Origin of the sequence: Streptosporangium sp. NPDC023615, from assembly GCF_040640155.1 — a bacterium.
Taxonomy (GTDB): domain Bacteria; phylum Actinomycetota; class Actinomycetes; order Streptosporangiales; family Streptosporangiaceae; genus Streptosporangium.
In genome coordinates, this window is sequence record NZ_JBFABE010000002.1 from 231,213 (window position 1) to 286,651 (window position 55,439).

Annotated in this window: 54 protein-coding genes, 1 tRNA gene and 1 riboswitch (2 of these 56 cut by a window edge); of the genes, 32 read left to right on the forward strand and 23 right to left on the reverse strand. The window is 71.5% G+C overall.

What is annotated here, in order from left to right; genetic code table 11:
• From AB0G16_RS02505 to AB0G16_RS02520, 4 genes are all read left to right on the forward strand, one after another.
• Positions 1-434 carry the 3' portion of a glycosyltransferase family 2 protein gene (locus AB0G16_RS02505; protein ID WP_362797548.1) on the forward strand. 514 nt of this gene lie to the left of the window's left edge, so only the last 434 of its 948 coding nucleotides appear in the window; its start codon lies off the left edge, out of view; its stop codon occupies positions 432-434.
• Positions 431-1,234: a polysaccharide deacetylase family protein gene (locus AB0G16_RS02510; protein ID WP_362797550.1), complete on the forward strand. Its 804-nt coding sequence runs from the start codon at positions 431-433 to the stop codon at positions 1,232-1,234. The genes AB0G16_RS02505 and AB0G16_RS02510 overlap by 4 nt, the downstream gene beginning before the upstream one ends.
• A gap of 335 nt (positions 1,235-1,569) precedes the next feature.
• Entirely contained in the window at positions 1,570-4,812 is a 3,243-nt protein-coding gene (locus tag AB0G16_RS02515; protein ID WP_362797552.1) for a hypothetical protein, read from the forward strand.
• Positions 4,813-4,908: 96 nt separating this feature from the next.
• Positions 4,909-6,189, forward strand: coding sequence for a DUF418 domain-containing protein (locus tag AB0G16_RS02520; protein WP_362797554.1), 1,281 nt, complete (start codon positions 4,909-4,911; stop codon positions 6,187-6,189).
• 217 nt (positions 6,190-6,406) lie between these two features.
• On the opposite strand, the gene AB0G16_RS02525 is transcribed toward AB0G16_RS02520, so the two are convergent.
• Both AB0G16_RS02525 and AB0G16_RS02530 read right to left on the reverse strand, forming a co-directional pair.
• Positions 6,407-7,789 (reverse strand): xylan 1,4-beta-xylosidase, encoded by a 1,383-nt coding sequence (locus AB0G16_RS02525; protein WP_362797556.1) that lies wholly within the window; start codon positions 7,787-7,789, stop codon positions 6,407-6,409.
• A gap of 201 nt (positions 7,790-7,990) precedes the next feature.
• A complete protein-coding gene (locus AB0G16_RS02530; RefSeq protein WP_362797558.1) occupies positions 7,991-9,016 on the reverse strand; it encodes a phosphotransferase family protein in 1,026 nt (341 codons plus the stop codon).
• Between the two features lie 196 nt (positions 9,017-9,212).
• Here AB0G16_RS02530 and AB0G16_RS02535 point away from each other — a divergent pair, with 196 nt between their 5' ends.
• Positions 9,213-10,337 carry a GNAT family N-acetyltransferase gene (locus AB0G16_RS02535; protein WP_362797560.1) on the forward strand — a complete coding sequence of 375 codons (1,125 nt, stop codon included), beginning with the start codon at positions 9,213-9,215 and terminating at the stop codon, positions 10,335-10,337.
• Positions 10,338-10,430: 93 nt separating this feature from the next.
• On the opposite strand, the gene AB0G16_RS02540 is transcribed toward AB0G16_RS02535, so the two are convergent.
• Positions 10,431-12,110, reverse strand: coding sequence for a PLP-dependent aminotransferase family protein (locus tag AB0G16_RS02540; RefSeq protein WP_362797562.1), 1,680 nt, complete (start codon positions 12,108-12,110; stop codon positions 10,431-10,433).
• 67 nt (positions 12,111-12,177) lie between these two features.
• Here AB0G16_RS02540 and AB0G16_RS02545 point away from each other — a divergent pair, with 67 nt between their 5' ends.
• The 8 genes from AB0G16_RS02545 to AB0G16_RS02580 all read left to right on the forward strand — a co-directional run bounded on the left by AB0G16_RS02545 (position 12,178) and on the right by AB0G16_RS02580 (position 20,863).
• Positions 12,178-12,822 carry a pyridoxamine 5'-phosphate oxidase family protein gene (locus AB0G16_RS02545; RefSeq protein WP_362797564.1) on the forward strand — a complete coding sequence of 215 codons (645 nt, stop codon included), beginning with the start codon at positions 12,178-12,180 and terminating at the stop codon, positions 12,820-12,822.
• Positions 12,823-12,905: 83 nt separating this feature from the next.
• On the forward strand, positions 12,906-14,924 hold the full coding sequence (locus tag AB0G16_RS02550) for a serine/threonine-protein kinase (protein WP_362797566.1): 2,019 nt from the start codon (positions 12,906-12,908) through the stop codon (positions 14,922-14,924).
• Positions 14,925-15,040: 116 nt separating this feature from the next.
• Positions 15,041-16,798, forward strand: a complete 1,758-nt coding sequence (locus AB0G16_RS02555; RefSeq protein WP_362797568.1) for a serine/threonine-protein kinase — start codon at positions 15,041-15,043, stop codon at positions 16,796-16,798.
• Between the two features lie 20 nt (positions 16,799-16,818).
• Complete coding sequence (locus AB0G16_RS02560) at positions 16,819-18,360, forward strand: hypothetical protein (protein WP_362797570.1); 1,542 nt, start codon at positions 16,819-16,821, stop codon at positions 18,358-18,360.
• 54 nt (positions 18,361-18,414) lie between these two features.
• Positions 18,415-19,674: a DUF2510 domain-containing protein gene (locus AB0G16_RS02565; RefSeq protein ID WP_362797572.1), complete on the forward strand. Its 1,260-nt coding sequence runs from the start codon at positions 18,415-18,417 to the stop codon at positions 19,672-19,674.
• 23 nt (positions 19,675-19,697) lie between these two features.
• The gene (gene orn, locus AB0G16_RS02570) at positions 19,698-20,300 is read left to right on the forward strand and encodes an oligoribonuclease (RefSeq protein WP_362797574.1); all 603 of its coding nucleotides are present in this window, start codon (positions 19,698-19,700) and stop codon (positions 20,298-20,300) included.
• 76 nt (positions 20,301-20,376) lie between these two features.
• Positions 20,377-20,452 (forward strand) — tRNA-His (locus tag AB0G16_RS02575).
• Between the two features lie 156 nt (positions 20,453-20,608).
• A complete protein-coding gene (locus AB0G16_RS02580) occupies positions 20,609-20,863 on the forward strand; it encodes a helix-turn-helix transcriptional regulator (protein ID WP_362797576.1) in 255 nt (84 codons plus the stop codon).
• A 35-nt stretch (positions 20,864-20,898) separates the two neighbouring features.
• Here the strand turns inward: AB0G16_RS02580 and lat are convergent, their stop codons facing one another.
• Complete coding sequence (lat, locus tag AB0G16_RS02585; RefSeq protein ID WP_362797578.1) at positions 20,899-22,197, reverse strand: L-lysine 6-transaminase; 1,299 nt, start codon at positions 22,195-22,197, stop codon at positions 20,899-20,901.
• A 183-nt stretch (positions 22,198-22,380) separates the two neighbouring features.
• On the reverse strand, positions 22,381-23,052 hold the full coding sequence (locus AB0G16_RS02590; RefSeq protein ID WP_362797580.1) for a hemolysin III family protein: 672 nt from the start codon (positions 23,050-23,052) through the stop codon (positions 22,381-22,383).
• Positions 23,053-23,203: 151 nt separating this feature from the next.
• Here AB0G16_RS02590 and AB0G16_RS02595 point away from each other — a divergent pair, with 151 nt between their 5' ends.
• From AB0G16_RS02595 to AB0G16_RS02605, 3 genes are all read left to right on the forward strand, one after another.
• Positions 23,204-24,052: a fused MFS/spermidine synthase gene (locus AB0G16_RS02595; RefSeq protein WP_362797582.1), complete on the forward strand. Its 849-nt coding sequence runs from the start codon at positions 23,204-23,206 to the stop codon at positions 24,050-24,052.
• A 215-nt stretch (positions 24,053-24,267) separates the two neighbouring features.
• Positions 24,268-25,713 (forward strand): serine hydrolase, encoded by a 1,446-nt coding sequence (locus AB0G16_RS02600; protein WP_362797584.1) that lies wholly within the window; start codon positions 24,268-24,270, stop codon positions 25,711-25,713.
• A gap of 222 nt (positions 25,714-25,935) precedes the next feature.
• Complete coding sequence (locus AB0G16_RS02605; RefSeq protein ID WP_362797586.1) at positions 25,936-26,922, forward strand: pirin family protein; 987 nt, start codon at positions 25,936-25,938, stop codon at positions 26,920-26,922.
• Positions 26,923-27,103: 181 nt separating this feature from the next.
• Here AB0G16_RS02605 and AB0G16_RS02610 read toward each other — a convergent pair whose 3' ends face one another.
• From AB0G16_RS02610 to ngcE, 6 genes are all read right to left on the reverse strand, one after another.
• Positions 27,104-27,712 (reverse strand): superoxide dismutase family protein, encoded by a 609-nt coding sequence (locus AB0G16_RS02610; protein WP_362797588.1) that lies wholly within the window; start codon positions 27,710-27,712, stop codon positions 27,104-27,106.
• 224 nt (positions 27,713-27,936) lie between these two features.
• Positions 27,937-28,227, reverse strand: coding sequence for a 4a-hydroxytetrahydrobiopterin dehydratase (locus AB0G16_RS02615; RefSeq protein ID WP_362797590.1), 291 nt, complete (start codon positions 28,225-28,227; stop codon positions 27,937-27,939).
• On the reverse strand, positions 28,224-28,814 hold the full coding sequence (locus AB0G16_RS02620) for a hypothetical protein (RefSeq protein ID WP_362797592.1): 591 nt from the start codon (positions 28,812-28,814) through the stop codon (positions 28,224-28,226). The genes AB0G16_RS02615 and AB0G16_RS02620 overlap by 4 nt, the downstream gene beginning before the upstream one ends.
• Positions 28,815-28,947: 133 nt before the next feature.
• A complete protein-coding gene (locus AB0G16_RS02625; RefSeq protein WP_362797594.1) occupies positions 28,948-29,853 on the reverse strand; it encodes a carbohydrate ABC transporter permease in 906 nt (301 codons plus the stop codon).
• Positions 29,853-30,764 carry a sugar ABC transporter permease gene (locus AB0G16_RS02630; RefSeq protein ID WP_362797596.1) on the reverse strand — a complete coding sequence of 304 codons (912 nt, stop codon included), beginning with the start codon at positions 30,762-30,764 and terminating at the stop codon, positions 29,853-29,855. The genes AB0G16_RS02625 and AB0G16_RS02630 overlap by 1 nt, the downstream gene beginning before the upstream one ends.
• Positions 30,765-30,770: 6 nt before the next feature.
• Positions 30,771-32,228, reverse strand: a complete 1,458-nt coding sequence (gene ngcE / locus AB0G16_RS02635) for an N-acetylglucosamine/diacetylchitobiose ABC transporter substrate-binding protein (protein ID WP_362797598.1) — start codon at positions 32,226-32,228, stop codon at positions 30,771-30,773.
• Positions 32,229-32,558: 330 nt separating this feature from the next.
• Here ngcE and AB0G16_RS02640 point away from each other — a divergent pair, with 330 nt between their 5' ends.
• The 6 genes from AB0G16_RS02640 (at position 32,559) to AB0G16_RS02665 (ending at position 36,950) form a co-directional block, all read left to right on the forward strand.
• The gene (locus tag AB0G16_RS02640) at positions 32,559-33,206 is read left to right on the forward strand and encodes a class II aldolase/adducin family protein (protein WP_362797600.1); all 648 of its coding nucleotides are present in this window, start codon (positions 32,559-32,561) and stop codon (positions 33,204-33,206) included.
• Positions 33,207-33,210: 4 nt separating this feature from the next.
• Positions 33,211-34,431, forward strand: a complete 1,221-nt coding sequence (locus tag AB0G16_RS02645; protein WP_362797602.1) for a DUF4032 domain-containing protein — start codon at positions 33,211-33,213, stop codon at positions 34,429-34,431.
• A 142-nt stretch (positions 34,432-34,573) separates the two neighbouring features.
• Positions 34,574-34,963, forward strand: a complete 390-nt coding sequence (locus tag AB0G16_RS02650; protein WP_362797604.1) for a roadblock/LC7 domain-containing protein — start codon at positions 34,574-34,576, stop codon at positions 34,961-34,963.
• 4 nt (positions 34,964-34,967) lie between these two features.
• The gene (locus AB0G16_RS02655; protein ID WP_362797606.1) at positions 34,968-36,113 is read left to right on the forward strand and encodes a hypothetical protein; all 1,146 of its coding nucleotides are present in this window, start codon (positions 34,968-34,970) and stop codon (positions 36,111-36,113) included.
• 58 nt (positions 36,114-36,171) lie between these two features.
• Complete coding sequence (locus AB0G16_RS02660) at positions 36,172-36,552, forward strand: roadblock/LC7 domain-containing protein (RefSeq protein WP_362797608.1); 381 nt, start codon at positions 36,172-36,174, stop codon at positions 36,550-36,552.
• A 26-nt stretch (positions 36,553-36,578) separates the two neighbouring features.
• Positions 36,579-36,950, forward strand: coding sequence for a hypothetical protein (locus AB0G16_RS02665; RefSeq protein WP_362797724.1), 372 nt, complete (start codon positions 36,579-36,581; stop codon positions 36,948-36,950).
• Between the two features lie 39 nt (positions 36,951-36,989).
• Here AB0G16_RS02665 and AB0G16_RS02670 read toward each other — a convergent pair whose 3' ends face one another.
• The 3 genes from AB0G16_RS02670 to AB0G16_RS02680 all read right to left on the reverse strand — a co-directional run bounded on the left by AB0G16_RS02670 (position 36,990) and on the right by AB0G16_RS02680 (position 40,087).
• Positions 36,990-37,871: an alpha/beta hydrolase gene (locus AB0G16_RS02670; RefSeq protein WP_362797610.1), complete on the reverse strand. Its 882-nt coding sequence runs from the start codon at positions 37,869-37,871 to the stop codon at positions 36,990-36,992.
• Between the two features lie 91 nt (positions 37,872-37,962).
• Complete coding sequence (locus AB0G16_RS02675; RefSeq protein ID WP_362797612.1) at positions 37,963-38,718, reverse strand: hypothetical protein; 756 nt, start codon at positions 38,716-38,718, stop codon at positions 37,963-37,965.
• Positions 38,719-38,971: 253 nt separating this feature from the next.
• A riboswitch (cyclic di-AMP (ydaO/yuaA leader) is annotated at positions 38,972-39,121 on the reverse strand.
• A gap of 219 nt (positions 39,122-39,340) precedes the next feature.
• A complete protein-coding gene (locus tag AB0G16_RS02680) occupies positions 39,341-40,087 on the reverse strand; it encodes a DUF4253 domain-containing protein (protein WP_362797614.1) in 747 nt (248 codons plus the stop codon).
• Between the two features lie 470 nt (positions 40,088-40,557).
• Here AB0G16_RS02680 and AB0G16_RS02685 point away from each other — a divergent pair, with 470 nt between their 5' ends.
• Positions 40,558-41,505 (forward strand): sugar kinase, encoded by a 948-nt coding sequence (locus AB0G16_RS02685; RefSeq protein ID WP_362797616.1) that lies wholly within the window; start codon positions 40,558-40,560, stop codon positions 41,503-41,505.
• Between the two features lie 83 nt (positions 41,506-41,588).
• Here the strand turns inward: AB0G16_RS02685 and AB0G16_RS02690 are convergent, their stop codons facing one another.
• The 3 genes from AB0G16_RS02690 to AB0G16_RS02700 form a co-directional block, all read right to left on the reverse strand.
• Positions 41,589-41,906 carry a hypothetical protein gene (locus AB0G16_RS02690; RefSeq protein ID WP_362797618.1) on the reverse strand — a complete coding sequence of 106 codons (318 nt, stop codon included), beginning with the start codon at positions 41,904-41,906 and terminating at the stop codon, positions 41,589-41,591.
• Positions 41,907-42,082: 176 nt separating this feature from the next.
• Positions 42,083-42,748 (reverse strand): hypothetical protein, encoded by a 666-nt coding sequence (locus AB0G16_RS02695; protein WP_362797620.1) that lies wholly within the window; start codon positions 42,746-42,748, stop codon positions 42,083-42,085.
• Complete coding sequence (locus tag AB0G16_RS02700) at positions 42,748-44,181, reverse strand: AAA family ATPase (protein ID WP_362797622.1); 1,434 nt, start codon at positions 44,179-44,181, stop codon at positions 42,748-42,750. The genes AB0G16_RS02695 and AB0G16_RS02700 overlap by 1 nt, the downstream gene beginning before the upstream one ends.
• A gap of 177 nt (positions 44,182-44,358) precedes the next feature.
• Here AB0G16_RS02700 and AB0G16_RS02705 point away from each other — a divergent pair, with 177 nt between their 5' ends.
• The 4 genes from AB0G16_RS02705 (at position 44,359) to bla (ending at position 47,176) form a co-directional block, all read left to right on the forward strand.
• Complete coding sequence (locus AB0G16_RS02705) at positions 44,359-44,643, forward strand: antibiotic biosynthesis monooxygenase family protein (protein WP_362797624.1); 285 nt, start codon at positions 44,359-44,361, stop codon at positions 44,641-44,643.
• Between the two features lie 171 nt (positions 44,644-44,814).
• Positions 44,815-45,525 (forward strand): DUF998 domain-containing protein, encoded by a 711-nt coding sequence (locus AB0G16_RS02710; protein WP_362797626.1) that lies wholly within the window; start codon positions 44,815-44,817, stop codon positions 45,523-45,525.
• Between the two features lie 116 nt (positions 45,526-45,641).
• Positions 45,642-46,025 (forward strand): DUF427 domain-containing protein, encoded by a 384-nt coding sequence (locus tag AB0G16_RS02715; protein WP_362797628.1) that lies wholly within the window; start codon positions 45,642-45,644, stop codon positions 46,023-46,025.
• A 140-nt stretch (positions 46,026-46,165) separates the two neighbouring features.
• Positions 46,166-47,176, forward strand: a complete 1,011-nt coding sequence (gene bla, locus AB0G16_RS02720) for a class A beta-lactamase (protein ID WP_362797630.1) — start codon at positions 46,166-46,168, stop codon at positions 47,174-47,176.
• A gap of 54 nt (positions 47,177-47,230) precedes the next feature.
• Here the strand turns inward: bla and AB0G16_RS02725 are convergent, their stop codons facing one another.
• The 3 genes from AB0G16_RS02725 to AB0G16_RS02735 all read right to left on the reverse strand — a co-directional run bounded on the left by AB0G16_RS02725 (position 47,231) and on the right by AB0G16_RS02735 (position 49,019).
• A complete protein-coding gene (locus AB0G16_RS02725) occupies positions 47,231-47,827 on the reverse strand; it encodes a GNAT family N-acetyltransferase (RefSeq protein ID WP_362797632.1) in 597 nt (198 codons plus the stop codon).
• A 139-nt stretch (positions 47,828-47,966) separates the two neighbouring features.
• Positions 47,967-48,344 carry a hypothetical protein gene (locus tag AB0G16_RS02730; RefSeq protein ID WP_362797634.1) on the reverse strand — a complete coding sequence of 126 codons (378 nt, stop codon included), beginning with the start codon at positions 48,342-48,344 and terminating at the stop codon, positions 47,967-47,969.
• Between the two features lie 66 nt (positions 48,345-48,410).
• Positions 48,411-49,019: a hypothetical protein gene (locus AB0G16_RS02735; protein ID WP_362797636.1), complete on the reverse strand. Its 609-nt coding sequence runs from the start codon at positions 49,017-49,019 to the stop codon at positions 48,411-48,413.
• A gap of 213 nt (positions 49,020-49,232) precedes the next feature.
• On the opposite strand from AB0G16_RS02735, the gene AB0G16_RS02740 reads away from it, so the two are divergent.
• From AB0G16_RS02740 to AB0G16_RS02750, 3 genes are all read left to right on the forward strand, one after another.
• A complete protein-coding gene (locus AB0G16_RS02740) occupies positions 49,233-51,488 on the forward strand; it encodes a hypothetical protein (protein ID WP_362797638.1) in 2,256 nt (751 codons plus the stop codon).
• Between the two features lie 366 nt (positions 51,489-51,854).
• Positions 51,855-52,418, forward strand: a complete 564-nt coding sequence (locus tag AB0G16_RS02745; RefSeq protein WP_362797640.1) for a sigma factor — start codon at positions 51,855-51,857, stop codon at positions 52,416-52,418.
• 50 nt (positions 52,419-52,468) lie between these two features.
• Complete coding sequence (locus AB0G16_RS02750) at positions 52,469-53,251, forward strand: hypothetical protein (protein WP_362797641.1); 783 nt, start codon at positions 52,469-52,471, stop codon at positions 53,249-53,251.
• Positions 53,252-53,288: 37 nt separating this feature from the next.
• Here AB0G16_RS02750 and AB0G16_RS02755 read toward each other — a convergent pair whose 3' ends face one another.
• Together AB0G16_RS02755 and AB0G16_RS02760 are read right to left on the reverse strand one after the other, a co-directional pair.
• Positions 53,289-53,495: a DUF397 domain-containing protein gene (locus AB0G16_RS02755; protein WP_362797642.1), complete on the reverse strand. Its 207-nt coding sequence runs from the start codon at positions 53,493-53,495 to the stop codon at positions 53,289-53,291.
• Positions 53,486-54,313 carry a helix-turn-helix transcriptional regulator gene (locus AB0G16_RS02760; protein WP_362797644.1) on the reverse strand — a complete coding sequence of 276 codons (828 nt, stop codon included), beginning with the start codon at positions 54,311-54,313 and terminating at the stop codon, positions 53,486-53,488. Before AB0G16_RS02760 ends, AB0G16_RS02755 begins: the two co-directional genes overlap by 10 nt.
• Before the next feature lie 221 nt (positions 54,314-54,534).
• Here AB0G16_RS02760 and AB0G16_RS02765 point away from each other — a divergent pair, with 221 nt between their 5' ends.
• Entirely contained in the window at positions 54,535-54,891 is a 357-nt protein-coding gene (locus tag AB0G16_RS02765; protein WP_362797646.1) for a hypothetical protein, read from the forward strand.
• Entirely contained in the window at positions 54,831-55,361 is a 531-nt protein-coding gene (locus AB0G16_RS02770; protein ID WP_362797726.1) for an ATP-binding protein, read from the forward strand. Before AB0G16_RS02765 ends, AB0G16_RS02770 begins: the two co-directional genes overlap by 61 nt.
• Before the next feature lie 48 nt (positions 55,362-55,409).
• Here the strand turns inward: AB0G16_RS02770 and AB0G16_RS02775 are convergent, their stop codons facing one another.
• Positions 55,410-55,439: the end of a hypothetical protein gene (locus tag AB0G16_RS02775; RefSeq protein ID WP_362797648.1), read on the reverse strand. 552 nt of this gene lie beyond the right edge of the window; 30 of the gene's 582 nt are visible here — the last part of the coding sequence; its start codon lies off the right edge, out of view — the gene reads right to left on this strand; the stop codon is at positions 55,410-55,412.

The window sequence follows — 55,439 nt, forward strand, 5'->3', positions numbered from 1 at the left end:
TCCACACCGGTATCGGGCGCAGCGTGCAGGGGCGCAAGCCCCGCCCGCTGGGCTGTGAGGAGACCGAGTTCTGCATCCGGCTCTCGCAGCGGATGCCGGGCTCGGGCATGCTGTTCGAGCCCGCCGCGGTGATCGGCCACAAGGTGCCCGCCGCGCGGGCCACGTTCGGCTACTTCCGCTCGCGCTGCTACGCCGAGGGCCTGTCCAAGGCGCTGGTCACGCAGAGCGTGGGGGCGGGAGACGGGCTGGCGAGCGAGCGGGCGCACGCGCTGAAGGCGCTGCCGCTGGGCGCGCTGCGCGGCGTCGGCGAGGCCCTTCGAGGAGATGTGTCCGGTCTGGGCAGGGCCGGCGCGATCGTCGTCGGTCTCGCCTGGACCACCTGGGGTTACGTTGTCGGTTCCCTTCGGCTGAAGAAGAAACGGGTACGTGCATGATCCGTGTACCGATCCTGATGTACCACTCGATCTCGGACCGGCCCAACGCCGAGACGAGACCCCTGTCGGTACGGCCCTCGGTCTTCGCCGACCAGCTGGCCTACCTCAAGGAGAAGCGCTTCACACCGCTGACCGTGGCCGACCTGGTCGCCTCGCTGCACAAGAACAACGGCCGCGCCCTGCCGGAGCGGCCGGTCGTGGTGACCTTCGACGACGGGTACGCCGACTTCCACAGCGAGGCGCTGCCCCTGCTCGAACGGTTCGACTTCCCCGCCACGGTCTTCCTGACCAGCGGATGGGTCCGCGACGCGGGCAAGGACGCGGCGGGCAGGCCCCTGGACACCATGCTGTCGTGGAGCCAGGCCCGTGAGGCCGCCTCCTGCGGCGTGGAGATCGGCGGGCACAGCCACAGCCACCCCCAGCTCGACCAGTTGCCCGAGAACGAGCTCCGCCAGGAGCTGCGCCGCAACAAGGCGCTGCTGGAGGACAAGATCGGTTCCCTGGTCTCGACGATGGCCTACCCGTACGGCTACTCCAGCGTGCGGGTGCGGCGCGAGGTCAGGCGCGCCGGGTACTGGGCCGCCTGCGCGGTGAGCAACGCCATCGCCGCCGACCGGCACGACGTGCTCGCGCTGCCGCGCCTGACGGTGGCCGAGGGCACGTCGATGAGGATGTTCAGCCGCGCGGTCGAGGGCAACCAGGTCCCCCTGATCTACATGCGCGAACGGGTCCTGACGAAGGGGTACGCCGTCGTCAGGCGTACCCGGTACGGCCTGCGCCGGGTACGCGGCCAGGTGTGAGAACCGGCGGTCCCGGAGGTCGCACGCTCCCGGGACCACCGGCGGGGCCGGTGTCCGCCCGGTGCGCCCGGGGCGGACGCCGCCGGTGTCCGCGCCCCTCGCGAGGGGTGGGGACGGCGGGACGGGTGTCGCCGGGTGGGAATCCTGGTCGTGGTTTTGCCGTTCAAGGATCTACGCAAAACACCCAAACATGACGAAACTTCTCGCCGGTTCGTCGCACCAAGGTCCGCGTAGCCGCCATGATGTTAGACGTGAGGCAACGGGCAGGTAATGACGTGACGACGCCGAAGACGGCGGAAGCCGCCGAGACCGGGAAGGCCGGTCTCACCCCTCCCGTGCCTTCGGACGGAGCGTACGCCGTGGCCGGCGGCGACCCCGGCCCCGCGCCCCGCGAGAGGCGCGACGGCGTTCCCGACACCGGGCAAGCCGGTGAACGGGAGCCCGGCGATGAGCGGGGACCGGACGATCGGGGACCTCGCGAGCACGGATCCGGCGAACAGGAGGCCGGCGAGCACGGCCACGACGAGGGCCGGCCTGACGAGCACGAACCAGGCGAGCACGGATCCGGCGAAGACACTCCCGCCGATCGGGACGGCCGTGGGCCGCGCGATCAGGGTCTCGACGAGACCTCCGGCGAGGGGCCCGGCGAGGATCCCCGCGAAGGGACCGGCCCGGAGGCCCTCGAGGAAGCTCGCGAGAAAGCCGTCGACGAAGCCGGCGAGCAGGACGGGCCGGGCGCGCAGGACGACGGGATCACCGGTGAGGGCCCCGCGCGGACCTCCGGCACCTCCTCCGAGGGCGACCCCGGAACCGGCCGCCGGGACGACGACGCCCAGGACGATCCCCAGGACGACCCCGAGTACGACCCCGACGTCACCGCCGTCATCCGCCTCCCCCTCCGTCCACTCTCCCCCTCCGGGACGACCGTCGGCGAGGACGTGCCCGGGGGCGAGGACAGGAACGACACCACCGCGGAGATCCGCCTTCCCGGCGCGCCGCTCCGCCCCGGCCGGGAGCCCGCCGGCCGTCCCGCACCCGGAGCACCCGGAGCACCCGGAGCACCCGGAGCACCGGAAGGGGAGGCCCCCGCGCCTTCCGACCACCTCGTCCCCCCCGGGTCCCCCGACTCTCCGGAGTCCTCCGAGCCCGGCGACTCCGGTTCCGACGACCACGACGAGCCCGACGACTTCGACGACCCCGACGACCCCGACGACCCCGACGAGCTCGCGGGATCCCGCGGTCCCTCGACGTCCCCGGTGTACGCGGAGGACACAGGGGACCCCGAGCCCCTGGGCCCGGAGACGGTCCTGGCCGTCGTCCACGCCCCGGCGGCCGCGTACGCGCCGGCACCCCACGCGCCGTCCCCCGGCCCGCCGGCGCCTTCCGGCGCCGGGAGCCGGGACGCCGCACCCGGCGCCGTGCCCGCGACCAGGCCGTCCCGGGCGGCGACCCTGCTGCGGACGGCCATGGCGTGGCTGCCGCCCCTGCTCACCGTCGAGGGCCTGATCATGTACGTGCTGGCCCTGCGCGTGGAGCCGGGTCCGCTCTGGGGCGTCGACCTGAACAAGATCGACGGTGTGGGCCTGATCTCGGCCATGCCGCCGACCGCGTTCGCCGCGATCCTGCTGATGCTCGTGGCGTTCTTCGTCACGATCGCGCAGAACACCGACCGGAAGTTCCTGCTGCTCTTCCAGATCGCGGCGATCACGTTCGCCCTGCACGGGGGCGCGGCCCTGATCGAGGACGAGGCCAGGTTCCACACCGCCTACGTGCACGCCGGTTTCGTGGAGTACATCAACCGTACGGGCGAGGCGTCGGCCATCCTCGACGCCCGCCTGGCGTGGCCGGGCTTCTTCGCGCTGGTGGGGTTCGTCACCAAGGCCGCCGGGGTCACCGACCTGACGACGATCATGCGGTGGACGCCGCTGCTGTCGAACCTGCTCTACCTGCTGCCGTTCGTGCTGATCCTGCGCCAGGTGGTCGCCACCACCAGGGCGCGCTGGTTCGCCGCGCTGCTGTTCGTCATCGTCCAGTGGATCGGCCAGGACTACTTCTCCTCGCAGGGCTTCACGTACGCGATCTACCTGGCCTTCGTGGCGATCGTGCTGCGCTGGTTCGGCAGGGTCGAGCCGCGCACCAAGCCGATGCCGGTCAAGGGACCCGTACGGCGGTTGCTGGCCCGGCTGGACGGGCTGACACCCGGCGAGCTGCCGCACCGGACCGGTGTCTACGACCGGACGATCATGCTGATCGTGCTGATCGGCCTGTTCGCGACGGCGACCGCCTCGCACCAGATCACGCCGTTCATGATGCTCGGCGCGCTGACCGGCCTGATCCTGCTCCGGCGCACCTCGCTGAGCTGGGGGTTGCCGTTCTTCCTGGGCCTGATGGTGCTGGCCTGGATCAGCTACCAGACGGTCACCTTCTGGAGCGGGCACATCGACCAGCTCTTCGGCGGTCTGGGCCGGATCCTGGAGAACCTGCAGAGCAACACCGGTGACCGGATCGACGGCAGCGACCCCAAGCACGCGCTCGTCCTGATGGCGCGCCTGGGCATCTGCGGTGTCATCCTGACCCTGGCCGCCGCCGGCCTGTTCCGGCGGCTGCGGCGCGGCGTGGGCGACCGCGCGGCCCTGCTCCTGCTCTGCATCCCGGTGCTGGCGCTCGGCCTGCAGAACTACGGCGGCGAGATCGGCCTGCGGATCTACCTGTTCGCGCTCCCCGGCGCCTGCATCCTGGCCGCGTACGCCTTCTTCCCGAACCTCCCGGCGGGCACCGAGGACGCGCCCGAGGAGACGGTGCCGATCCGCAGGCGCAACATCCGGTTCAACCCGGAGCTGACGCGCCGGATCTCGCTGCTGCTGGCCGCGGGGTGCGCGATGGCGCTGGCCATGGTCTTCCTGGTGGCGCGCTACGGCAACGAGCAGTTCGAGCGGGTCTCGGCCAGCGAGGTCGCGGCGATGCACTACGTCTACGACCACGACGAGCCCAGCGCCCGCGTCCTGTACCTGGTTCCGCTGCTCGGCGAGGAGGTCACGCCGAGCATCCCGTGGGGTGAGCGCGACTTCGACAGGATCGCCTACGAGCAGGTGCTGGTGGACAAGAATCCGGCCCAGCTCACCTCGGTGATCGCCAAACTTCGCGCGTCGCCGCCGAACACCTACCTGGTGGCCACCCGCGGCCAGGCCGGTTACCTGCAGCTCAACCACGGCTTCCCGACGGACTGGGCGCCGCGGTTCCGCGCCGCGCTGGACGCCAACAAGGAGCTCAAACGGGTCTTCAACGGCGAGGACGCGGCCGTGTACACGCTGCGCTCCTTCCCCAAGGGCACCGAGATCCCCGAGCGCGTGGCACCGACCGGCGGCAACGACCCGACCTCCCCGTGGACGCCGGTCGGCCTGGCGGCGCTGGGGGTGACGTGGATCGCGCTCTTCGCCTACGAGGTGTTCCTGCTGCGCGGCCGCGGACGGGCGAACAGGACCCGCAGGCGCATCCTGTTCGTCGCGATACCCGCGTTCCTGCTGGCGGTGGGCGTGATCGCCGAACGCTTCGTGGTCATCGGCTACCAGCTCCAATAAAGGACAAAGTCCTCCGGTGCCCGGCCGCCCCGGGCCATACTGGGCACCGTTTCGCAGGGGGGACTCGCGTCCCGGAACGCGTGGAGGACGGACCGGATGCTCGCAGGGGAACCCCGTGGCGGCGGGGCGGGGGCCCCGGCGCGGGTCTCGGGACGCCGGATCGAGGCGGTCGACGCGCTCCGCGGCTTCGCGCTGTTCGGCATCGTGGTGGTCAACATCACCTATCTGGCCTCGGGGTACCGGATGGCGGGGCTGGCCGCGCCGATGTTCTCCACCCCGCTGGACTGGGGGACGCGCTGGTTCGTCTCGGTGCTCTTCGAGAACAAGTTCTATCTGCTTTTCGCGTTCCTGTTCGGCTACAGCTTCACCCTGCAGATCGACTCGGCCCACCGGGCGGGGGCGGCGTTCGTCCCGCGGTTCCTGCGTCGCCTGGGAGGGCTCTTCCTGCTCGGCATCGCCCACGGCGTCCTGCTGTTCCCCGGTGACATCCTGGCCACGTACGCGGTGGTGGGGCTGGTCCTGCTGGTGGTGCGGCGGATCACCCCGCGCGCCGCGATGATCGCCGCCGTGGCGCTGACGGTCGCGCTCGCCGCGGGCGTGCTGCTGCTGGCGGGGCTCGCGGTGCTGGGCGCGGACGCCTCGGGCGCGGTCTCCGAGAACGCCACCGAGGCGGCCCTGTCCGACCGTGCCCTGCACGGCTCCGCGTCGATGATCATCGGCGAGCACGTGCACCGGCTCGCCAAGATCCTGCTGCTCCGGGTCTTCCTCCAGGGGCCCACGGTGCTCGCCGCCTGCCTGGCAGGGATGGCGCTGGGCAAGCTGAGGCTGCTCTCCGACCTGTCGGGGTACACGGCCGCGCTGCGACGGCTGCAGTGGGCGGGGTTCCCCGTCGGATTCGCCGGGGCGCTGGTCTACGCGCACTCCACCTGGTCGGGCGGCGGGCACGCCTACCACCTGGTCGGGCAGTCGGTGAACCTGGTCACCGCGCCGCTCCTGGCCGCGGCCTACGCCGCCACCCTGCTCCGACTGCTCCCGGCGAGGCCGCGGCTGACCGGCCTGCTCGCGCCTTCGGGCAGGCTGGCGCTGACGAACTACCTGGGACAGTCGCTGATCGGTTCGCTGATCTTCACCGGTTACGGGCTGAGCCTGGTGGACCTGATCGGGCCGTTCCCGGCGGTGTCGATCGGCGTCGCCGTCTTCGTCGCCCAGGCCGCCTGGAGCCGGTGGTGGCTGCGGCGTCACCGGTACGGGCCGGTGGAGTGGCTGCTGCGCTGGTTCACCAACTGGCGCCGCCCCTCCCGATCCCCGGCCGCCCCGGCCGACCCGCCCGCCCCCGGGCCGCCCCGCGCCCCCGACGACGACCGGGAGACCGGCTGACGGCCGGGAGACGGGTGACGGGCCGCGGGAGCCGGGCGGTGCTCAGGCGGGGCCGAGCAGGTCCCAGCGGTTGCCGGCGATGTCGGTGAAGACGGCGATCCGCCCGTAGGGCTGGGTGCGCGGCGCGGTCACGAACTCGACCCCGGCACCGCGATCGGGCCACGGCCGGACCCGGTCAGGCCGTGGCCGGACCCCGATCTGGCCGTGATCGCCCCGGTCAGGCCGCGGCGCGCTCGCTCCACCTGACCTCGTACGGCTTGAGCTGGAACTGCCTGCCGTCCACGACGGTGTTCACGGCCGCGCCGGTGGTGTTGACCATCACGAGCTGGCGTTCCTGGGCCAGGACGCGCACCTTCGGGTCGGAGGAGGTGACCGTCTCCAGCGTGACCCCGAGCGGGAACCACTTGACGAAGCCGCTCATCACGCCCGCCATGGGCAGTTCGGCACCGGTCTCGGGGTGCCAGAGGCAGCCCGGGCATGGCTGGTCGTCACCGGAGGCCTTGCGCTGGGGGTTCCAGTAGAGCGAGGTGGTGACGCCGCTGGTGGCGAACTCCATCATCGCGACCGTCTGGACCGCGACCCGGCGATCCTCGGTCCAGTCGCTGCTGTTGGGCTCGACGTACCACTCGGCCCACCAGACCGGCAGGTCGCCGCTCCTCTGCCGCAGCCAGGTGGTGAGGGCCCCGAACTTGCCGAGGGCGGTGAACTCGTCGGGGTGGGCCCCGGCGTCCTTGGTGACCGAGGCGCCGTCCACCACGATGAAGTCGGCGCCCTTCTTGTTCTTGATCCAGTAATCGACCGCCTCGAGGTCCCGCTGGTCGATGCCGCCCCAGGGTCCCTGGAGCTCGGCCCCGGCGACGGGGACGCTGCTGCTGCCGACCGAGACGTACGGGCCGCCGACCTTGATGTCCTTGTCGACGCCTTTCAGCGCGGTGTAGACCTTGTTGTAGAAATCGGTGTAGCCCTCGATGTCCCACCGGTTCTGGGTCACGTTCCAGAAGCCCTTGAGCTCGTTCCACACCATGAAGTGCTTGACCGTGGGGTATCGCCTGGCCACCGTCGCGGCGAGCTCGGCGTAGTCGTCGAAGTGCTCGCGGCGCGGCGCGGTCTCCAGTTGCGACCAGTCGGTCCGGCCCTCGGTGCCGCCCTTCATCCAGTCGGGCGAGCAGCAGAGCGTGATGATCGGGAGGGCCTTGGACCCGGACATGAACATGATGCGGCGGTCGAGGTCACGGAAGTCGTTCCTGCCCGGCGCGGGCTCGGGGTTTCCGGCGCCCCAGCCCATGATGTGCTGGTTCTGCAGCATCGGCACCCGGCTGAGGACGTGCGAGGCCGTCTCGGCGACCCGGCCGCCCACGTTGTCGGCGCTGAACTCCGTGTGGGTGATGCCCCAGCGCGGCCACCGCTCGACGGCGGGGGGCTGCTCCAGCGCCGGGGCCGCCTGCGACGGAGGGATGGTCATCCTCTGCCCCCGGGGGGCGTCGGGCCTGGAGGCCAGGGTGATGATGCTCACCACGAGCGCCACCGTCACGACCAACGCCCCCAGCGCGACCGGCCAGGCCGGGCGCCGTCGCTGGTGCCGTCCGTTAGTCGGTATCACCGGTTCCTCGATCCTCGCAGCTCAACGAATGTAGCGTTCCACGGCGGCGGCGGGGGCGACGGTGCCCCGCGACGGTTCACAGGCAAGCGTTACCGGCCGCCTCACCAGCGTATCCAGACCCGCTTGCACGGTACTTGAAACTTCTACCGTAGGTGCCCTCACGTCGTGGAACGGCCGTCAGGCGGCGCGGCGGGGAGCCGGTCAGCCCTCCAGGACCCTCAGGGCCCGGTCGAGCAGGGTCGGGACGGCCGCGCCGATGTTCTCGAAGCCCTCCCCGACCGTCTTGCCCTGCCTGAACCTGGCGTGGATGCCCTCCACGATGACGGCGAGCTTGTAGTTGCCGAAGGCGACGTAGAAGTCCAGGTCGGTCAGGTCGGCCCCGGAGACCCGGGCGTAGTGGGCGGCGAACTCCCGGGCGGTGAGGAAGCCGGGCGCCACGGTCACGTCCCCCGCGACCGGGATCGAGCCCCGCTCCTCGTCCCCGGGGTCGTGCCAGTAGGTGAGGGTCAGGCCGAGATCGGCCAGGGGGTCGCCGAGCGTGGACATCTCCCAGTCGACGACGGCGAGGATCTCCGGCTCCGGGGAGAGCCGCACGAGCGTGTTGTCGAGCCGGTAGTCGCCGTGCACCAGCGTCGAGGCCGAGCGCGCGGGCAGCCGCTCGCGCAACCGGGCCACCAGGCGGTCGTACGCGGGCGAGTCGGCCGTCCTCGACCGCTCCCACTGCTGGCCCCAGCGCTCCAGCTGGCGGGCCATGTACCCCTCGGGCCGGCCGAAGCCGGCCAGGCCGGCCCGCTCGTAGTCGACCGCGTGGATCGCGGCGAGCACCTCGGCGAGCCGCTCCGACAGCCGCCGGGTCTGCTCGGGGCCGAGATCCCGCGCGTCCTGGCGGCTCCGCACGGCCGCGCCGTCCACGTGCGCCATCAGGTAGAACGGCGCGCCGATCACGTCGGGATCGGCGCAGAACGCGACCGGCTCGGGCACCGGGACGGCGGTCGGCGCGAGCGCCGAGATCACCCGCCACTCCCGCCCCATGTCATGGGCGGTCGGCAGGACGTGTCCCAGCGGCGGGCGGCGGAGCACCAGGCGGCGGTGAGGGGTCTCGACGACGTACGTCAGGTTCGACCTGCCGCCCGCGATCAGGGAGATCCCGGTGGGCTCCCCGGCGTCGGGGACGGTGGCGGCCATCCACGCGACGAGGCGGGACCGGTCGATGCCAGGGGTGCTCATGGCCACCAATTAGAACGCCACTCGGGTAGGGCGCGCCAGCCGGGCGCACGCAATAAGATCCCGAAATGTTGCGCCCCCGCGAGAACCACCCCGGGTTCCGTCCTTTATCGTTACATTACGTGTCTACCCGCATGCTTGGGCTTACGACGTCCTTCAGGACGTCGTAAGGGGAACCCGCACACCCCAGTAGGAGCTCATGCGCGTCACAATCGTTCAGCCCCGTGATCTCGGACCGGTCGAGCTCGACCGCTGGAGAGCCCTTCAGGGAGCCGATCCGGCCTTCGACAGCCCGTTCCTGTCGCCCGAGTTCACCGTCACCGTCGGCGCCCTGCAGGAGCGCGTCCGGGTGGCGGTGCTGCACGACGGGCCGGACACGGTGGGGTTCTTCCCCTTCGAGCGCCATCCGATGGGAATCGGCATGCCGGTGGCCGCGGGCCTGACCGACGCTCAGGGGCTGGTCCACTCCAAGGACGTGGAGATCGACCCGCAACTGCTGATCAAGGCGTGCGGCCTTGCCGTCTTCGAGTTCGACCACCTGATCGCCGGACAGCCGCTGCTGCTGGCGGGGCACGAGCGGCACCCGTCGCCGATCATCGACCTGCGCGACGGCTTCGCGTCGTACATCGAGACGATCAAGGCGCGGTCCGGCAAGACGTACCGCTCGACGGCCTACAAGAGCCGCAAGCTCCAGCGTGACGTCGGGGAGATCCGGCACGACTACGCCGTCACCGACCTGGCGCCGCTGCGCACCCTGCTGGGGTGGAAGACCGAGCAGTACCGCCGCACCGGCCGCAGTGACCGGTTCGCCAGGCCGTGGATCGTGGAGCTGGTCGAGCGGCTGCTCGTCACCGACGGTGAGCACTTCGGCGGGGTCCTCGACATGCTGTACGTGGACGGGAAGCCGGTGGCCGGGCACTTCGGGCTGCGCACCGCCACCACGCTCGCCGGCTGGTTCCCCGCCTACGACACCGCCTTCGCGAAGTACTCCCCCGGCCTGATCCACCACCTGGCCATGGCCGAGAAGGCCGCCGAGAGCGGCATCCGGGTCATCGACATGGGCCGCGGCGAGAAGGAGTACAAGGAGAAGCTCAAGAACGGCGAGTACGAGGTCGCCGAGGGCCGCGTCGCCCGGGTGAGCGCCGGCGCCGGGGTCCACTGGATGCTGCGGGTGCCGGTGCGCAAGGCGCGTGGCACGGTCCTGGCGAGCCCGCTGCTGCGCACGACCGCCGACCGCGCCCTCAAGACCTACGGCCGGTTGCGCACGTCGCTGCAGTCCCGGCCGCGCCCGTCGAACGCCGGGAACGTTCCTTCCCGGTCCTGAGACCTTCCCCGGGCCCGGGGCCTTCCCAGGGCCTGGGCCTTCCCGGTCCCGGGGGCTCACCGCTCCCGAGAGCTCACGGGGGCGCGGTACCGCTCAGGCCGTCCCCGGCGTGAGCCCGGCGAGGTCGGCGACCAGTGAGAGTCCCCGCCTGATGCTCGCCGGCGTCTCGGCGCCGTAGCCGACGACCAGGCCGTGCCGGAGCCGCGGCCCGTGGTAGTGGCGATCCAGCGAGTCCAGCAGCACCCCGTGGCCGGCCGCGGCCTCGACCAGGGGCGCGACCGTGCCTTCCGGCAGTTCCACCAGGACGTGCAGGCCCGCCGTCTCACCGATCAGCCCGGGGCCCAGGACGTCGACGACCGCGGCGCGGCGGCGCGCGTACTCCAGCCGCATCCGGCGCAGGTGCCGGTTCAGGTCCCCGCGCTCCAGGAGGGTCGTCATCGCCTGCTGGGCCGGGCCGCCCGTCCTGTCGGCGAGGGCGTCCCGGGTGACGGCGACGGCCTCGACGAGGCCGGGCGAGGCGACCAGCCAGCCGACACCGACGTCGGGGGTCAGCGCCTTGCTCAGGCTGCCCAGCAGCACCACCCGCCCGGGGTCGAGGCCGTAGAGGGCGGGAAGCGGGGCGACGTCGTAGCGGAACTCGGCGTCGTAGTCGTCCTCCACCACGACCGCGCCGACGCGCCGGGCCCAGGCGAGCAGCCGCTCCCTGCGCGCTATCGGCAGGCGGCCGCCGAGCGGGTACTGGTGGGCCGGGGTGGTGTAGAGCACGCGCAGGTCGTCGGGGAGGGCGTCCACGACGACGCCGTCCTCGTCGACCGGGCAGGGGACCACCTCCGCGCCCCGCCCGGCGAAGACGTTCCTGGCGACGCGGTAGCCGGGCTCCTCGACACCGGCCCGGTCCCCGGGCCGCAGCAGGGTGGCGGCGACCAGGTCGAGCCCGTTGCCGGTTCCCCGGGTGACCAGGATGTTCTCCGGCCCGACCGGGATCGCCCTGGTCCTGCGGAGGTGCTCGGCCAGGGCCGCGCGGAGCCGGGGCAGGCCGCGGTGGTCGGGATCGCTCGTCGGGGGCAGGTCGGCCGCCCGGCGCCAGGCCCGGCGCCAGGCGGCCCGGTCGTAGTCGTGGACCCACGGCCGGCCGGGACGCAGGTCGATCACGCGCTCCCGGCCCGCCCCGGACGCGTCGTCCCGCCGGACGGGCCCGGAGGCGTGCCCGTGCCCGGGACGCGCCGGGGTCTCCCACGCCGCGGTCCCCCGCCCCGCCGTATCCCGCTCCGCCGTATCCCGCGCCGTCGTCCCCCACGCCGTCGCCTCCCGCGCCGTCGTCCCCCGCGCCGTCGCCGGACCGGCCGCCCCGCGGCCGTCCGGGCGCGTGTCGTCCGCCGGGCCGCCGGGCGGGCGGGAACCGGACGGGAACCGGGACCCCCCGGACCCCCCGGGGCCCCCGGCTCCGGCGGCTCCGGCGGCTCCGGGGGAGACCGAGGGCGACGGGTACGGGTGCGAGGGCGGCGGGGGGACGAGCACGTCGGCCACGTAGGTGCCGGAGCCGTGCCGCCCCTCCAGCCAGCCCTCGGCGTAGAGCTGCTGGTAGGCCTCGGTGACCACGGTGCGGCTGACCGCGAGCTGGCGGGCGAGGGCGCGGCTGGAGGGCAGGCGCTCGCCGGAGACGAGGGCGCCGCCGTGCATGGCGGCCCGGAGGCTGTCACCGAGCTGGACGGCGAGGGACGTACCGGACCCTCGGTCCAGGGCCAGGGGCAGATCGACGGCGGGGCGCGGCAAAGTGGTCTCCTACAAGTACGTGAAAATGGACGTGTTCGTTGTGTCCACTTTCCCCTAGGGTAGTGCCATGCTCTCTACGACTCCCCGCACCACCCTCGGCCGCGCCAAGAACAGAGGCCGCAGCTCCCGCGAGGACCTGTACGCGGTGCTCGACGCCGGGCTGGTCTGCCACCTGGGCGTCGTGGTCGGCGGCGCCCCCATGGTGGTCCCCACCGGTTACGGCCGGGTCGACGACACCCTCTACCTGCACGGCTCGACCGGGGCCACCTCGCTGCGGGCGGGGGGCGAGGTCTGCGTCACCGTGACCCACCTGGACGGCCTCGTGCTGGCACGCTCGTCCTTCAACCACTCGATGAACTACCGCTGCGCCATGGTCTACGGCACCCCCCGCCTGGTGAAGGATCCCGAGGAGCGGCTGACCGCGCTGCGGGCGATCACCGAGCAGCTCGCCCCGGGCCAGTGGGACGCCGCCCGCCGCCCCACCGCCAAGGAGCTCGCCGCGACCGCCGTGCTCGCCCTCCCGCTCTCCGAGGCGTCGGTCAAGATCCGACAGGGCCCGCCCGAGGACGAGGAGGAGGACTACGCGCTGCCGATCTGGGCCGGAGTCCTGCCGCTCCACCAGGTCTGGGGGACGCCCGAGACCGACCCGGCCATGACGGCCGACCTTCCCGTCCCCGATCACGTGGTGTCCCGAACCATACCCGTTCGGTAAGGATCGGCGGCCAACCCGCCCCGTCCGTCACGCGTCTTTCATGTTCGAGGGCCGCATCCGGTCCCGCGGACCCTGGAGGCGTCATGACGGCCATCGGCTGGACACCGCCCGGCTACACCGAGCTTCGCGAGCTCGGCGCGGGCGGTGGCGGGCGGGTGGTCCTCGCCCGCCACGACGAGTCGGGCACCCACGTGGCCGTGAAGTACCTGTCCGAGCGCCTCCGGGAGGAACCCGGCTTCCTGGCCGGGTTCCGCGAGGAGGCCAGGCTCCTGGTGGAGCTGGCCGACGAGAACGTGGCCAGGCTGTACGAGTACGTGGAGACCTCACGCGGCGCCGCCATCGTCATGGAGGCCGTCGACGGCGCCTGCCTGCGCGCGATCCTGCGCGAGCACGGCTCGACGGGTCCCGAGGCGGCGCTGGCCGTGCTGAAGGGCTCGCTCCTGGGGCTGGCCGCCGCGCACGAGGCCGGGCTGGTGCACCGCGACTACAAGCCGGAGAACGTGCTCGTCCGCCCCGACGGGGCCAGCAAGCTCGTCGACTTCGGCATCGCGGTGCGCGCGGGGGAGGGCGCACCGGCGGCCGGCACCCCGCCCTACATGGCACCCGAGCGGTGGACGGGCGGGCCGGCCTCCCCCGCCTCGGACGTCTACGCCGCCACGGCGGTCCTCTTCGAGTGCCTGACCGGGCACCGCCCCTACCGGTCCGCCGAGCGGGTGGTGCTGATGCACCGGCACCTGACCGCGCCGGTCCCGGTGCACGAGGTGCCCGAGCAGATCAGGGAGCTGGTCGCCAGAGGCATGGCCAAGGACCCCCGGGACCGGCCGCCCGCCGCCCGCGCCTTCGTCGCGGAGCTGGAGCGCGTCGCGCTCGCGGGCTACGGCCGGGAGTGGGAGGAGCGCGGCCGATCGCGGCTGGCCGCGCTGGCCGCCCTGTTCCCGGCCATGCTCCCGGCGCTCCCGGCGCTCCCGGCGCTCCTCCCGGGATCCGCCGGAGCGGCCCCCGCCGCGCCGTCGGCCGGGACCACGCTCTTCCGCACCGTGCTGGGCTCGCTCCGGCGCGGTCCGGGCCTGGCGGCGGGCGCCGCCGGTCTGGCGCTGGTGGTGGGCGGCGCCGGGGTGTACGCGCTGGCCTCCGACCGGCAGGCCCGGCCCCGCCAGGCGGGCGCCTCCGCCGCGGCCCCGCCCGCGTCGTCCTCCCCCCTCTCGCGCGGCCACCCGCTCCCGTCGCCGTCCGCCGGCGGGCCCGCCTCCGGCACGCCGGCCTCGCCCGCGCCCTCGGTCCCGGGCGCGCCGGGCCCGCTCGGTCCCACCGGGGCCACCTCCTCGGCGGGGCCGGTCACCTCCACCGGGCCCGCCTCGCCCGGCGCCCCCGCCCCGCCCGGCCTGCCGACCACCTCGCCGCCCACCTCCTCACCGCCCTCACCACCCGCCCCGTCCCCGTCGTCCCCGTCGTCCCCTGCGTCGTCCCCGCCGGCCTCCACACAGGCACCCTCACCGACCTCACCGACGCTCACGGCGACCCCTGCGCCCCCCGGGTCGTCCCGGGGACGGGTGCGCCGGGTGCAGGTACTGCGGGCCACCCTCGACCCGCGGGGCACCGCGTCGATCTCGGTGGCGGTACGGGCCGAGAACACCCGCGCGGTACGCCTGCGCGTGGTCGTCCGCGCGGGCGGGGCCGTGCGCAGGACCGTCCTCGCGCTGTCCGGGGCGACGGACTACACCCCCACCGTCGTCCTCACCCTCCCCCGGCCGCCGTGCGGGACCGGCTGGCGCGCGGTGGTGACCGGCACGCCCTCGGGCGTCACGAGCCGGGCGAGCGGCACGGTCCCGGCCTGCGCCGAGCCGACACGCGGGCCGACACGCGGGCCGCGCCCGGCCCCCGTGGCCTCTCCGAGGACTCCCCCTGCGCCCCGTCCCGTCCCGCGGCCGCCGACCGCCCGCGCTCCCCGTCCCGTTCCCGGGACGGCGGTCACCCGCACGGCCCACCCGGTCGTCGAGTCGCGCTCCACCGCCCGGCCGCGCGTCACCCGGGACGCGAGCCCCAGCCCCGTGACCTCGATCGTCTCCCTGCCCCGGAGCGGAGCCGGCGGCCCCACCGGCTGATCATCCGATCTCCCCGCTGAGATTGATTCGTGATTGATGAGTAAAAAATGTTTAAATATGGCTAAGCTGCGGTCCGTCTGTTATGGGTGGGGGCCCGTACAACTGAGGAGACCGTTATGCACGGCACGCCATCGGCATGGCGAGTCCCGGGCTACACCGAGATCCGCGAGCTGGGGGCCGGTGCGGCCGGTCGCGTGGTGATGGCGCGTCACGACGCCGACGGCGTCATGGTGGCCATCAAGTACCTCTCCGACGAGCTCAGGAACGACGTCGGGTTCGTGGCGCGCTTCCGGCACGAGGCCCGGGTGCTCAACACGCTGAGCAGCCCGCACTCGGTCCTGCTCTACGACTACGTCGAGACGGGCGACGGCGCCGCCATCGTCATGGAGCTGGTCAACGGGGTCGCCCTGCGGGCGCTGCTGCGTTCGGAGGGGCCGACCGGCCCCGAGGCGGCGCTGGTGGTGCTCAAGGGGTCGCTCCTGGGGCTGGCCGCCGCGCACTCGGCGCGCGTGGTGCACCGCGACTTCAAGCCCGAGAACGTGATGGTGGAGGCCGACGGGACGAGCAAGCTCGTCGACTTCGGCATCGCGGTCCGCTCCGGTGACGGCGACCTCCCGGCGGGGACGCCGCCGTACATGGCGCCCGAGCAGTGGATGGGCGGGCCCGCCGGACCGGCCACCGACGTCTACGCGGCCACCGTGGTGTTCTTCGAGTGCCTCACCGGCACCCGGCCCTTCCGGGCCACGAACATCGCCGCGCTGGCCCGGCAGCACCAGGCGTCGCCGCCGCCGGTCGAGGAGGTCCCCGCGGCCCTGCGGGGGCTGGTGGAGCGCGGGCTGGCCAAGCACCCCGCCGACCGGCCGCCGACGGCCGCGGCCTTCCTGACCGAGCTGGAGGCCGTGGCCGCGGAGTCCTACGGCCCGGACTGGGAGGAGCGCGGCCTGCGCCGCCTGGCCGCGATCGCCGGGCTGCTGGCGGCCCTGTTCCCGGCGGAGGCGCCGCCGCCGCCCGGCGTCGACACCTCGCTGGCCATGACCGAGCTGGAAGGCGACGACGACGACGCCGACCACCACGAGGGGTCCTCCCCGATCGGCAGGCTGGGCGTGAAGATCCTCGCCGGTGTCGGCTGCGTCGCGGTGATCGGCGGGCTGACCGCGGTACTGGTCGGCGGTGGCGGCACCACCGAGGTCGGGTCGCAGAGCCCCGTCACGACGCGGCCGTCCCCGGCCGCCGAGACGGTCGTCCCCGTCGAGGAGAGCGACGAGCCGGTCGAGGAGACCGAGGAGCCCGCCGAGGACACGCCCGCCCCGACGCCGTCCCCGAGCACCACCTCCACCTCGGGTCCGCCACCGGTGGCGCCGCCCACCGGGCCGGCCGCCACCCCGGACGCTTCGGAGAGGCCCACCGCCCGGCCGACCACCCGCCCGACCACCCGCCCGACCAGGCGGGCGACCACCCGGCCGAGCGAGCCGGCGTCCGAGGCGCCCACCCCGGAGGAGGACTCCACCCTGGGTGATCCCGGGCCGGGGGCCCCGTCCACCAGACCGCCGTCCACCAGACCGACCACGCCGACCACGCCGACCACGCCCAGGACGACGTCCTCCCCCTCGGAGCGGCCCACGACGACACCGACGGAGACGCCGACGTCGACGACCTCGTCGGAGCCGTCGCCCACCACCACCCGGACGAACGACGGCTCCACCCCCAGGTCCTCGGACACCTCCCCCGGCCGGGCCGGGCTCACCACCTCCCCCTCACCGCTCGGGGCCGCCCCCGCGGCGTTCCTCGCGCTGGGCCTGGTGACGAGCGGTGCCGTACCGTTCACACTGGTCGTCAGGCGAGACATGGCGGGACGGCACCGGAGACGCCGGTAGGCGGGAGATCAAGCACGATCATGAACACTGACCGGGGAGGCCTCGGCGGCTTCCGGCTGACCGGTCGTACCTGGGCCGACGACCTGGGGGTGTGGTCGTCGGTCGTCTCGGCCGACGGACGGCCGGGAAGCGCGCTGAGGTTCGATCCGCGGCCGGTCGCCGACCCGGCGGCGCGCGAGCGGCTGGTCGCGGCCGTGGTGGCCGACCGCAGGCTCGCGCAGGGCGGCCCGAACGGCCTGGTGCCGGTCGCCGACCTCGTGATGGCCCGGGACGAGGTGTGGCTGATCACCTCCCGGCCGGTCGTGCCGAGGCTGAGCGACCTGCTGGCCGGTACGCGGGAGGCGCCGGGTCCCGACGCGGGCAGCGCGGCCACCGTACTGGTGGAGACGGCGCAGACGCTGCTGGCCGTGCACGCCGCAGGCCTCGCCCACGGCGAGTTCCACCCGGGCACCGTGGTGATCACCCCGGACGGTTCGGCGCTGCTCGCGAAGCGGGGGCTGGCGGACGCGCTGTCCGGCCGGGCGCCCATGCCGGAGCGGGACGTGGCGGCCTGGGCGTCGCTCGCCCGGGGACTGGCGGCCGGCTGGGCCGCGGACGACCGCGAGGGTACCCTCCTGCTGGAGCGGGTCGCGGCCAGGGCCTCGGCGCGCGGGCTCGCCCCGGCCCTTGACGCCCTGATGGCCGGACGCGAGGTGCTGCCACCCGGGTTCGCCGCCCGCGACGAACTCGTTCGGGCCCTCGGCCGGTGGTCCGCGGGAGAGGCCGCCGTGCCCGGCCGTCCGGCACCGGGTCCCGCGGTGCCCGCCTCCCCGGGCTCCGGACATCGATCCCCGCACTCTCCGGACCCCGTGTACCGGGACCCCCGGCGTCCGGACCCGGGACATCCGGACTCCGGATATCCCGCGCCCGCCCCCGACGAGGGTGAGATCGTCACCCTGCTGCGTGTCCCGGACGAGGGCGAGCGGCGCGGCCCGGACCCCTCGGAGCGGCCGCCCCCGGCGGACCGGACCGAGGACGTGGTCATGCGCTTCGGCCCGGGGGTGCCCTCGGAGACCACGGCCGCCCAGCTCTGGCGGGCCGGGCGGGACCGCCAGCAGACCGAACCCCCCTCCGAGAGGCTCCGGGCCGTCGCGTCCTCCGGCGGGCGGCGGCGGCGCGGCCGTACGATCCTCGCCTCGGCGATCCTCGCGCTGATGGTCGTGGCCGCGCTGGCACTGTGGCTGTTGCGGGGGCCGGTGACTCCGCTGGAGGTGACCGGGGTGAACGTCAGCGCCCCGAGGAAGACGCAGGGGTGTGACGCCAAGATCAGGATCACCGGCGTCCTGACCACCAACGGCTCGGCGGGAGAGGTCCGCTACCAGTGGAAACGGAGCGACCGCAGGAAGCCGACCGTGCAGAGCGACCGGCTCGCGGCCGGGACGACCTCGCACGAGGTGGTCCTGGACTGGACGGTCAAGGGCGAGGGGGCCTTCCGCGGGACCGCCACCCTGCGACTGCTCTCACCGGCCCCCGCGACGGGAAGGCTCCAGGACGCGGCCACTTTCACCTATAAATGTTCATGAGTGACCGCAAGGTCCACAATGCACCACAAAGCCGTTCTTACTACTCTGGCGGCCATGACCACGCAGATCCCCTCCGGCTGGTACCCCGACCCCTACGGCTCGCCGCTGCTTCGGTGGTGGGACGGTGGCCAGTGGACCGACGCCACCCACAAGGCGGACGCCCCCGCCGGGCAGGACGGGCCCCAGGGACCCCCGGGGCCGATGACGGGCCCCTCCCCCCAGCAGCAGCACCAGACCGGTCCCGGGGGGACCGGGCCGTTCTCCGGACCGGGAGCGCCCGCCGGACCGGGCCCCGCGGCACAGCAGCCCACCGGCCCCACCGGCCCCAGCGGGCCGGGTCCCGTCTGGGCGGGACCGGGCGGACCGGGGGCGCCCTCCGGGACGGGCCCCACCGGACCGTCCGGTCCTCCCCGGGCGGGGGACACCGGGCCGTGGAACCAGCAGGTCACCCGGCACCAGGGCCACGCCGGCGGCCCGGGACCGCAGTGGGGCGGCCCGCCCAACGGCACCGCGCAGATGCCGCTGCCTCCCTTCGGGGCCTACCCGGCCGGGCCGCCTCCGCGTAAGAGGGGGCCGCTCCCGTGGATCCTGGGCGGCGTCGGCGCGCTGGTCGTGCTCGCCCTGATCGCGGGCGCCGTGATGTACGCGATCGACTCCAGCCGCTCGAAGAGCGCGAGCGAGCCGACCGTCGTCTACACGCCGCCCCCCTCGGCCGTCCCGGACCCCACGCCGGAGCAGACCCCCGCCCCGTCGGCCCCGCAGGGCCCCGCGCTGCCCAAGGAGGTGGACGGGCGCGTCACCGACCCGGTGACCGGACTGTCGTACGAGGTGCCCGACGGCCCCTGGAGCGTGCCCCCCAGCGTCGGCGGCGGGCTCGGATTCACCTGGACCAGCGGGGTCGTGGCCGTCGCCCAGGAGAACTACGACGGCCAGGGCGGCGACTGGCTCGGCAACATCCTGACCGCCCGGCTCCCCGAGCAGTACGGCTACCGGGGTCCCGACAGCCTGCGCTCGACCGCCGCGACGCTGCTGCAGATCATGGAACCGGCCTTCTACTCCCCTCCGCACACCCGGAAGATCGTCGAGGACAAGGCGATCAAGGTGGACGGCAAGGACGCCTGGCTCCTCGTCTTCGACCTCGACTTCTCCGACCAGTCCGAGGCCAACGACTGGAAGTGGAAGAGCGAGCGGGGCGCGTTCGTCATCGTCGACCAGGGCGAGAACGAGCGTCCGGCGCTGGCCTACATCTCGGTACCGGACAATCTCGATACCTCGGTCGTCGACCAGGTGATCAAGTCGTTCAAGATCTCGTGAGAGTGGGGGCTACCCTGAGGGCTATGAGTGACCTGCTGGTCTGGATCGACTGTGAGATGACCGGGCTCGACCTCGGCCGTGACGCGCTCGTCGAGGTGGCCTGCGTGGTCACCGACGGCGAGCTGAACCAGCTCGACGAGGGGGTGGACGTGGTCATCAAGCCGCCGCCCGAGTCCCTGGAGCAGATGTCGGACGTGGTGCGGGAGATGCACACCGCCTCCGGCCTGCTGGAGGCGCTGGGGAGCGGCGTCACGCTGGCCGAGGCCGAGTCCCTGGTGCTTGAGTACATCAGGGGTCACGTCCGGGAGGCGAAGAAGGCCCCGCTCTGCGGGAACTCCATCTCGACGGACCGCTCCTTCCTCTCCCGCGACATGCCGGCGGTGGACACGTTCCTGCACTACCGGATGATCGACGTCTCCTCGGTGAAGGAGCTGGCCCGGCGCTGGTACCCCCGGGTCTACTTCGCCTCGCCCGAGAAGCAGGGCGGCCACCGGGCGCTGGCGGACATCGTCGAGAGCATCCGGGAGATGCGCTACTACCGCGCGGCGGTCTTCGTGCCCCAGCCGGGCCCGGATTCCGCCACCGCCCGGCGGCTGGCCGAGGGCCTCTCCACCGGCGGCTCATGAACGGTTCACGCGAAACCCGGTACGAAACGACTCCCAAAGACCGCTACACTTTTCATGTGCTGCCACGGCGGCGATGGTGGGTGTAGCTCAGTTGGCAGAGCGCTAGGTTGTGGTCCTAGATGCCGGGGGTTCAAGTCCCCTCACTCACCCCATGGGAACGGCCGGTCCTCAAGGACCGGCCGTTCCGCATTTCCCGGCCCTTGCTTACCCCCTAAAAGTGGATATTACGGGTTATGCTCGCTGCTATCGCTACGCCGTAAGACCGGGGGTTTCGGCGACCTGACCGTGTTCGCAGCCACGGAGGCCGGATGAGAGTCGACGATGCCCCGTTCGACGCAGGAACCAGCGTCACGGCGGGTTTGAGCAGGCGTGAGACCGAAGTGATGGAACTGATCGCGACGGGGCGCTCCAACGGGCAGATCGCCCAGCACCTGTTCCTCAGCGAGAAGACCGTGAAGAACCATGTGAACCGGATATACGCCAAACTCGGCGCCGACTCGCGGGGCACCGCGATCGACCTGTGGCGGAAGATGGCGGCGGGCGAGGACCCCCTGCCCTACTGACACGGCCGACCGGCACGACCGGCGCCACGGCGAGCCTAGGCCGGGACCCGGCGGTGGGAGATCTCCAGGGCGCGGGCGATGGCGGAGGTGCCCTCCCGCAGCTCCTCGGAAGTGATCGAGAGCGCGGGACGCAGCCGCACCGAGCGTTCGCCGCAGGGCAGGACCAGCACCCCCTCCTCGTTCCTGAGCCTGGCCACCAGCAGGTCGCGCCCGGCGGCGTCCGGCAGGTCGAAGGCGCACATCAGGCCGCGCCCGCGGGCGTTCTCCACCACGCCGGGAAAGCGCGCCTGGATCTCCCGCAGCGTGCCGAGCAGCTCGGCGCCCAGCCTGCCCGCGCGCGGGATCAGGCCGTCCCGCTCGATGATCTCCAGCAGCCTGCGGGAGCGGACCATGTCCACCAGCCCGCCGCCCCAGGTGGAGTTGATCCTGCCGCTGGTCTCGAACACGTTCCCGGGCACGTCGTCGACCCTGCGGCCCGCCATGATCCCGCCCAGCTGGACCTTCTTGGCGAAGGCCACCACGTCGGGACGCAGCCCCAGTTGCTGGTACGCCCACGGGGTGCCGGTGGTCCCGCCGCCGGTCTGGACCTCGTCCAGGACGAACAGCGCCTCGTGCTCGTGGCAGAGCCGTTCCATCGCCCGCAGGAACTCCGCCCGCATGTGGTTGTCGCCCCCCTCCCCCTGGATGGGTTCGGCGATGAAGCAGGCGACGTCGTGGGGGTGGCGTTCGAAGGCCGCGCGCGCCGCGGCCAGGGATCGCTCCTCGGCGGCCTCGACGTCGCCGAGGTGGACGGCGGGCACCGCGATCCTGGGCCAGTCGAACGCCGGGAAGCGGTCGGTCTTGACGGGGTCGGTGTTGGTCAGCGAGAGCGTGTAGCCGCTGCGCCCGTGGAAGGCCCGGGTGAGGTGGAGCACCCTGGTGCCGAGCTCCCGCGGACGTCCCCGCGACTCGTTCAGGCGGCTCTTCCAGTCGAAGGCGCACTTCAGCGCGTTCTCCACGGCGAGGGCGCCGCCCTCCACGAAGAACAGGTGCGGCAGTTCGGGGTCGCCGAGGACGCGGGCGAAGGTGTCGGCGAAGTCGGCGAGGTGGACGCTGTAGAGATCGGAGTTGGCGGGCTTGTTGGCCGCGACCCTGCCGAGCAGCGCCAGGAACTCCGGATCGTCGTCGAACGGGTTCACCCCGAGCGGGGCCGAGGCGAAGAAGCTGTAGAAGTCCAGGTAGGTCCGGCCCGTGCGGGCGTCCACGAGCCGCGAACCGCGGCTCCGGTCGAGATCCAGCACCAGCCGGTAGCCGTCGACGAGCAGATGACGGGCCAGACGGTCGTGTACGTCCATGTCCCCTCCAGGGTCACCGGAAAGACGATCCCCCGCTTGTGTGACATGTACCCGTAGACATTGCGGTTTCGAACCGATCGAGACGAAGATTATCCCGCACCGGCCCAGAACCGGCCCCGCACCGACCCGGCGCCCGCTCGGCACCCGGCCGGCACCCGGCCGGCACGGCGTGGTTCTCGCGGTTCACACCGCCGCGTAGACGACCAGCGAGACACCCGCGTACTGGACCAGGTAGGCGGCGACGGTGAAGGCGTGGAAGACCTCGTGGAAGCCGAACCACCGGGGGGACGGGTCGGGGCGGCGCATGCCGTACACGATGCCGCCCGCCGTGTAGAACACCCCGCCGACGAAGATCAGGACCACCGCGGCGATCCCGGCTCCCGCGACCAGTTGGGGGAGCACGAAGACGGCCGTCCAGCCGAGGCCGATGTAGAGCGCGGTGGAGAGCCAGCGGGGGGCGCCGGTCCACAGGACGCGGAAGAGCACCCCGGCGACGGCGCCGGTCCAGACCACGCCGAGCACCACCGCCGAGGCGGGGCCGTCCAGGGCGAGCAGCGCGAACGGCGTGTAGGTGCCCGCGATGATCAGGAAGATGTTGGCGTGGTCGAGGCGGCGGAGCACCTCCTCCAGGCGCGGCGAGAGCTTCCCCCGGTGGTAGGTGGCCGAGATGCCGAAGAGCAGGCCGGAGGTGATCGCGTAGATCGCGGCGGCCAACCTCGCCTGCAGGGTGGGTCCCAGCGCGACGAGGACGAAGCCCGCGACGAGCGCCACGGGCAGCGCCCCGGCGTGCAACCAGCCGCGGAGACGGGGCTTGACGGACTCGGCGGTGGTGAGCCCTTCCGTGATGGTGGCCATGAACCTACGGTAGCGTAAGTTACGCGATCGTAGCTTGTGATCTGCCCTACACCGTCTCCGTTCACCCGCGCGCGGGCATACGGTTTCCTCCGTGGCCTCCCCCGGGCGTTCCCGGAGGGACCGGCGCACACGGGACGAGAGGAACGGGCCGATGGCCGGACGGGAAGCGCGGGAACCGATGCCGGGGCGGTACCCGGTGACGTTCGGCGAGGTCGATCTGCTGCGGGATCTCGACCGGCCCTCGGGCTGGGTGATCTCCAAGGACGGCGTGCCGCAGTCCTACGTCGACCTCGACGACCCCACCCACCTGGACTTCGAGTACGTCCGGCTGATGGCCGACGTGATCGACCTGCTGGACGAGGGCCCGCTGGACGTCGTGCACGTGGGCGGTGGCGCCTGTACCCTGCCCCGCTACGTCGCGGCGACCCGGCCGGGGTCCCGGCAGGTGGTCGCGGAGCCGGACGCCGGGCTCGTCCAGCTCGTCCGGGACCAGCTCAGGCTCAAGTCGGTGCCCCGGCTCAAGGTCAGGATCCTCGACGGCCGCACCGCCACCGCCGGCCTGGAGGACGACTTCGCCGACCTGCTCGTGCTGGACGCCTTCAGCGGCGCCACGATGCCGATCGAGCTGGCCACCTCCGAGTACATGGGGGACGTCTCCCGCGTCCTGCGCCCGTCCGGCACCGTGCTGATCAACGTCGCCGACGGCAAGGGGCTGGCCTTCACCCGCCGGGTGCTGGCCACCGTCCGCGACACGTTCCCCCGGGTGGTGCTGCTCGCCGAGCCCGGCGTGCTGCGCGGACGGCGTTTCGGCAACCTCATCGTCGCCGCCTCCCGCGTTCCGCTGCCCGTCTCCGACCTCACCCGCAGGGCCGCGGGGGGCCTCACCCAGGCCCGCTGCGTGGACGGCGAGGACATCGTCCGGTTCATCGCCGGGGCCAAGCCGATGAACGACGGCGACGCGGTGCTGATCCCCGTCCCCCCGCCCGCGGTCTTCGGCTGACGGGAGGAGTGCCCCGCGGCCGGCGACGGGACGGGGATTCTCCCGGCGGCGACGTGTTCCCCGGCCGCCGGCGGGCCGGGGGTTCCCCGGCCGGGATCGCCCGCGGCGGAGGGGATCCGGCCCGGCCTCGGGTCCGGCCGCGTTCCCCCCTGGTTTCGGGGCCGGGCCGGCGGGGAGGTGATCGCGACGCAGGAGAACGTCCGAAGGAGCACTGTATGCCGTCGTCATCCCGATCGAAGCGCCTGCCGGCCCTCGCCGTCGCCGTCGCCGTCATCCCGGTGACGGCCCTGCCCGCGAGCCTGCCCGCGAGCGCCGCCACCGCGACGACCCTGCCCACCGCGCCCGCCTCTGCCCTGTCCGGCACCGTCCTGTCCGGTGCGGCCCTGTCCGGTGCGGCCGCACCGGCGGTGACGGCCGCCGCCGAGCCGGAGATCCCCGCCAGTCCGGCCGGACGGCAGTTGCGCTGGCTGCTCGGCGCGACGGACCGGGCGCCCCTGAGCGAGAACGAACTGCGGGAGCACTTCAGCGCCGGCTACCTGTCGTCGCTGACCGTCGACGGCGTCAACGCCTTCCTCAAGGCGGCGAAGGGGTTCCGCCTGGAGAAGCTGACCGGGGTCACGCCGTCGGCGCTGACCGGCAGCGGGAGGAGCGGCGGGCGGAAGTTCGTCGTCCAGATCGGCGTGGACGGCGACGGGAACATCAACCTGGCCGGGGTGACCCCCGCGGAGGCCCCCGCGTCCACCCCGCCCCGCACCTGGAAGCAGCTCGACGCCCGGCTTCGCGAGGTCGCCCCCCGGACGGGTTTCCTGGCGGCCGGGATCGACTCCCGGGGCAGGTGCGACGTCGCGCACGCCGTGGCGCCGGACACGGTCCGGCCGCTGGGTTCGATCTTCAAGCTGTACGTGCTGGGCGCCGTGGCCGAGAGGATCCGTGACGGCCGGCTGAGCTGGAACACCAAGCTCACGATCAAACCCGAGCACAAGAGCCTGGGCGAGGACGGCCTCACCACCCGCCCGGACGGCGGCACCACCACGGTCGGCGAGGCCGCCAAGCTGATGATCTCGATCAGCGACAACACCGCCACCGACCTGCTCGTCCACAAGGTGGGCCGCAGGGCCGTGGAGGACACGGTACGGCGCTGGTCGGGTCACGCCGAGCGGAACACCCCCTTCCTCACCACGCGCGAGGTCTTCCTGCTCAAGGGCGCGGGACACCCCGAGCAGGCCCGCGCCTACCTGGGGATGGACACCGCGGACCGGCGCGCCTACCTGAGGGACACGGTCGCGAAGCAGTCGCTGTCGGACATCACGCTCTGGGACAGGCCCAGGGAGATCGACACGCTGGAGTGGTTCGGCTCGCCCCGCGACGTCTGCCGCGCCTACGCCGGCCTGCTCCGGTCCGGGGACGAGCGGGTGCGCGAGATCATGTCGGCCGACGACGTCGGGCTGAAGCTCCCCCGGAAGAAGTGGCCCGCGGTCTGGGCCAAGGGCGGTTCCGAGACGGGCGTGCTGAACCTGTCGTACGCGGCCCGCTCGGCCTCGGGGAAGACCCACGTCGTCACCGTGTTCGCCTCCGACCCCGATGCCGCGCTGGACGAGCGGGCGGCGGCCGCCGAGCTGATCTCGCTGAGCAGGGGCGGCTTCGCCCTGGCGGGCAGGTAGACCTCGGGCGGGCCACCCCCCGGCCCCCGTACCGGCCGGTCACGCCCGTACCCCGCCGCCCGCACCGCGCGCACCGCGCGCACCGGCTCTTCCCGATCGCCCGCGTCCCGCGGTCGTCGGCCGAGGCCGTGGCGCTTCCGTCGCCACGGCCTCTTTTCACGATGGAATAGTTGAAACATCAACCGAGTTGTCACCGGCGAACACCTGAGGAAGGAATCCAGGATGCCTGCCGTGACCGTGGAGAACCCGCTGACCCTGCCGCGCCTGCCACAGCCGCTCAACGCGGTCCGTGAGCGCCAGGTGCTGGCCGTGACCACCGCCCCGAGCGGATTCGAGGGAGAGGGCTTCCCGGTCCGCAAGGCGCTGGCGACGATCAAGCCCCAGTACCTCGACCCGTTCATCATGATGGACCAGATGGGCGAGGTCGACTACGCGCCGGGCGAGCCCAAGGGCACCCCCTGGCACCCGCACCGGGGCTTCGAGACCGTCACCTACATGATCGACGGCGTGATGGACCACGCCGACTCGCACGGCGGCGGGGGCACGATCTCCGACGGCGACACGCAGTGGATGACGGCCGGCGGCGGGATCCTCCATCGGGAGGCTCCCCCGGAGTGGCTGGTGAACAAGGGCGGCCTGTTCCACGGGATCCAGCTCTGGGTCAACCTGCCGGGCCGCGAGAAGATGGTCGCTCCCGCGTACCAGGACATCGGCCGGAGCAACGTCGTCCTGCTCAGCAGTCACGACGGCGGGGCGCTGGTCCGCCTGATCGCCGGTGAGGTCGCCGGATTCACCGGCCCCGGCTCCACCAGGACGCCGATCACCCTGCTGCACGCCTCGCTCAGCCCCGGTTCCCGGCTGACGCTCCCCTGGCGCAAGGACTTCAACGCGCTCGCGTACGTCCTGTCCGGCCGTGGCACGGTCGGCGCCGACCGGCAGCCGATCGAGTCGGGCCGGCTCGCCGTCTTCGAGGGCTTCGGCACCCTTCCGGGGCTGGGCACCGACGGGGAGGTCGTCACGCTCGCCGCGGCGGGCACGCAGGATAGCCGCAGCCCCAACCTGGAGGTCATCATGCTCGGCGGCCTGCCGATCGGCGAGCCGGTCGCGCACTACGGGCCGTTCGTGATGAACACCCAGGAGGAGCTCGTCAAGGCGTTCGAGGACTACCAGGCGGGCCGCCTCGGCACCATCCCGGCCGGGCACGCCTGAGCCCGGGACGTTCCAGAGCCCGGGATGTTCCAGAGTCCGGGACGTTCCAGAGTCCGGGACGTTCCAGAGCCGAGGCGCTGCGGAGCCGAGGCGCTCCTGAGCCGTGGCACGGGGCCCGGCACCGGTCTTCGGTGCCGGGCCCCGGCCGTTCGACGAAGGCGCCCGGTTCGACGAAGGCGCCTCAGCGCTTGACGAGGGTGACGCAGGCGACCCGGGAGCCCGCGCTTCCCGCCTCGGTCCCCGCGGTGCGGGTCGGCTCGGCGTGGATCACGAGCGATCCGGGCGGCCGTCCGGCGCTGAACGCCCAGTCCTGGGTGGTGGTGGCGGTGGCGTCGCCCCGGGCGTCGGTGGTGAGATCCAGCCAGACCTCGTTCTCGGCGCTCGCCTGGGCGTCGGTGTGGCTGTGGGCGCTACGGTAGTGCGCCCCGGCGTCGTCCGGCTTGAGGCCGCACGGGTCGACGTGCAGATGCACCCCGTACGTACGGGCCGGGAGCATGCCCTTGACGACGACCGTGGAGGTGGAGAGCACCGCCCCGGACTCCGCCGTGACCGTGACCTCGGCTCCCGGCGGCACCAGCGCGGTGTCGTAGACGATCGCGGAGGCCCGGGGCGCGGGGGCGACGAGCGTGCCGCCTCCGGTGAGGCGGATCCCGGCGTCGGTCACACCTCCCGCCCCCCCGCTCGAACCGGGGCTCGGGCGATGTCCCGGGGAGTGCTGCGCGACGACCTGATCACCGCAGCCCGCGCAGAACAGGACGGCGGCGATGACGAGAACTCCCAGGGTGCGCATTCACGATCTCCCTGACCGGGCCGACGAAGAACAGCGCCCACCATAATCGTGATCGTCCGATCACGCAGGGTGTTGTCCACTCTCGGCCATCCGGCCCCGGGCGGCCCCCGGTCCCCGGCGGGAGGCCGGAGCCTCCCACCGAGGACCGAGGACCGAGGACCCGAGGACCGAGGACCGAGGACCCGAGGACCAGGACCCCGGGACAGGGTCGCGGGGAAGGCCCCTCAGGCGTGGGAGGCGGCTATCTCGTCGATGCGGGCGGCCAGCGTGAAGTCCAGCTCGGTCAGCCCCCCGGCGTCGTGCGTGCTCAGCACCAGGTGCAGGGTACGCCAGCGGATGTCGATGTCGGGGTGGTGATTGAGCTTCTCGGCCTCGACCGCGATCTCGTCCACGACGCGGATCGCGGTGGGGAAGTCGGTCGCGGTCACCGTGCGGCGGATCTCGTCGCCCTCGCGCCGCCATTCGGGCAGGCCGGTGAGCCTGTCGCGCACCGTGGAGTCGTCAAGCAGGTTCATCCGGCCAGGAGATCATGCCCCAGGCCGGTACGCCAAGCCGGGGGCGGGCTTCCGGCGCGCCGGGCCATGGCCAGGACGCCCCGGGCCATGGAGGTCGCGTGGCTGGCCCGGCCGAGCAGCGGCTCCAGCTCGGGCAGCAGGTCGGGGAGGCGGGCGAGACTCCAGGCGTGCCAGTCCGACAGGCGGGTGCCTCCGCCGTCCGGGTCCTCGGCGCGGTAGGCGGCCAGGACGGGGCACTCCCGGTCGATGCGGAGCAGCCACCCCTCGATGTCGGCGTTGAGCCCGGCGATCCTGGAGGGGGCCGCGTGCAGCCAGCCGTCGTCGTCGATCCGGTCGGAGTCGCCGGCGGCCGGGTAGGAGCGGACCACCGCGCCGTGCAGGGACAGGCCGCTGGAGACCATGAGCTGGCGTCCCTCGCACCAGTCGAGCGCCCCGCGCAGCGGGGCCGGGACGGTGTCGGCGATGGCCGCCCGCTGCGAGGCCGTGGGCTCGCGGGCGAAGCGCACGTGCACCTCTGCCCACATGTAGTAGCCCGCCTCGCCCGCGCCGAAGAACGGGAAGGGGAAGTGCCGGTCGTGATGGGCCATGGTGTCGAATGCTCCGCGGGGAGGGGACGGGAGTCGCTTACGCCTATGAACGACTCCCGGCGCCCCTCCGGGGATTACCCGCCGGGACGGGTAGTTCGGCCGGATCCGGTCACCCGAGGACTCGCCGGGCGGCTCATTTGACGGCGCCGGAGGTGAGGCCCGACTGGATCTGGCGCTGGAAGACGATGTAGACGATCATGACGGGCACGATGGCCATGCTCAGCGCCGCGAACAGGCCTGGCCAGTCGGCCTCGTATCCGGCGTTGGTGGAGATGTTGGCGACGCCCTGGGTGATCAGCCACTTGTCCTCGACGTTGCCGGTCAGCAGCACGATCGGCAGCAGGTACTGGTTCCACTGGCCCAGGATGTTGAAGATCGTGATGCTGACCAGGCCGGGCCTGGCCATCGGCACCATGATCTGGAAGAACGTCCGGGTGTGCGAGCAGCCGTCCATCATCGCCGCCTCGGCCACCGAGGTGGGCAGGGTCTTGAAGAACGCCGACAGGAAGAAGACGGTGAACGGCAGCGAGTAGGCGATGTAGACCAGGATCACACCCAGGTGGGTGTCGAGCAGGCCGAGGTTCTTGACCACGAAGAACAGCGGGACCAGCGCGAGGAAGACCGGGAACGTCATCCCCGACACGAACAGGAAGTAGATCAGCCTGTTGCCGGGGAAGGTGTAGCGCGCCAGCACGTACGCCGCCATCGAGCCCAGCAGCATGGTGCCGGCCGTGGCGCACGCCACCACGAAGACGGTGTTCAGCATGTACTGCCCGACGTGGGCCTTCTCCCACGCCCGCCCGAAGGCGTCCCAGCCGAACGAGGCCGGCAGCGTGATGGCGTCCCCGAAGATCTCGGTGTTGGTCTTGAAGGAGGACAGGAACGTCCACAGGATGGGGCCGACGATCAGGATCGCCCAGACCAGCAACGCCAGGTGGGAGAGCACCCCGAAGGCGCCGATCGGGTTCTTCCCGCGGCGCCCGGTGCGCGCGGGGGCGGAGGGGTGGGTGGCGGGCTTGTGAGCCGTGTCCGTGGCCATCAGAACTCGATCCTCTCGCGCCGGGTCACGCGCAGGGTGAGGGCGGCGAACGTGATGGTCAGGAAGAACAGCGCCACGCCCATCGCCGAGGCGTAGCCGAACTTGGAGAAGTTGAACGCGGTTCGCCAGATCTCCATCGGCAGCACCGTGGTGGAGTTGTCCGGCCCGCCGCGGTCGACCGAGAGCACCTGGACCAGGGCGAACGCGTCGAAGGCGGCGATGCCGAGGTAGACCCAGGCGACCTGCATGGTGTCCCAGAGCAGCGGGAGCGTGATCCTGAAGAACAGGGTGAACCGGCCGGCGCCGTCCAGCGCGGCGGCCTCGAACACGTCCGTGGGGATCGAGGCCATACCGGCCGAGAACAGCACCACGTAGAAGCCGACCGCCTGCCAGACCATCACGCCGATGATCGACATCAGGGCGATGTCCGGGTCGATGAGCCAGCCGACCGGGTCGATGCCGACCTTGCCGAGCAGGCTGTTGAGCACGCCGGTCCCGTCCGGGCGGTAGATCGCCTGGAAGAGCACGCCGACGATGGCCACGGCCAGGACCTGGGGCAGGAAGAAGATCACACGGTAGACCTTCGATCCCCAGATCCCGGTCATCCGGCCGCCGCGCTGCCCGCCGCCCAGGTTGAGCAGGAAGGAGAAGAACAGCGCGATCGCGAGCGTGGCCAGCGGCATGACAAGCAGCAGGACACCGTGGTGACGCACCGCGGCCCAGAAGACCTCGTCATCGAAGAGCCTGGTGAAGTTCTCCAGGCCGATGAACCGGGGGTTCGCCGAGACGCCCTTCCAGTCGGTCAGCGAGATGTAGAAAGCCTGGACGTACGGGCTGACCACGAAGACCACGTAGAGGAGGACGGGCGCGGCGAGAAAGCCGACGATGAACGGGTACTTGCCCTGCCGCATCGGGAGCTACACCGTCCGCTTCTGCTTGGTGATGGACGAGTCGGCCTTGGTCTTGTCCGCGGCCTTCTGCACCTTCTCGCAGAACTCGTCGGCGGAGATGCGGCCGAACATCAGGGCGTTGGTCTGCTTGCGCAGCTCGGTCTCGAACTCCTTGTACCAGTTCTCGAAGCTGCTGAAGGTGACGATGTTCTGGCCGGCCGCGGTCTGCGCGGCGTTGACGCTCGCGTTGCCGGGGGTCAGCTCCAGGCCGTCCGCGGCACCGGTCACGACGGTGATGTTGCCGGACTTCTGGGTGAAGCCCCTGGCGCCCTCCTTGGAGAGCATGATGCGCAGGTACTCCAGGCCGCCCCGGGGGTTCTTGGCCTTGGACGGGACGATGTAGGCCTCGCCGGCGGCGGCGCGGATGGCCTCGAACGGCATCTTGTCGGCCGCGGTGACGCTGGGGGTGGGCGTCAGCGCGTACTTGAACTCCTTGGGAGTCTGCGCCTTCTGCTCGTTCTCCAGCCAGGAGCCCGAGGGGTACAGCGCGACCTTGCCCTGGTTCTGGCGGAGCTGCACCTCGGTGTGGATCAGGCCCTCGAAGGACTTGTCCATGTGCTTGCCGATCTCGGCCCAGGCGGCGGCGGACTGCTTCATGGAGTCGCGCTGCCAGACGCCGTCGACGAGGTTGTCGACGTCGACGAGGATCTGGTTGCCCTCGATCTTCGCGGCGGAGATGAGGATCATCCAGTACGCGTAGTAGGCGGCGTTCTTGCCGGCGTACGCGAACGGGGTGATGCCGGCGGCCTTGGCCGTCTCGGCGAAGGTCTTGAACTCGTCGAAGGTCTTCGGCGGGGTCCAGCCCTTCTCCTCGAAGAGCGTGGCGTCGTACCAGAGGCCGTACGTGGACAGGACGTAGTTCATCAGGTACGGCTTGCCGTCGATGAGGCCGGACTCGACGGTGCCCGGCGAGACCGTGTCGCGCACCTTCTTGCTCGGGTCGTCGATCGAGGGGGCGTCCCAGAGCTCGGTGAGCTCCAGGAGCTGGCCCTCCTTCTGGAGGGAGCCGTTGTCGATCAGGTCGGTGCCGGAGTTGGCGATCATGTCGGGGACGTCGCCGCCGGCGAAGCGCGGCTGCAGGGTCTGCGAGATCTGCTGGGTGGCGACGTGCTTGATCTGCGCCTGCGGGTAGGCCTTCTTGTACAGCGGCTCGTGGATCTCGACGGCGTAGCTGTCGCCGAGCCCGCCCTTGAAGATCACGACCTCCAGGGGCGCGTTCCCGGGGACGCCGAACGGGTTCTTCGCGGTGACCGCGCCGCCCGCCGAGGCGGCCGCCGAGGCGCCGGGGGCGGGAGCCGAGCCGCCGCCGGTGGCGCAGGCGCTGAGCAACCCGGCGCCGGGACCGGCGATCAGGGCGCTCATGCCGATCCGGCGGAGCATCTGCCGCCGGGTGATCTCTCCGGGCGTACCGGCCGAATAGGACATGCGACCCTCCTGAACGGGGGATGAATTAGGAAAGTTTCCTAAACGTTTGCCCGAAGGTACGTACCCCGGAGTCCACCGTCAAGGGCTCGCGACCGGTCTAGACCGAGCCGTGATGTCCTCGCGACCTGTCCGGTGGTCGTCGGACGCCCAGGAGGCACGATCCACTGGCGAAGCGGGGTGCGGCAGCCGATATTCTCCCGATGACCATTGACGTGGCGCACGTCAGGGAGGTAAAGGAACCGCATCGATCGGCCACCGAAGGACGGCTGCCGGTCTAGACCAGATAATGCGGGTTTGCCGCCCGGTACCGCAAGCCCCTACTTTTGGGACATGTTGCTGGCCGAGCAGCGCCGCCTGCTGTGTGAGTACGGCCATCGCGCCGCCGCGGCCGGTCTGGTGGTCGGGACCGCGGGGAACCTCAGCGTCCGCGCGGGCGACCTGGTGGCGGTGACGCCGAGCGGCGTCCCCCTCGACCGGCTGGAGCCGGACGCCTGCCCCGTCGTCGACGTCGGGGGACACCTCGTCGACGGCGACCTGTCCCCCTCCTCCGAGACCCCCATGCACCTGGCGGTCTACGCGGCCACCGGCGCCGGCGCCGTGGTGCACACCCACTCGGTCTTCGGCACCGTGGTCGCCACCACCATGAGCGAGCTGCCGCCGGTCCACTACAACGCCCTGCTGCTCGGCGGGACGGTCCGCGTCGCCGCCTACGCCACCTACGGCACCCCCGAACTGGCCGACTCCGTACGGGAGGCCCTGACCGGGAAGCGCGCCGCGCTGATGGCCAACCACGGCGGGGTCACGATCGGCGACGACCTGGACGGGGCCTACGAGGCGACCCGGCTGCTGGAGTGGCTCTGCGAGGTCTACGTGAGGGCGAAGGCCGTCGGCGAGCCGCGCGTGCTCACCGAGGAGCAGCTCGCCGACGTGGTCCGGCGCGCCTTCGACCCGCCCACCTTCCCCCGTCGCGAGGACTGACCCGATGCCCCTGCAGCTCACCGGCGCCCCGAGCGACCCGGACCTCCTCCGCCTGCCCTGGGAGGTCCCGCTGGAGAGGTGGCCCGAGCACCGCCTGGTCTCCCTGCCGCGCGGCATCTCCCGGCACGTGGTGCGCTTCACCCGGCTCTCGGGCAAGGTGTACGCGATCAAGGAGATCAGCGAGTACTACGCCAAGCGCGAGTACCGCCTGCTGTGGGACCTGTCCAGGATGGACACCCCCTCGGTCGAGCCGGTGGCCGTGGTCACCGGACGGGCCGACGCCTCGGGCGAGCCGCTGGAGGCGGCGCTCATCACCCAGCACCTGCAGTTCTCGCTGCCCTACCGCGCGGTCATGTCCGGGACGGTGCGGCCCGAGACGCTCAACCGGCTGCTCGACGCCCTGGCCGTGCTGCTGGTACGGCTGCACATCAGCGGCTTCTACTGGGGCGACTGCTCGCTGTCGAACATCCTGTTCCGCCGGGACGCGGGCTCGTTCGCCGCCTACCTCGTCGACGCCGAGACCGGCGAGCTGCACCCGATGATCAGCGAGGGGCAGCGGCTGTACGACATCGAGGTGGCGTACACCAACATCTTCGGCGAGATGCTCGACCTGGAGGCGGGCGGGCTGCTGCACCCCACCATCGACCCCGAGCGGGTCGCCGACTCCATCTGCGAGCGCTACCACCGCCTGTGGGGCGAGCTGACCTCCGACGACATCATCGAGGAGGTCGACTGGCACATGATCGACCAGCGGATCCGCCGGCTGAACTCGCTGGGCTTCGACGTCGCCGAGATGATGGTCCGCCGCAAGGCCGGGACGGGGCGCCTGATCGTCCGGCCCAAGGTCGTGGACGCCGGTCACCACCAGCGCAGGCTGCTCCGCCTCACCGGCCTGGACGTGGAGGAGAACCAGGCCAGGCGGCTGCTGAACGACCTGGACTCCTTCCGGGTCTCGTTCGGCCTGCGCCACGAGGACGAGGCGATCGTGGCGCACCGCTGGCTGGCCGAGGTCTTCCAGCCCACGGTGGGGGCCGTCCCGCAGGAGATGCGCGGCAAGCTGGAGCCGGCCCAGTTCTTCCACGAGGTGCTCGACCACCGCTGGTACATGTCGGAGGAGGCCGGGGCCGACGTCGGCCTGCCCGCCGCGGTGGATTCCTATGTGAAGAACATTCTTATTTTCAAGCCGGACGAGAAGGCGCTCATCACCGGCGATTCGGAGGATTGATTCTACCCGGGGTATATCTTTTCCCACCCGGTTAATGAATCGTATGCCTTTTCCGGCCAAATCAAGCGATAGGCCGGAGTATTCCCCGTGCTTTCCCTACGCTGTCCGGACGATGCGTGACATCACCGGCGAGGGAGATCGCGTGCTCGGAATCGAAGACTGCCTGACCGAGGTGCTGGCCATCCCCGGCGCCCTGGACGCGATGCTCATCGACCAGACCAGCGGGACGGCCGTGGCGGTCGGCGGCGCGAGCCGACATACCGGCGTGGACGACGTGGAGAGGTCGGCCGCGGGGCTGAACGAGGCGCTGCGCGCGACCCTGGACGGGCTCGCCGTCGTCTCCCCGGGCGGCACGGTACGGATCGACGACATGATGGTGACCACCGACGGCGGCCACCACGTGCTGAGGCCGCTGCGAACGCCCTTCGACGGCCCGCTCGTCGTCTACGTCAGGCTCGACCGGGAACGCTCGAACCTGGCGCTGGCCCGTCACCGGCTCCAGGTGCTCTCCGGCCGCCTGACGTCGACGTGAACCCATGCCGAGCGTCCACAGCGTCCACAGTGTTCATGACGTCCGCGGCGTCCGCGGCGTCCTCGGCGGGCTCGCCGCCGACCGTGCCACCGGCTCGCTCCGCCTCGGCCGGGCGGGGGTCCTCTACCTCACCGGGGGACGGGTCACCTACGCCCAGAGCGCGGCGACCCCCCGGCTGGAGGACCTGCTCGTCGCGGGCCTCGGAATCCCGGTGGGGGTGCTGCGGCGGATCAGGCGCGCCGCCGCCGCGGAACTGCGCGAGAGCGACCCGCGGACCCATGACCCGCAGGCCGGCCCGCGGACCGGTGACCCGCGGACCGGTGACCCGCGGACCCATGACCCGCAGGCCGGCCCGCGGACCGGTGACCCGCGGACCCATGACCCGCGGGCCCGTGACCCGCAGGCCGGCCCGCGGACGCTCGGCCCGCCGGTCGCCGGCGGCGAGCGGCTGATCGCCGCCGGCCTGCTGACCAGGGGCGAGCTGGAGTTCTGCGTGCTGAGCGCGGTGCTCGACGCCGCGTACTTCCTGCTGGAGGCGGCCACGGGCAGAGCCCGGTTCCGGCCGGGTGAACGGCACTGGCTCGGGCCTCAGTGGCACGTCGACGTGACCGGCCTCCTTCGGGAGTGCGAGCGCAGGAGGGAACAGTTGGAACGGACCTGGCCGTCGCCGGAACTGGACACGCTCCCGGTCGTGCCGCTGCGGCGCGTCGCCGCCCAGCGGGTGGTGCTGAACCCGCTGCAGTGGGAGGTGCTGGTCGGCGCGGACTCCACCGCGACCCCGGCCGAGCTGGCCCGCAGGCTGGGCCGCCCCGCCTACTCGGTGTTGCTGGCCGTACGGCAGCTCGCCTCCTCGGGGCTGCTCCAGGTGCCGGCCTCGTCCCCCGTCCCCCCGTCCCCGGCGCCCCCGCCCTCTCCGGCTCCGGACCAGGCACCCGTCACGCCCGTCGTGGCCGCCACCCCCGCCACCCCCGCCGCACCTGCCGAGCCCGCCGCGCGGGGCCCGCTGCCCAGACGGGCCAGGGGCGCCACGGAGATCCCGCCCCCGGCGGGTTCGGTACGGACGGCGGACTGGTTGCCCGGGGCGAACGGCGACCCGGCCGACGTGAACCTGCTCATCCGGCTCAGGAACGCATTGGAGGCATTCACGTGATCCCGGTTCGATGCCGATAAGGCTGCGGACGCTGAAGCTGATCGGAAGGAGGGTGCCGGTGGAACTGCGTGAGGAGGTACGCCGCGAGATGGCGCTGCTGCGTGAGCGCATCCCCGACGTCAACGGGAGCATCGCGAGCAGCGTCGACGGCCTGACCATAGCGAGCGACCTGAACGACGGGACCGAGCAGATCGGCGCGCTCTCCTCGGCGTTGCTGGCCCTGAGCCGGCGGATGACGGGCATGACCGGCAAGGGCGCCTTCGAGGAGACGCTGATCTCCGGCACCGACGGCTACGCGGCCCTCTACGCCGCCGGCCCCACGATCGTCCTCACAGTGCTGGCGCGTCCGGGGACCAACCTCGGGCTGCTCAGGCTGGAGGGCAGGAAGACGGCGGCCCGGCTGGCCGCCGTCACCTCTCGTACATCGACGACCCAGTGAACGACATTCAGTGAGTGGAGGCAGGAATGGGCAACATGGACATCTCTCTCAAGGAGATGATGGCGATCGACGGCGCCGTCGGCGCGGTCGTCGTCGACTACAACAGCGGGATGGCGCTGGGCGCGCTCGGCGGCTCCAAGGATCTCGACCTCCAGGTGGCCGCGGCCGGCAACACCGAGGTCGTCAAGGCCAAGATGCGGACCATGGAGTCGCTCGGCCTCAAGGACGGCATCGAGGACATCCTCATCACGCTCGGCACCCAGTACCACGTGATCCGCCCGCTCACCGGCCGGAGCGGCAAGGGGCTCTTCATGTACCTGGCCCTCGACCGCAGCCGGGCCAACCTGGCGCTCGCCCGGCACACCCTCCGGAGCATCGAGGAGAAGATCGAGGTATGAGCCGGGCCGGCCCGCGCCCGGGGCGCGGGCCGCGAGGTCTCACCGCGCGGGGGCGGCGGCCCGCTCGGCGGAGCCGGTGAGCTCCTCGATCGCGTCGGCGAAGGAGGGCCAGAGCTCGCGGGGCAGGTCGTGGCCCATGCCGGGGAAGGTCAGCAGGCGCGCGCCCGGGATCGCCTCGGCCGTGGCGATCCCTCCGGAGAGCGGGATGAGCTGGTCGTCCTCGCCGTGCAGGACGAGCGTCGGCACCGTCAGCCTCGCCAGCAGCGGGGCGCGGTCCCCGGAGGCCATGATCGCGGCCAGTTGCCTGGTCGTGCCCGCCGGGTCGTAGGCCCTGTCGTAGCTCAGGGCGGCGACCTCCGCGATCCGCTCGCGGTCGGCCGGGTAGCCGGGCGACCCGATGACCTCCCAGGTCGTGACGGTCCGCCGGATCGCGGCCTCGCGGTCCGGCGCGGGCGGTGCCATGAGCGCCGCCATCGCGGCCTCGGTCGGGGGCGCCGCCTGCGGGCTGGGGGTGGACATCATCGAGGTGAGGCTGCGCACCCGGCGCGGGTGGCGGATCGCCAGCGCCTGCGCGATCATCCCGCCCATCGATACGCCGGCCACGTGGGCGGATTCCAGGCCGAGCGCCTCCAGCAGGCCGGCGGCGTCGTCGGCCATGTCGTCCAGCCGGTAGGGGACCCGGCCGTTCCAGCCCCCTCCGGGTCCTCCCGCCTCGTGCAGGTGGGTGCTCTCGCCGACGTCGCGGTTGTCGAAGCGCACCACGTGATGTCCGCGTTCGGCGAGCAGGCGGCAGAAGTCCTCGTCCCACTGGATCATCTGGGAACCGAGCCCCATGATCAGAAGGAGGGGTCGCCCCTCCGGGGAGCCGAAGGTGTCGTAGGCGATCTCGATGCCGTTCGCCCGGGTCCGCAGAGTCGTCATGGCACTCCTCCTGTTGATCCTGCGGAACAGAATGCCATTCTGGAATGGCTCCGGCACCGGCGGGTGGCCCCGGACGGGCCGGGGCGACCCGTCACCAGACGATGGCGCCCGGCTCCCGCACGGTCCATCCGGGGGCCGAGAGGGCGTCAGCCGTGATCTTGGGCTTGACGGACGCCGACATCGGGGCGGCGCTCACGCGCTCGGTCTCGACGGGCTTCTGCGGACGCCCGGACTTGGCCAGCACGGTCTGGGGCGGCTTGGCGGGGCTGGGGTCCTTGCGGCCCCAGGCACCGGTGGAGAAGGCCACGGGGTGGTTCTTCCTGCCCACGCCGTCGCCCCACCGGGTGATGACGTACTCGACGTCGATGTGGCCCATGCCGCCGTTGCCGTCCACGCCGAGCGTGCCGGCGTTGAACGTGCCGCCGGTCAGGTCGGCGAAGGTCTTGGCGTCGATGTCGAGCATGATGCCCCGGTTGGAGGGCACTCCGGGGCCGCGGTCGCCGACGAAGAACTTGGCGCGCTTGCCCTTGTAGAGGATGTAGCCCTCGGTGAGCAGCGGCCAGCTCGGGCTGGCGATCATGCCCTTCTGCATCGGCTTGCCACTGGCCGGCAGGCCGGTGTCGCCGGCGCGGCCCGAGGAGTCGTCCCAGAAGTAGGAGGCCGTGGTGGAGCCGTGGAGGAGGACGGCCTCGACGCCGTCCTCGGGGCCGGCCGCAGCGGGGGCGGTGGCGGCGAAGCCGGGGGTGGAAGGTATCGCCGAGGCGACACCGGCGGAGGCCAGCACGCTCGCACCGACGAGGGTGGCGGCGGCCAGGCGGTTTTTGTACATGCCGAAAAAGAGGCGCATGGGGAAAAGGCTCTTTCGCGAGGGAACGGGGCTACCGCGTGCGACACGCCGATAAGGGGCGCACGGGCGAGGACGGGCTCATCGGGATGAGGACGTAACCGGATAGATCCAGTCGTTACGTAGAGCGCCGCCGGGAGGTGCCGCGATCAGGCGCGGCGCGAGAGATGTGGGGGACGGGGGGCAGGGGGAAGTTTCAGGGGGTCGGCGCGGACAGGGGGTGCACCGACGCGGTGACGCGGTCGTCCATGAGGGGGTCTCCTCTCCATCTCGTCTACCGGGTTAGCTGACGGGTTCGGGCGGTGGAGTTGCCCTACCGCCGCGTGCTCGCGGCGGATTCACCCCGGAAATTGGGTCCCCGGTTCCCGTGGCCCTGAGGGCTCTCGGGATTCGACGTCGGCCGGTCGCTCCCTCTTGTGAAGGGCAGGTCACCGGCCGATAACAGGGGACACTACCCACGGAAACCAGACAAAGCAAAGCAAAGGCCACGAAAACCCCAGAAGATCTACCTAGTTGGCAAAAACTCCCCTAAAGCACTCAACATGGAGGTTTGTTCTCGGGCATGCCCCGCCGCCCCTCAGCCCCGTCCCGTACGGGGACGACGGCGCCCCGGACGCGTCCGCGATCAGTCCCACCAGAACGACCAGGCGTTCCTGCCCTTGATCTGCTCGGCGTAGTCGACGAGGGTCCCCGCGCCCTGGATGATGCTGTCGGGGCAGAACGTCCAGTGCTCCGCGGCGACCTGCAGGGCGTGCTCGAAGGTCGTCGGCGGGGCCGCGACGCTGACGTCGAGGGTGTTGAACCCCATCCCCACCACCCGCACCCCGAACCTGTCCTCCCAGCTCCGCACGACGGCGGCCAGCGGGACCATCCACTCGTTGTGGTTCAGCGCCCCCTGCCAGCCCATGACGGCCAGGGCGTCGGCCCCGCGCTCGACCGCGACGAGCCCGAGCGGCGTCCTGCGCTCGGCCACCAGCCCCGCGTACCAGTCGGCCACCACCCCGGGGTCGGCGGCGAGCCTGCCCGCGGGGGCCGGGCCGGGGCACTCCGGCCCGAAGGGGTCGAGCAGTTCGAGCTGGTCGACGTGGGCCCTGGCGATCCAGTCGGACCACACCTCGGCCATGAACGCCTCGACGTGGTAGTTGTCGATCTCGGTCGCCGCGTCCGGGGCGATCTGACCGGCCGACCAGGGCTGGACCGAGTCCTCCAGCAGCACCGGCCACAGTCCCGACCGCTCGTGCTCGGCCCGCAGCCGCGCCCAGTACTCCCCCGAGACCGTCACCTCACTGAGCCAGAAGGCCGGACGGTGACGGATGGCGAGCTGAGCGTAACCGGGGTCGGGCCAGACGAGCTCACCCGGCGGCAGGTCCACCGAGAGCCTCCGGCCCTCACCCCCACCGATCCCGCGGGCTCCGCGGGCTCCGTCGGCTCCGTCGGCTCCGTCAGCGAACAACTGGCTCAGAACGGGCGGAAGCTTCCCCTGCTCGCAATCGTTCATCTCTACCGATCCGATCCTGACCACGGATCAATTTTGGCCTGTCAAGCACCCCGAGGGACAGTTGTGCCCTGGACCAAGCAAAAATTATCGGTACGGGGCGGATCGCGGCGGACGGGCCTCGGTGAGCGGACCGGGCGGCCCGGCCCGGCGGGCGGACCCGGCGACGAGGGAAGATCGACGCCGGTCGGCCGCCGCCGGAGGGGGGACGTTATGCTGCACAGTGGCCGCAAGAAAGCGCTATCCACTCCCGTGACCTGGTATTCGACGTACCGGATCGCGCCGGAGACCCGACGGACCGCCGGGCACGGCCGGCCACCGGTCCCGCTGCGTGAGGAGCCCCCTTCATGACCGACCTGGTCACGCTCGGCGAGAGCATGGCACTGTTCAGCGCGCGGCGCACCGGCCCGCTCAGGCACGCCCGTGACTTCGGGCTCGGCGTGGGGGGCGCGGAGTCGAACGTGGCCATCGGCGTGTCCAGGCTCGGCGGGCGGGCGGCCTGGATCGGCAGGGTGGGCGACGACGAGTTCGGCGGGCTGCTCCGCTCGACGCTGGCCGGCGAGGGCGTCGACGTGCGGGGGATGCGGGTCGACCCGGACGCGCCCACCGGGCTGATGATCAAGAGCAGGCGCACGGCCGAGGCGGTGGACGTGCGCTACTACCGCTCGGCGAGCGCCGGTTCCCGGCTCTGCCCCGCCGACCTGGACGTCCCGCTGATCCGTTCGGCCCGCGTGCTGCACGTCACCGGCATCACACCGGCGCTGTCGGCGTCCGCCGCCGAGACGGTGCGGGCCGCGATCGCCGAGGCCCGCGACGCGGGCGTGACCGTGTCGATGGACGTCAACTACCGCCGGGCGCTGTGGGCGCCCGCCGAGGCGTCCGCCGCGCTGAAGGAGATCGTCCCGGGGGTGGACGTCGTGTTCGCGACCGAGGCCGAGGCCCGCCTGGTCGTCGAGGGCGACGACCAGCTCTCCCTGGCCCGCGCCCTGTCCGAGCTGGGCCCGCGCCACATCCTCGTCAAGCGCGGCTCGCTGGGCGCGATGGAGCTCTCCGACGGCGTCGTACGGCACGCCGAGCCGCACCGGGTCACCGAGGTCGACCCGGTGGGCGCCGGGGACGCCTTCGCCGCCGGCTGGATCGCCGAGACCCTCGCCGGAGCCGGTCCCGAGGAGCGCCTGGCCACGGCGTCGGCCGCCGGGGCCTTCGCGGTCACCGCCGACGGCGACTGGGAGAGCCTCCCCCGCCGCTCCGACCTGAGCATGCTGCGCCCGTCCGGCGACGCGGTCAGCCGCTGACCTTGCCCGTCCCGCCGCCCGGCGCCGTTTCGTCGTACGACCCGAAGCGCTCGAAGCGGCCTTCCTGGGCTCCTGCGGCACCCCTACGGCTCGAAGATCACCAGAGGGTGCCGCCAGGACATCTCCAGCACCGTCCGGCACACCTCCCCCGCCCGGGGGAAGACCGCGCTCATCAGCACGAAGTCCTCCCCCACGGTCAGCGGCTCCGACCACGGCGAGGTCGCGTAGTTCTCGGCGGTCAGGTCGGGGAAGACCGACGTCAGCTCCTCGTAGAAGGCCGCCGTCTCCGGGCTCGGCTCACCGTGGGCGACCTCGCTCCCGCTCCGGACGAGGTACCGGCGGAGGGCCTCGGCCGCGGTGAGCGGTTCGGCTCCGAGCCAGACTCCGAGATCAAAACTCACACCGTGCCCTCGCCGTCCTCGTCCCCGCCGCACCTGCCCGGCCGTCGGATCCTACGTGCCCGGCAGGCGCCCGATATGCGCGCCGCCGCGGAGCGGTCCACGACCGCGTCCTTCCGCCCATCAGGCGCGGACGGAGGACTCGGCCCGCACCGGGAAGACCGCGCCCCCGGTCCCCTTCACGGCGTACGGCCACCGGCGGATCCCTGACGGGAACACGAGTCGATGAATCTCTCGATATCGTCTATCAGGCTCTTCCAGCCGGACAGGCGGGTGACCGGCCCTTCGAGATCCAGCCGCTCCAGAAGCTGCCTTCTGTGCTGCGGAAAACGACTGACCGCGGCCTGCCGCTTCCGGCCTCTGACGCTCGCCGCCCTCACCAGGCATTCCCGCAGGAACGACTTCGGATCGGACAACCCTTCGACCTCATGGATCTTGGGTAGTCCAAGGTCTTCCCGGCCGTTCGGATTTCCGGCGACCTTTCGGATCTCCCCCTCGTCGAGCAGGAGCCACGCTTCGGTCATCTTCACGGGGATGACCGGTACCAACGCGCAGGAGACCCCTGAAGATGCCACGGCCCTGACGATCTCGTCACACCTTGCCTGCCGACCGGCGTTGTCGGCGTCCCGATGCACGACCGCCACGTCGAACGGCTTGCCCATCAAACGGGCACCTGCCACCAGCTTGGATCTGACGTCCTTGTCGACCTTCTGGAGAGATTCGTAGTTCGGTGTGCTCAGTCTGACGTTTCGACCTCGTTCCGCGAACAGGAATTCCACGATGGCGGCCAACGGAAGATCCGAGCTGCCTTCTGCGATGAAGAGTCCCGAAAGTGTCTTGGTCACTAGATCATTTCCATGGGAAGGGTCAACTGCGCGCCGGGAGGTGCCGCAAGGTAGGAGGTCACGTCGGCTCGGGAAAAGGAGACGCGATCCACCGACGACCGCCAGGAGTTCTCGAACGGCAGCAAGGAGAGAGCGGTGGCCATCTCGCCGTCGGCCGTTCTGTGCGGCCGCACGTCCGCCAGGAGGAGGTCGTTCGGATTGCATAGCTGCACCACCCACGGAGAATGGGTGTTGATGATTATCTGCCGGAAGGGGTTGTCCAGGTCGGGAGCTTCTTTCGGGTTCACCGCCAGGTCCTGCACCAGCCTCACCATGGCAGGCAGGTTGGCGGGGTGGATGCCGTTCTCGGGCTCCTCCATGCAGATCAGGCCGGTCACCGTCGGATCTTCGAGCAGCACGCACAGAGCCAGGAACCTCAACGTCCCCTCCGAAAGCGCCCTGGCGGGCAGCTGAAGCCCCCCTCGCTCACGCAGGAAGAGGGTGAAGACCTCCCGCACCTGATCCGGCTGGACCCGAAGGCTCTCCACTCGCACGCCGGTCAGATCCGACAGCCGGTCCGCGACCTCCGCATAGATCGCATCGGGATCGAGCGGTTCCGCCTCGGACGGATACTTCGAGCTTTCGGAGGCGATCCGGTAAAGCGTGGCGGCGAGATGGCGGCCGTCCGTACGCATCGTTCTGGGGGCGGAGAAACTGTCCGGCGCTCGCAACGCGGAAGGCTCCAGTGCCAGCCGCCGCCAGCTCTGCATCTCCCGGCGAGCCGCCAGGATGGTCGGGTAGTCGTTCGTCGTGACCGTGCTGAGAACCGTACGGCCCGCCCTGGCGGCCGAACGAGGCTGCGGTCGCCCGAAGCTGCCGCCGTCCCCGTGGACATTGATGATGGTCCCTATGTCGCGTTGCTCCGTGGACAGGAACGGGCCACCACTGCGCTGTCCCTGAAGGACCGCGTTGCGAAAGTGCTTGGCACTGTGGGGGAAGCGGAGATGTTTGGAGGCGTCCCCCTTGTTGATGTGCCGGAGGACCTCCCTTTCCAGGGTCAGTTTCCCGACGCTCCCCTCCCCTTCGGGGATGGAATAGCCAAGAGTGATCTCGTAGCGCAGGAAGGTCGTCGTGGCCTTCGCCGGAGCTCCCAGGTCGTCCTCCACGTTACGCTGGACGATCATCTCGGCGGCCAGGGATATCTCCCGCTGATGATCCCTGTATCCATCCCAGAACAGGTCTCTCGGATCTCCGCCTTTCGACCCGGAGGAACTGCGGACGCGTTGAGCCGCCTCGGCGAGCGGCTCACTCGCCAGGTGCGCGAGGAACTCGACCACATCGAACAGGTTGGACTTACCGATACCGTTTTCACCCGCTATACAGGTAAACGGACCGAATTCAACGGATACATCCAGCAGATTTTTGAAACCCTGAACTTCCAGCCTGGTAAGCACGCGTTTAGGCTACCGAGCCCGGCATCGGCCCGAGACGCTTCATCACGTCAAATCCCACCACAGACAAACATGTACAATAAGACACAAATGACCCAAACAGACACAAACCACCAAACAGCCGGTGGGCGGCTCACGTGCGCCGGTGGTTCTGTCGGTGGCGGGCCGTACGGTGGCGGCATGATCATTATTTCAGGGTGGATCCGCGTCGATCCCGGCGCCCGCGACGACTACCTGCGGGGATGCGTGAACGTGGTCGAGCAGGCCCGCGCCGCGTCCGGCTGCCTCGACTTCACGCTCGGCGCCGACCTCGTCGAGGCGGGCCGGATCAACGTCTACGAGCGGTGGGAGTCGGAGGAGTCCCTGGAGGCCTTCCGGGGTTCCGGGCCGGACGACGGCCAGTCGGCGATGATCCGCGACGCCGACGTGGTCCGCTACCGGATCTCGGGCGTCGGCCCCGCCTGATCGGCGCGGGGCGGGGACGGGCGCCCGGGGGAAGCGGCGGGGTTCCGGGTCCACGGCGCACGTCGCGGCCGCGCATCGGCTTCGCCCCGCCGGGCAGGTGGGTACGGCGTTCATGAGACGCGCCCGGCGTCTCCGCCCGGACACCCGGGACGTCTCTTCACAGGAGGACCGATGCGCACCCCGGCAGAGAGCACGGCCAGGACGCCACGCGCCACCCTCCCCTACCTGTGCGGAGCGGCCGGCGGCCCCGTGTTCGTCACCGCCTTCCTGATCGAGGGGGCCGCCCGCCCCGGTTACGACCCGATGCGCCATCCGGTCAGCTCGCTGGCCCTGGGCCCGTACGGATGGGCACAGGTCGCCAACTTCCTCGTCACCGGCCTGCTGCTGCTGGTCTTCGCCGTCGGCCTGCGCCGGGACCTCCTCGCGTCCGGACGGCGCTCCGTCTGGGGGCCGAGGTTGATCGGGGCGTCCGCGATCGGGTTGATCGGCGCCGGTGTCTTCCGCACCGATCCGGTCGGCGGCTACCCGCCCGGCACGCCCGCGCACGGCGTCTCCACCTGGCAGGGACGGCTTCACGACGTGCCGTTCTCGCTGCTCTTCTTCGCCGCGCTGGCCGCCGCGTGCTTCGTGTTCGCCCGCCGCTTCGCCGGGTGGGGCGAGCCCGGCTGGGCGGTCTGCTCGGCGGTCTGCGGGCTGGTGTTCATCGTCCTGTTCGTGCTCGCCGGGATGGGATTCTCCGGGGAGGAGAACCTCGTCGCCCTCGGTGGCCTGCTGCAGCGGATCTCGATCACGGTCGGCCTCTGCTGGGCCGGCCTCCTGGCCGTCCACCTGATGCGGACCCTTCCCGGTTCCGTGCCGGCACGCCCCGCCGCCGGCGCGTGACCCGCCCCCCGGCCCTGCCCGGCGTGCTTCCTCGTCACCCGGCCCTGAGGCGGAGGGGACCGGTGCTCCGGAGACGGGCTGCGGCAGACTGGTCGTGAGAGAAAGGGGTGCCCGTCATGACCGACAAGCCCGTTCTGCAGCCCAGCGCCAAGCATCCGATCACGATCACGGCGAACCCGGCCCGGGTCGTCGTCTCGGTCTCCGGCCGCGTGGTCGCCGACTCGCAGCGCGTGCTGACGCTGCAGGAGGCGTCGTACCCGCCCGTTCAGTACATCCCGATCGGCGACGTCGACCGCTCGCTGCTGGAGCGGACCGACACCGCCACCTACTGCCCGTTCAAGGGCGACGCCAGCTACTACACCGTCACGGTGGACGGCAACCGGGTGGCGGACGCGCTGTGGGTCTACGAGTCGCCGCACCCGGCCGTCGCCGAGATCAAGGACCACGTCGCCTTCTACCCCGACCGGGTCGACTCCATCGACGAGCAGCCGTCCGCCTGACCGCCTCCCCGGCACGGACCCGGCGGGGGCGACGGGAGCGTGCCGGTCCACAACGCCGGGCGTGCGGGCGTCGACGACACCCGCGCGCCCGGGTCGACGCGGCCAGGAACCCGGGTGGTGCCCCGCGCGTCCTACAGATCATGAATCACGCGCGGTTCCCGCGGTCGATCGCCGTCATGGTGACCTCCGTCATCGCGGCCGGTGCGCTCTCCGCGTGTACGGCCACCGTCGCCGGCCATCGGCCGCCGGCCCCGTCCCGGCCCGCCGAACCGCCGACGCCGTCGCCGGGCGGCACCCCCGGCGCGGGTACGACCCCGGCCGGGACGAGGGGCTCGGTTTCGGCAGAGGCCCGGGCCGGGAAGGAGCTGCGCGGGCTGGAGGCGTCCTTCAGGGGGCGCATCGGCGCGTACGCCCTGGACACGGCGACCGGCAGGACGGTGACGTACCGGGCGGGCGAGCGTTTCCCGATGCTGTCGACCTTCAAGGCGCCCCTGTGCGCGAGCGTGCTGCACAGGGCGCGCACCTCCGAACCCGGCCTGATGGACAGGGTCATCAGGTGGACGGCCGCCGACATGACACCCAACTCGCCGGTCACCGAGAAGCACGTCAAGGACGGCCTGACCGTCACCCGGCTGTGCGAGGCGGCCATGAACCAGAGCGACGGCACCGCGTCCAACCTGCTGCTCGGGCTGGTCGGCGGGCCCGCCGGTCTGACGAGGTACTTCCGCCACCTGAAGGACCCGGTCTCCCGGATGGACCGGCGGCATCCCGGGCTCAACGACTGGACCCCGAAGGACAGGCGCGACACCACCACGCCCGCGGCCATCGGCCGCGACCTGCGCGTGCTCACGACCGGCCGGGCGTTGCACGCGAAGGACCGCGAGCGGTTCGTCGCCTGGCTGCTCGCGAACACGACCGGTGCCGAGCGCATCCGGGCGGGCCTTCCCAGGAGCTGGACCGTCGGCGACAAGACCGGAACCAACTCCGACGGATTCGGCGGCGGGAACGACATCGCCGTCGTCTGGCCCGCCAAGGGCGCGGCTCCGATCATCATGGCGATCTACACCAACCGCGCCCCGGGCCTTCCCACCGACAACCCGACCATCGCGAAGACCGCCACCGTCCTGGCCCGCGGGCTCGGCAGGCTCTGAGGCTCCGGTCGGGAACGAACCCGGGGTCCCGTACGGCGTGCGTCGCGGAGGAACTCACCGTGCCCGTGCAGGTGACCCCGTTCCGCCGGGCCGACGGAGCCGCTCCCATCCCTCCCGGGTGATTTCGTACTCGACCTCGCCGTGCTCGGAACCCTCGATCGCCTCCGGCCAGTCCCCCGTGAAGCTCCGGACGTACGTCAGGCCGGCCTTCTCCATCACACGCCGGGATCGCGTGTTGACGGCCATGGTGTTCGCGGTCACCCGCTCCACGCCGAGCTCCGTGAAGCCCTTGCGGATCAGGGCCCGCGCTCCCTCCGTGGCATGACCGGCACCCCAGGAGGCCCTGTTGAGGCGGTAGCCGAGTTCGACCACGCGGGCACTGTGGTCGTCCAGGGGGCGGAACTCGAACCAGCCGAGGAAGGCGCCGGTGGCCCTCTCCTCCGCGGCCCAGTAACCGCGCGTACCGAAGGACGGATGGTCGTGGAGGAGCCGAGGCAGGGTCCTCGTCCGGATCTCCTCGCGACTCGCCGGCCGGCCCCCGTTGATGAGGCGCATCACCTCGGGGTCGTCGTCCAGGGCGAGCAGGTGGTCCGTGTCGGCCTCGGTGAACGCTCGCAGCACGAGCCGGCCGGTCTCCAGAAGGACGCGCATACCGGAATCCTCACCGCCGGCGCCCGGGCCCGCCACCGGATATCGGGGCGGCGAGGGACGAGGGTTCGGGGCGTGACTCATCCGGCCGGCTGGCCGGCGGCAGCGGATGAGTCACGCCCTCAGCGCCTGGTGCGGGGACTCAGCAGGCCTTCATCCCTCTGACGCTCGCCCAGCCCGCGATGACGCGCGTCGACGAGACGGTCCCCCCGCCGCCGATGGTGTGACACGGCCCGTCCGTGGTCCCGGCGATGTCCAGCTTGCGCTGGACCGTGTAGGAGTGACAGTTGCGAATCGTGTAGTAGACGATCTTCAAGGGGCCGCCGGGCACGTCACCCGTCGAGTGGCTGAGACCGCACGGCGCCGCGGCCACCTTGGCCTGGAGCGCGACCGCCGTCCCCGCCGCGGGCGTGACGGCGGCCTCGGCGGACGCGGACGCCGTCATCGTGAGGCTGCCGGCGAGAGCCGCCGCCGCCGCGATCGAAGCGGCGGCCCATCTGGCCTTCCCAGTGCTCTGCATTTCCATTCTCCTTTTGTGTTCCTGCGCGGGCGGCGTTTCCGGCGGATTCGCCGACGGCCGGGTATTTCAATCACCCGGGTCGAACCATTCGGCCGGAAGCCGCCCGACCGGCTTCCCGAGAAAGGAGATCATCGCTCGGCTCGAATCGTAAAGACCTTTCGCAAAAAAGAGCACAAATGCAAATGGCAACGCCCGTGACCTGGCCGGACGCAATTGCATTGCAAATGAAATCGTGTTTGCGGGCCGTGGCCGGACGCGTTCCGCGGGAGAAGCGGTGAGGCGCCGAGACGCGATACGGTGGAGAGGAAATATCCGGACTTGCCCATCGAGAACCAGGGAGTCGAACGAGGCATGGTCGGAACTAATCGGACATCGAGTGAGGAAGATGATGCGATCGCGGAGTTCTTCGGCCGCTTCTTCGGGTATGTGGAGGAGGCGGCGCGGCGCTCGGAGCACGTGAGACGACGGCAGGCCCGTCGTGGCGGCGACGGAAAGCCGTTGGACATCGACCTCGCCAAGGCGCTGGACCTGAGCCCCTCCACCATCGGGCACTGGCGCAAGGAGCGGCATTTCCCGCGTCAGACATTGATCTCCTCCGTGCTCGTCCGGGCGGGACTGGACATTGGGCACGGCGAGCACACCGACTTTCTCGACCTCGCGCGCCGCGCTCATCATGCGTGGACGATGCGCGAAGCGGACCCCGCCGGCTCGGGGAGGACCCTGTCCGCCGAAGCCAAGGTGTACGACACCGCCGACGCCCGTGCTCGCGGCACGGGCGCGCGCGGCGTCTCCGTATCGATACCTGACAGAAGGGACGAAACGGCAGACACCGCACGTGATAAGAAGGAGGAGTTCAAAACCGGCCCACCGGAGGAAAGGTGTCCGGAAATGGCCGCGTCTCCCCCGACCCTCGTCCAGGAACGATGCTGCCCGGATCCCGACGACATTCCTCTCCCAGGGACGGCGTCCGAGGACGAGGATCGCGTCCGGCTGGCCAAGGCGGCCAACGCGCTGGCACGAAGGTTGCGGGCGCAGTGGGAGGACGAGGCGGCCGATCGCGGGTTGGACAACCCGCCGCCGATCCCACCGCGCTGGGTGAGAACCTCCCGGCCCGTCGCCGGCCGGTTGCGGGTGGCCCTGGACGATCCGCGGCGCCCCCGCTTCACGCCGCTGCCCGGCACCCGGCAGGCGACGGCGCAGGCCGTCGAGGGCGGTGGGCTCGCCGAGTTGTTCGACCTGTACGCGGGGCTGGGCTCCGGCCGCATCGTCGTCATGGGGCACTACGGCACCGGCAAGAGCGCGACGGCCATCCTGTTGCTGCTGGAGGCGCTGGACCATCGGGTCCGCCTGACCCTCCCGCAGGCCATGAACACGCCGGTCCCGGTGCTGCTGAACGCCTGCGACTGGGACCCTCGCCGCCACGGTCTCGGTGACTGGTTCGCCCGGCAACTCGCCACCGCCTACACCTTCCTCGCCTCGCCCGAGTACGGCCCGGACGCGGCGGGCGAACTGGTTCGCCACGGCATGGTCTCGCTGCTCCTGGACGGCTTCGACGAGATGGACCGGTCTCGCCAGGTCCAGGCGTTGCGGCACATCAACCGGCAGCGTCGTTCCTTCCGGCTGCTGGTGCTGGCCCGCACCGACGACTTCGCCACCGCCGTGCGGGACCGGACCGGGCCGCTGCACGGCGCCGCGGCGGTGGAGCTCCTGCCGGTCGCGGGCGAGCAGGCGATCAGATATCTGCAGGACCACCGGCCGGACCCACCCGTCCACGACGATCCCGTGAACCAACTGGTCGACCGTCTCCGGCGGCACCCCGACGACCCGGTCAGCCGGGCACTGGACACGCCGCTGACCCTCACCCTCCTGCGTGAGGACCCGCACGCCGCCGCCGGTCTGCTCCAGCCGGGCCGCTTCACCACGCGCGAGCAGGCCGAGGACTACCTGCTCGATCGCGTCGTCCTCACCGCCTACCCGCCCCACCGGCCCGGCCCTTCCGCGGAGCAGGCCCGCGGGTGGCTCGGCTTCCTGGCCACCCGGATGGGCCGCGGCGACCTGGCGTGGTGGCGGATGCACCACTGGGCACCGATGTGGGAGCGCTGCCTGATCAACGCCCTCGCCGGAACGCTGTTGACGAGCGGGATCGGCGCCGTGGTGTTCGGCCCGATCGGGCGGTACGCGGTCGCCGGTAACACCGGAACGACGTTCGGCGTGTGGTACGGCGCCCTCATGGGCGGGTGTTTCGGGTTACTGGCCGGCCTGATCTCCGAACTGCGTGATCCCCGCCCCGACTGGACGGACAGGCTCGGCACCGCCTTCGGCGGGCGGCCCGCCCGCCTGCTGCGCAGACGGCCGCGCCCGGCGTTCAACGCCGCGGTCGGACTGACGATCCTCATGGTGGTGACGATGGCCGTGGGCAACCAGAGCACCTACTCCTACGGCCTGGTCGCGGGGATCGTCGCGGCGGCCGCCGCCGGGCACGCGGCCACCCGCGTCCGCCCCACGTCCGGCACCGGCTCCCGGTGGAGCAGGCCGCGTCCGGGCGGCGTCGATCTGCTGGCCGCCGCGACCATCGGGGGGCCGATCGGGCTGGCCTACGGCCTGAGCAAGACGCCGCCGCACGGGACGTTCGCCGGGCTGATCACCGCCTTCGGGTTCGGGCTCATGGTCAGCCTGGCCCGCCCGATCGCCGACATCGACACCCCGCCCACTCCCGGCACGCGCCGGCGCCTGGACCGCCGGCGCGCCCTGCTGGTGGCGTGCAGCACCGCGATCCCCATCGGCGTGGCGCTGGGCTTCCAGAACGGCCGCACCCACGGCCTGTCGGCCGGGATCGTCGCCGCCGTCGGGTTCGGCGTCATGATCGCTCTCGGTTCCATCGCGGCGATCTCCGACATCTGGCGCACCGGCCTGCTCTTCGCCCAGCTCCGGATGCGCAGGCTGTTCCCCCTGCGGGGGATGTGGTTCCTCGAGGACGCCCGCCGACGTCATGTGCTGCGCACCGCCGGAGCCAGCTACCAGTTCAGACACGACCGGCTCAGGGCCGCCCTCGCCGACGATCGTCAACGCTCCGACCCGCCGCCGCGCCGAGAGGGTGACTCGTCCGGTCATACGACAGCGACAGCGACGAAGGACGCGAAGTGATCGGCGCGGCGTTTGCAGCGCCGGTGGAGACGTAGACGGTCGGCCCGAGCCTCGCCCGCCCGCCCGCTCGCTCGCTCGCTCGCTCCAGCGGACGTCTTCCCGTCCACGATCGTTCGTTTCGGCGGGTGCGCCCACCCGGCGAGGACGAGCCGGGGAAAAAGATCCTCGCCGGCCGCGGCCGGCGATGTCAGCGGGAGACGGTGAAGACTCGGTCGAGGTGGGCGCCGATGACGCGTGGACCATCGCGCGGGCGGTGAAGGCCCCCTCGCCCCGGGTGGGTTCGTACTCCATTTCGGTTGTACGAAGCAACCTGGACGGCGGGCCGCGCATGGAAGAGGTATGCGATCTGAGATTCGACGAGCGGTAGTGGAACCACCACCGGAGCGGGGGTCCGCTGAGAACACGGGCGACACCGTCGTGGCCAGGTTGTTCTCGACCCACCGGCTCGGCCTGGTCCGCCTGGCGTTCCTGCTGGTGGGGAACCAGGAGACGGCCGAGGACGTCGTCCAGGACGCCTTCGCGGCGCTCCATCGCCGGTGGAGCCGACTGGCCGACCATGATCGGGTGCTGCCCTACCTGCGGACGGCCGTGGTGAACGGGTGCCGCATGGTCCACCGGCGGCGGGCCATCGTCGGCAGGTTCGCCGGGGAGCGGGAGACGCCGTTCTGCGTGTGGGGCTCTCCGGGTCTCGGAGGCCGTCGGGCAGGGAACTCACATCCGTTCACGGTGGATGAGGAGGCGGTGTGCCTCCTGGAGACCGGACGCTATCGGGAAGGATCGACGGCGACGTTCACGGCCATGTGCGGCCGGTCGATGCTCACCGTGTGGACGGCGATGTTCGTCGCGGCGGGCAAGCGACCGGAACGCCGATCGACGGACACCGTGCGTCGGCGGCCGGTGGACAGGCGGACTCCCGAGATGTGGTCGTGATCAAGGTCCGAAAGGATGTCCCTTCCGCACCGGGTGACCAAGGAATTCACATGAAGCGAGTAATCGCCGGCATCTCGATGGCCGCGGCCGTCACGGTCGTGGCCGCGGCCCCTGCCCAGGCCGCTCCCGCGGACCCGGTCAAGGCGTTGAGAAGCCAGTTCGTGGCGGGCAAGGGCATGAAGTTCACCGACTTCAGCACCATGACCTCGGACGGCAGGAAAAGTCCCTACCTCCGGCGGACCGGTTCCTTCCAGTTCGGCAAGACCGGGATCGTCGCCTCGGACATCAGCTCGACGGGCATCGAGGCGGACGGCGGAGCGGGTTCCACGGGCATGTTCGCCCCGGCGCGAACGATCCGGATCGGCACCACGAGCTACTCCTCGGGCGGATCGGACCGCGAGAAGATGCCGAAGGGCAAGAGCTGGCACAAGGATCCGGACGGCATGACCGGCGGCGTCGGCGGCTGGTTCGGGCAGCTCGTGAACGTCGCGGAGCCGGCGACCGTGGCCACCCTGCTCAAGGGCGCCAGACGGGCAGGCAGTAGCTATTCCGGCAAGGTCACCTTCGGCAGGCTCGCCAAGGTCTCCCCCTGGTTCCGGGCCTCCCTGCCGCTTCGGTCGAGCGACAAGACCGTGGTGACCTTCAAGCTCACCGTGAACCGCGGCGGCCTCCCGCAGCGTCTGACCACCTCCCACCCGATGACGGGCATATTCGACAGTGAGGGCTGGGAAGGCAGGACCATCACCGTCGACACCCGCTTCACCGGCTGGGGGACGAAGGTCTCCATCAAGGCTCCCCCGGCGAGCAAGGTGACCACCAAGCTTGAGGAATAGCCCTATCCGACGATGGTCGTCGGATTTCCAGAGGCGATCAGGTCAGTCGGTCGAACGCGCCTGACGTGAGACCACCGACGAAGGACCGCCACCCGGCGGGAGTGAAGAGCAGCTTCGGCCCCTCGGGGTCCTTGCTGTCACGCACCGCCACCACGCCGGGCATATTGGTGGCGACCTCCACGCACTGTCCGCCGTTGCCTGAGGAAAACGACGACTTCCGCCACACAGCGGCACTTACGTCCATCCCTGCCTCGCTTCTTCGATCATTTTAAGAGATGCATGCTCAGGATAAGTCCATAGGCGTATCGCTTCATATCGATTTCTGATGGAGCTTACGGTGTCGTAGTCAGTCGTGACGTGCCCTTGAGCCGGAGAGTCGGCATGGATGGTGTCCGCCTGCCCAATCGGAAGCTCGGCGATCATGAAAGCTCCTGCCAGCCCTGGGAGGCATTCCGGGTCGACGATCTGAACGGAGATGGTTGGCCTATCAGCCATCTTCAACAAGTGATCGAGTTGCTCGCGCATCACTTCCGCACCACCTACCCGACGGCGCAGTACGCCCGCATCGATGAGAACCAAGAGCATCGGGGGGTCGTCCTTGTCGAGGATCCACTGGCGCCGCACGCGCGCCTGGACACGTCCTTCCGCCTCCTCTGGAGTCATTCGAGGCTCCTTGGCGAAAATGTGCCGCGCGTAGGACTCCGTCTGCAGGAGGCCGGGGATGAGCAGCGGGTCCCAGGAGCGGATGACGAGGGCGACGGGTTCTATCTCCTCGGCCCAGCCGATGAACCAGGCCGGGCCGCCGGGGCGGGCGATGATGTGTTTGCGCAGGTCCGCGAAGTGCGTGCTACCGCCTGAGCCGAACAGGCGGTCCAACTGTTCCGCGTCGTACTTCGACGGTGTGCGGCTGCCGCCCTCCAGGCGGCTCACCTGGGCCCGGGTGCAGCCGAGGCGCGCGGCCACGGAGGTCTGGGAGAGCTGGGCGGCCTCGCGCAGGCGGCGCATCTCGGCGGCGAAGCGCGCGCGGGGGGTTCCCGGGTCCGGGGGGACGTCCTCGCTCATCGCATTCCTCCTGAATCAGAGAAAACAGACTTTTGCCGTTTCGGCCATTCCTGGTATCGGTATGGAGAATCCCTCACGCGTCATTCCGGGTCATCCGGCGAGATGCCGATCCGCTCCTGAATTCACCTGCCATACGGGCAATCTAAGCACACGTCCTGTCGATTCGGCAGGGCGAGAAAGAAAGCGCCCAATGGCATTGTGAGCAGGGACGGGAACGAGCGATGAACGATCGGAACGGCGACCTTTCACGCCTCGGGCGGGCCGGCCGGGGGCATCCGGAGGACAGGAGTGTGACGGCGGCCGAGCGGCACGCGCGGTTCGTCCGTCTGACCCGGCTCGGCCGGGACCTGCACGGTCTCGGGGTGCGCACCTCGCTCGTCCTCCCGGTGGCCGGGCAGCCGATCCTGGAGATCCACTCGACCTCCGGCACGGTGGCCCGGATCACCGTCGTCCGGCGCCACCGCGGGTGGGCGTACGTCTGGCGGCCGTGGTGGGCGCGGCTGTGGCGGCGCGGGGAATGGGCGTGGGCGGGGGCCGACAACGCGGCCGACATCGTCAGGTCGGCGGTGACCACGTGAGGGCGGAGGAGGAACCGCCCGGAGAAAGGGCGGGAGACCACGACGCCCTCCCGGGGACGTGCCTCGCGAACCGGCCGTGCAGCGCGTGGCGGAGGGTCTTTCCCGGCCGGGTGGCGGCCGTGCCTGAGGTGCGGGCCTGGGCACGCGGCCTGCTGACCGGGCGGGTCACGGCCGGGGCGCTCGACGACGTGCTGCTCCTGCTGAGCGAGCTGGCCACGAACGCGGTGACCCACTCCGACTCCGGGCGTACGGCGGACGGGAGGATGACGGTGTACGTGGCCCGCCTTCCCGGGGCGGTCCACGTGGAGGTCACCGACGAGGGCTCGGACGCGAGCGCGCCCGCCGTGCGCGTCCCGGGGACGGACGACGACGGCGGGCGGGGACTGTGGCTGGTGGAGGCGGTCGCGGCCGGGTGGGGGACGTACCGCGACGGGACGGGCGGGTCGGTCTGGTTCAGGGTGACGGGGTAGCGCGCCGCAGGTCAGCGGTCCTGGGTGGTGTTCTCCATGACGCGCCGGTCAGCGTGCCCATACGGCGTTCTTCAAAAT

Coding starts and splice junctions, on each gene's coding strand:
- AB0G16_RS02550 (WP_362797566.1), top strand. CDS start 12,906: ATGACGGCCATCGGCTGGACACCGCCCGGCTACACCGAGCTTCGCGAG.
- AB0G16_RS02605 (WP_362797586.1), top strand. CDS start 25,936: ATGCCTGCCGTGACCGTGGAGAACCCGCTGACCCTGCCGCGCCTGCCA.
- AB0G16_RS02670 (WP_362797610.1), bottom strand. CDS start 37,871: ATGACGACTCTGCGGACCCGGGCGAACGGCATCGAGATCGCCTACGAC.
- AB0G16_RS02510 (WP_362797550.1), top strand. CDS start 431: ATGATCCGTGTACCGATCCTGATGTACCACTCGATCTCGGACCGGCCC.
- AB0G16_RS02640 (WP_362797600.1), top strand. CDS start 32,559: ATGTTGCTGGCCGAGCAGCGCCGCCTGCTGTGTGAGTACGGCCATCGC.
- AB0G16_RS02760 (WP_362797644.1), bottom strand. CDS start 54,313: ATGAGCGAGGACGTCCCCCCGGACCCGGGAACCCCCCGCGCGCGCTTC.
- AB0G16_RS02675 (WP_362797612.1), bottom strand. CDS start 38,718: ATGCGCCTCTTTTTCGGCATGTACAAAAACCGCCTGGCCGCCGCCACC.
- AB0G16_RS02555 (WP_362797568.1), top strand. CDS start 15,041: ATGCACGGCACGCCATCGGCATGGCGAGTCCCGGGCTACACCGAGATC.
- ngcE (WP_362797598.1), bottom strand. CDS start 32,228: ATGTCCTATTCGGCCGGTACGCCCGGAGAGATCACCCGGCGGCAGATG.
- AB0G16_RS02615 (WP_362797590.1), bottom strand. CDS start 28,227: ATGAACCTGCTTGACGACTCCACGGTGCGCGACAGGCTCACCGGCCTG.
- AB0G16_RS02735 (WP_362797636.1), bottom strand. CDS start 49,019: ATGATGAGCGCGGCGCGCGAGGTCGAGAAAGTCGGTGTGCTCGCCGTG.
- AB0G16_RS02685 (WP_362797616.1), top strand. CDS start 40,558: ATGACCGACCTGGTCACGCTCGGCGAGAGCATGGCACTGTTCAGCGCG.
- AB0G16_RS02750 (WP_362797641.1), top strand. CDS start 52,469: ATGAAGCGAGTAATCGCCGGCATCTCGATGGCCGCGGCCGTCACGGTC.
- AB0G16_RS02590 (WP_362797580.1), bottom strand. CDS start 23,052: ATGGCCACCATCACGGAAGGGCTCACCACCGCCGAGTCCGTCAAGCCC.
- AB0G16_RS02580 (WP_362797576.1), top strand. CDS start 20,609: ATGAGAGTCGACGATGCCCCGTTCGACGCAGGAACCAGCGTCACGGCG.
- AB0G16_RS02645 (WP_362797602.1), top strand. CDS start 33,211: ATGCCCCTGCAGCTCACCGGCGCCCCGAGCGACCCGGACCTCCTCCGC.
- AB0G16_RS02715 (WP_362797628.1), top strand. CDS start 45,642: ATGACCGACAAGCCCGTTCTGCAGCCCAGCGCCAAGCATCCGATCACG.
- AB0G16_RS02600 (WP_362797584.1), top strand. CDS start 24,268: ATGCCGTCGTCATCCCGATCGAAGCGCCTGCCGGCCCTCGCCGTCGCC.
- AB0G16_RS02620 (WP_362797592.1), bottom strand. CDS start 28,814: ATGGCCCATCACGACCGGCACTTCCCCTTCCCGTTCTTCGGCGCGGGC.
- AB0G16_RS02740 (WP_362797638.1), top strand. CDS start 49,233: ATGGCCGCGTCTCCCCCGACCCTCGTCCAGGAACGATGCTGCCCGGAT.
- AB0G16_RS02705 (WP_362797624.1), top strand. CDS start 44,359: ATGATCATTATTTCAGGGTGGATCCGCGTCGATCCCGGCGCCCGCGAC.
- AB0G16_RS02665 (WP_362797724.1), top strand. CDS start 36,579: ATGGGCAACATGGACATCTCTCTCAAGGAGATGATGGCGATCGACGGC.
- AB0G16_RS02765 (WP_362797646.1), top strand. CDS start 54,535: ATGAACGATCGGAACGGCGACCTTTCACGCCTCGGGCGGGCCGGCCGG.
- AB0G16_RS02625 (WP_362797594.1), bottom strand. CDS start 29,853: ATGGCCACGGACACGGCTCACAAGCCCGCCACCCACCCCTCCGCCCCC.
- AB0G16_RS02630 (WP_362797596.1), bottom strand. CDS start 30,764: ATGCGGCAGGGCAAGTACCCGTTCATCGTCGGCTTTCTCGCCGCGCCC.
- AB0G16_RS02545 (WP_362797564.1), top strand. CDS start 12,178: ATGCTCTCTACGACTCCCCGCACCACCCTCGGCCGCGCCAAGAACAGA.
- AB0G16_RS02535 (WP_362797560.1), top strand. CDS start 9,213: ATGCGCGTCACAATCGTTCAGCCCCGTGATCTCGGACCGGTCGAGCTC.
- orn (WP_362797574.1), top strand. CDS start 19,698: ATGAGTGACCTGCTGGTCTGGATCGACTGTGAGATGACCGGGCTCGAC.
- AB0G16_RS02560 (WP_362797570.1), top strand. CDS start 16,819: ATGAACACTGACCGGGGAGGCCTCGGCGGCTTCCGGCTGACCGGTCGT.
- AB0G16_RS02755 (WP_362797642.1), bottom strand. CDS start 53,495: ATGGACGTAAGTGCCGCTGTGTGGCGGAAGTCGTCGTTTTCCTCAGGC.
- bla (WP_362797630.1), top strand. CDS start 46,166: ATGAATCACGCGCGGTTCCCGCGGTCGATCGCCGTCATGGTGACCTCC.
- AB0G16_RS02610 (WP_362797588.1), bottom strand. CDS start 27,712: ATGCGCACCCTGGGAGTTCTCGTCATCGCCGCCGTCCTGTTCTGCGCG.
- AB0G16_RS02770 (WP_362797726.1), top strand. CDS start 54,831: ATGGGCGTGGGCGGGGGCCGACAACGCGGCCGACATCGTCAGGTCGGC.
- AB0G16_RS02710 (WP_362797626.1), top strand. CDS start 44,815: ATGCGCACCCCGGCAGAGAGCACGGCCAGGACGCCACGCGCCACCCTC.
- AB0G16_RS02520 (WP_362797554.1), top strand. CDS start 4,909: ATGCTCGCAGGGGAACCCCGTGGCGGCGGGGCGGGGGCCCCGGCGCGG.
- AB0G16_RS02730 (WP_362797634.1), bottom strand. CDS start 48,344: ATGCAGAGCACTGGGAAGGCCAGATGGGCCGCCGCTTCGATCGCGGCG.
- AB0G16_RS02655 (WP_362797606.1), top strand. CDS start 34,968: ATGCCGAGCGTCCACAGCGTCCACAGTGTTCATGACGTCCGCGGCGTC.
- AB0G16_RS02725 (WP_362797632.1), bottom strand. CDS start 47,827: ATGCGCGTCCTTCTGGAGACCGGCCGGCTCGTGCTGCGAGCGTTCACC.
- AB0G16_RS02595 (WP_362797582.1), top strand. CDS start 23,204: ATGGCCGGACGGGAAGCGCGGGAACCGATGCCGGGGCGGTACCCGGTG.
- AB0G16_RS02565 (WP_362797572.1), top strand. CDS start 18,415: ATGACCACGCAGATCCCCTCCGGCTGGTACCCCGACCCCTACGGCTCG.
- lat (WP_362797578.1), bottom strand. CDS start 22,197: ATGGACGTACACGACCGTCTGGCCCGTCATCTGCTCGTCGACGGCTAC.
- AB0G16_RS02530 (WP_362797558.1), bottom strand. CDS start 9,016: ATGAGCACCCCTGGCATCGACCGGTCCCGCCTCGTCGCGTGGATGGCC.